The organism is Streptomyces sp. NBC_00354, assembly GCF_036106915.1.
In the GTDB taxonomy this organism is placed as follows: domain Bacteria; phylum Actinomycetota; class Actinomycetes; order Streptomycetales; family Streptomycetaceae; genus Streptomyces.
In genome coordinates, this window is sequence record NZ_CP107984.1 from 113,530 (window position 1) to 171,200 (window position 57,671).

Here is a 57,671-nt window from a genome sequence, read left to right on the forward strand (position 1 = left end):
GGTGGTCTCGGAGGGTGCGTTCAGCCAGTAACGCTGCCGCTGGAAGGCGTACGTGGGCAGCTCGACCCACGGGCCGTCCCAGCCCTGGAACGCCCTCTCCCAGGGCACCTCGGCGCCGGCCACGAAGGCCTCGGCCGCCGACCGGTGGAAGCGCGCGAGGCTGCCCTCGCCGCGGCGCAGCGTACCCACGACGGCTGCCTCGACGCCCGCGCTGTCCAGGGTCTGTTCCACGCCGATCGTCAGGACGGGGTGGGCGGACGCCTCGACGAAGAAGCGGAAGCCCTGTTCGGCCAGAGCCCGGGTCGCCTCCTCGAAGCGGACCGTCTGCCGCAGGTTGGTGTACCAGTACTCGGCGTCCATGCAGGTCGTGTCGAGCCAGTCGGCCGTCACGGTCGAGAAGAACGGCACCTCGGCCGTACGCGGCCGGAGCCCCGCCAGCACCCGGCGCAGTTCGCCGTCGATGGCCTCCACGTGCCGGGAGTGCGAGGCGTAGTCCACCGGAACCCGGCGGGCCCGCACCTCGTCCGCCTCGCAGGCGGCGAGCAGTGCATCGAGCTCGGCCACGTCGCCCGACACCACGACGGACGACGGCCCGTTGACGGCCGCGACCGACAGCCCGTCCGTCAGACGTGCGCGCACGTCCTGCACCGGAAGCGCGACCGACACCATGCCGCCGCGCCCCGACAGGGCCAGGATCGCCTTCGAGCGGAGCGCCACCACCTTCGCGGCGTCCTCGATCGACAGGGCGCCGGCGACGCACGCGGCGGCGATCTCGCCCTGGGAGTGGCCCACGACGGCCGCGGGCTGCACCCCGTACGAGCGCCACACCTCGGCCAGCGACACCATCACGGCCCACAGCACGGGCTGTACGACGTCCACGCGTTCCAGCGCGTCGGCATCGCCGAGCACGTCGTGGAGGGACCAGTCGACGTGCGGCGACAGCGCGTCCGCGCACTCCTGCATGCGGCGCGCGAACACCGGGGAGGACTCCCACAGTTCGCGCCCCATCTCGACCCACTGCGACCCCTGGCCCGGGAACACGAACACCGTCTTGCCCACCGGCTTCGCGACTCCGGACACCACACCGGCGGCGCCGCTCTCGTCGCCCGCGGCAGCGGCGGTCAGAGCGGCGAGCAGCTCGTCCCGGTCGGCGCCGATGACCACCTGGCGGTGCTCGAACAGGGATCGCGTCGTCACCAGCGAACGTCCCACGCCCGCGAGCGGGAGGTCCGCGTCCGCGGCGACGCTGTCGCGCAGCCGCAGAGCCTGCTCGCGCAGCGCCTCCGCCGACCGCGCCGACAGCACCCACGGCACCGCGGCGGGGGCCGGTCGGGCCGTGGTCTGCCCGGGGGCCTGCTCGAGGGTCTCGGGTGCCTGCTCGAGGATCAGGTGCGCGTTGGTGCCGCTGATGCCGAAGGCGGAGATGCCGGCCCGCCGGGGGCGTCCCGGTGCGCTGGTCCACTCCCGGGCCTCGGTCAGCAGCTCGACCGCGCCGGACGTCCAGTCCACGTGCGTCGACGGACGGTCCACGTGGAGCGTCTTGGGCAGCACGCCGTGGCGCAGCGCCATGGTCATCTTGATGATGGCGCCGACGCCTGCGGCCGCCTGCGTGTGGCCGATGTTGGACTTCAGGGAGCCGAGCCACAGCGGGCTGTCCTGGTCGCGGTCCTGCCCGTAGGTGGCGAGCAGCGCTTCCGCCTCCATGGGGTCGCCCAGCCTCGTGCCGGTCCCGTGCGCCTCCACCGCGTCGACGTCGCTCGCCTGCAGCCCGGCATCGGCCAGGGCTGCCCGGATGACCCGGCGCTGGGCCAGTTCGTTCGGCGCGGTGAGGCCGTTGGAGGCCCCGTCCTGGTTGGTCGCCGAGCCGCGGATCACGGCCAGGATGCGACGCCCGTTGCGCTGCGCGTCCGAGAGCCGCTCGAGGACGAGCATGCCCGCGCCCTCGGAGAAGCCGGTGCCGTCGGCCGCGTCCGCGAACGCCTTGCACCGCGCGTCGTCCGACAGGCCGCGCTGGCGGCCCATCTCCACGAGCAGTCCCGGGGTCGGCATGGCCGACACGCCGCCGGCCAGCGCCAGCGTGCACTCCCCGGACCGCAGGGACCGGACGGCCTGGTGGACGGCGACGAGCGAGGACGAGCAAGCGGTGTCGGTGGACAACGCCGGGCCCTCGAGGCCGAGTACGTACGCCACCCGGCCCGAGGCGACGCTGGGGAGCGTGCCGGTGAGCTGGAAGCCCTCGACCTCGCCGGCTGCCGCGCCGCCCATCCGCGGGCCGTAGTCGGTGGTGTAGATGCCGGTGAACACGCCGGTCGCCGAGCCTCGCAGCGCGGCCGGGTCGATGCCCGCCCGTTCCAGCGCTTCCCACGACGTCTCCAGCATCAGCCGCTGCTGCGGGTCCATCGCGAGCGCCTCGCGCGGGCTGATGCCGAAGAACGGCGCGTCGAACTCCGCGAGGCCGTGCAGGAACCCGCCCGAGCGCGTGTTCGTCGTCCCGGGCGCCTCGGGATCCGGGGAGTACAGCGCCTCCACGTCCCATCCGCGGTCCAGCGGGAACTCGGTGATCGCGTCCACACCGTCGGACACGACTCCCCACAGCCCTTCGGGGGACGTCACCCCACCCGGGAAGCGACACCCCACACCCACGACCGCGATGGGCTCGCGAGCGGACTCCTCCAGCTCGCGCACCCGCTCGCGCAGGTCCTGCGCATCGCCGACGGCGCGTCGCAAGTAGGACCGGAGCTTGTCGACATCCTCCACCAGGGCCTCCCCCAACCAGTGACTCAGAAGAACAGGTGTGGCTACACGTAGCCGCGTTCGATCATTTCGTACAAATCGTCATCACTGCGACTTTCCAGACTCTGGCTCTCCAGACTCGGGCTTTCCACGCCCGGGCTGTCCGGATGCGCAGCCTCCACCGTTTCCGGGGCCTCGGCCGCCTGCGGCTCGAGGAGGGAGAAGACGTGGTGGGCGAGCTTCTGCGGAGTGGGGTAGGTGAACGCGACGGTGGCCGGGAGCCGCACTCCGGCCACCGTGGTGAGCCGGTTGCGGAGCGCCACGGCCGTCGAGGAGTCGAAGCCCAGCACCTTGAAGGTCTCGGTCGACCTCGCCTCGAGATAGGCGAACGTCCGATCCGCGTCCTTCGCACTCAGCAGCGCCGCCGTTTCGGCGCACACGAGGGTCAGGACCGATGATTCCGACCCCAGGTACGCCGCCCTGGTGCTCGCGTCCGGTCCGCTCGCCTGCGCGGCGGGGCTGTTCGTGGCTTCGGTGCCGTCGGGCGCCGTCAGCCAGTACCGCTGCCGCTGGAACGCGTAGGTCGGCAGGCCGATCCTGCGCGGCCGGTCCGCGGTGAACACCGCCTTCCAGTTCACCGGCACACCGCGTACGTGCAGTGCGGCCAGCGACGCCAGGACCTGGCCCGCGCTCCCGTCGCGCTTGTGCAGGGTGCTCACCACGACAGGCGGGGTCGCCAGCGCGTAGGCGGCCTCCTCCATCGCCACCTGGAGCACGGGGTGCGGGCTGACCTCCACGAACACGCCGCCGTGGTCCTGCATCAGGCCTTCGACGACCTCGCCGAAGCACACCATCGAGCGCAGGTTGTCGTACCAGTACGAGGCGTCGAGCACGCGGGTGTCGAGCAGTCCGCCGGTGACCGTGGAGTGGAACTTCACCGCCGACTCCCGCGGCGAAAGACCCGCGGTGTCCTCGAGCAGACGGTCGCGGATGGCTTCGACGTGGTGGGAGTGCGAGGCGTAGTCCACCTTGACCCGGCGCACCCGGACGTCCTCGCCGGACGCCATCGCGGCGAACTCGTCCAGTGCCGCGCCGTCTCCGGCGATCACCACCGAGGCCGGCCCGTTGACGGCGGCCACGGAGAGCCTCCCCGACCACTGCTCCAGCCGGTCGTGGACCCATGCGGAGGGCGCGGCCACCGCGCTCATCCCGCCGCCCAGGCCGGCCAGTTCGATCAGTGCCCGGCTGCGCAGGGCCACGATCCGGGCCGCGTCCTCGAGCGACAGGGCGCCCGACACGCACGCCGCGGCGATCTCGCCCTGCGAGTGGCCCACGACGGCGTCGGGGACCACGCCGAGGGAGCGCCACACCTGCGCCAGCGACACCATCATCGCGAACAGCGCCGGCTGGACCACGTCCACCCGCTCCAGCGAGGCGGCCGTGTCCGCTCCGGTCAGCACGTCCACAAGCGACCAGTCCACGTACGGGGCCAGGGCCTGCGCGCACGCGTCGACCGAGCGCGCGAAGACCTCCGACTCCGCGTACAGCTGCCTGCCCATGCCCAGCCACTGCGACCCCTGGCCGGGGAACACGAAGACGACGGGGCCCGGCGACCCCGTGGCCACTCCGCGAACCGCCCGCGCCGAGTCCTCGCCCGCCGCGATCAGGTCGAGACCGGCCAGCGACTCCTCGCGGTCAGCGCTCAGTACCACCGCGCGGTGGTCGAACGTCGAGCGCGTCGACACCAGTGAGTGCCCCACATCGGCCGACGACAGCGATGCGTCCGCGGCCACGAGCTCCCGCAGCCGCGCCGCCTGCTCGCGCAGCGCCGCCTCCGACCGCGCCGACAGCACCCAGGGCAGCACCCCGGATGTGCCCGCGGAGGTCGGGGCCTCGTCCGTGGCGCGGGGTTCCGTCCGCGCCTCGGGGGCCTGTTCGAGGATCACGTGCGCGTTGGTACCGCCCATGCCGAACGCCGACACGCCTGCCCGGCGCGGCCGGCCGGGCTCGCCCGGCCAGGGCCGCGCGGCGCGCAGGACCTCGAAGTCCTCGTGGAAGTCCGCGATGGCGGGGTTCGGAGAGCGGAAGTTCAGGCTCGGCACCAGGTGGGCGCGGTCGATGCAGAGCGCTGCCTTCACGAAGCCGACGATCCCGGCGGCCGGCTCCAGGTGCCCGACGTTCGTCTTCACCGAGCCGATGGCCAGCGGGCGGCTGCGGCCGGATTCCCGGATCACCTCGCGCAGGCCGGATGTCTCGGCCGGGTCGCCCATGCGTGTGCCGGTGCCGTGGGCCTCGACGTAGTCGACGCCGTCGAAGGGGACACCGGCGCGTCCGAGGGCGGACAGCACGGCCGCGGCCTGCCCGCTGGGGCTGGGATCCGGCATCCGGGTGGACGCTCCACCGCTGCCGACGCCCCAGCCGCGCACCACCGCGTAGATGTGGTCACCGTCGGCGACGGCGAGGTCGAGCCGCTTCAGCAGGACGAACGCCCCGCCCTCTCCCCGGGCGAAACCGCTGGCCCGTTCGTCGAAGGTGAAGCAGCGGCCGTCGGGCGACAGGGCGCCCAGATTCGCCAGGCCGAGTCCCGCTTCCGGATCGACGATCAGGTGCACGCCGCCCGCGATCGCCATGTCGACCGCGCCGCTGCGAATCCGGTCGCACGTCAGCGCCAGCGACACGAGTGAGGAGGACTGGCCCGAGTCCGCGCAGAAACTCATGCCGCGGACGTCGAACAGGCTCGAGATCCGGTTCGCGATCAGCGCACCGCTCGAGCCGAGCGCGGCGTAGTGGTCGTCCTGGTCGCTGCCGGACCGCTTGCGCAGCAGCTCGTACCCGGAGGGCCCGCTGCCGACCACGACGTCGATCTCGCGGCCCGCGAGCGCGGCCGCCGGGATCCGGGCGTCTTCGACGGCCTCCCAGGCGAGCTCCAGCCCCAGCCGCTGCACGGGGTCCATGGCGGCCGCTTCCGCGCCGCCCGCTGCGAAGAACTCCGCGTCGAACCCGTCGATGGAGTCGAGGAACGAGCCCGAGTTCAGGGTGTCGGCGTCCGGGTGGGACATGTGGTTCGAGTCGGCCGCCCGGCGCTCGGGGAACTTTCCGACGGTCGACTCCCCGTCGAGCAGCAAGCGCCAGAACTCACCCGGGTCGTTCACACCGGGAAAGCGGCACGACATCCCGATGACGGCAATATCGGCGGCTGCGCCACTCATACGAATTCCTTCCGGTTCCCTCGGCATACGGCTCTTTCGGGCTGCACTGCTTTCACCGCCAACAGGTCAACAACTTCTGCAGCTCGTCCGGCGCGTCCATGAAGTCGTAGTGGCCGCCGCCGACAACCCGGAATTCGACCGAATCCGAGTACTGACGCCACCCCTGGAGCTCGTCGAGGCTCACGTCGGGGTCGTCCTGCCAGTGCAGGACGACGATGGGGCAGTCCACCTTGACCGGCTCCGGCCGCCGGTACGCGCCCGCGGCGGCGTGGTCGCGGAGCAGCACGAACATGCCCATGTCGATCATGTCCGGCCGCGGCTCGATCCCACGGCTGCGGACGAACGACTCCAGCTCGGCGCGCAGCTCGGGCTCGGACATGGTGAGCATCCGGTCGCGCGAGGCGTCGTGCGGGGCCGGCTGGCCCGACACGACGAGGCAGTCCGGGCCGCGCAGGCCGAGTTCGGCGAGCCGCAGGACGGTCTCGTACGCCGGCATCGCACCCGCGCAGTGCGCGAAGAACGCGTACGGGCGGTCGAGCAGCGGCTCCAGCGGTTCGACCAGGCTCGCGGCCAGGTTCTCGTAGGTGCCGTAGTGCGGGTGGCCCAGCCGGTTCTCGCGGCCGGGGAACTGCACCGGGCAGATCTCGACGTCGTCGATCGCGGCAGGCCAGGCACTGAACGCCGAAGCCCCGGACCCGGAGAAGGGGAAGCAGAAGATCCGGGCGGGGTGGTCGGCGGACGGCGGCCGGACGAACCACGGCGAGGCGGCGGTGGTGGAGCCGGTGGTCATGGCGTCTGCCGTTTCTTGCCGACGATGGGGAGGTGGGTCATCCCGGCGATGAAGTACGACCGCAGGTGCTGCGGTTCGCCGGCGAGCTCGATCGATTCGAAGCGCTGGAGCAGCTCCTCGAAGAAGATGCGCAGCGTCATCCGGGCCAGCGGCGCCCCGATGCAGAAGTGCGTCCCGAACCCGAACGCGGCCTGGCGCTTGGCACCTTCGCGCGTGATGTCGAACGTGTGCGGGTCGGGGAACAGGGACTCGTCCCGGTTGGCCGAGCCGATCCACGCCACGACCGCGCCGCCGGCCGGGATCACGCCCCCGCCGATCTCGACGTCGTCCACCGCGTACCGCATGAAGTTGCACGCGGCCGAGGTCCAGCGCAGCCCTTCCTCGACCAGGTTCGGGACCAGCGAGAGGTCGGACGCCGCCTTGTCGTACTGCACGGGCCGCTCGATGAGCGCCTGCACGGTGCCGGAGACGGTGTGCGGCGTCGTCACGTTGGCGCCCAGGAGGATGCTGTAGCCGTCGAGGGCGATCTCCTCGTCGGAGAGCGGCGTGCCTCCCGGAGCGACACTCATGAGGTGGTGGAGCAGGCTTTCGCCCTCCTCGCCGGTCGCCCGGCGGGTCTTGACCCACTCCTTGACGTAGGTGACGAGCTCGTGGTGGGAGATGGCCAGGGTCGCGGCCTCGCTGCCCATCTGGAAGTGCGGGTCCGAGGGAGCCGTCACCATCGCGGTCAGCTGGACGAGCTCGGCCCAGTCCTTCTCCGGGATGCCCAGGAGCGGGCCCGTGACCATCGCCGGGAGGAGCAGCGCCTTCTCGGCCAGGTCGAAGGTCTCGCCGTCGAGCGCCGGCTCGAGGAAACCCACGACCGTGCGTCGGATGGAGTCCTCCCAGGACTTCACCGCACGCGCCGTGAGCTTGGAGCCGAGCGGCCGGCGGACCTCGGTGTGCCGCGGCGGGTCGGTGGACGTCATCAGCACGCCGGCCGCGACGTCGTCCGTCCCGAGGTGGGTGGGCACGGTGCCGCGCTCGGAGGTGAACTCCCGGTGGTCGCTGAGCACGCGGCGGACGTCCTCGTAGCGGGTCACCGACCAGAACTCGCGGCCGTCCGGCAGGACCTGGTGGTGCAGGGGCGCCTCGGCCCGCATCACGTCCCAGATCGGGTGCGGATCGCCCGACGTGTAGAGGTCCAGGTCGAACAGGTCGACGCCGGCGAGGTCGATGTCGCGCCCGGGACCAGGCGTCAACCTCACGCCGCCGCCCTCCCCTGCTCGATCAGCTCGGCGACCCGGGCCGGGGTCTGTGCCAGGTAGAAGTCGCGCACGGACAGCTGGACGCCGTAGTTCTGCGACACCTGGTCGATGATCTTGATTCCGGTCAGCGAATTGCCGCCGAGCGTGAAGAAGTCGTCTTCCACCCCGACCTCGGGGCAGTCGAGGAGTTCCCTCCACAGCTCGGCGATTTCCTGCGCCAGCGTCGATTCCATTGCCACTCTTTCCTTCCTCCGCCGACCGGGAGTGCCCGCCCGCGTCATTTTCGGCCCGGTCTGCGGACCGACACCGCCATCACGACCACTGGGGCCTTTTTGCGCTGTCCCGCCGGCGAGACAAATTCTTTGAATGGCCGAATCGAGTGTCGCGTGAACACGCGACCGCTCACACCGTGTTGGTGGTCTCCGGTGCTCGCCGGCCGCTGGGGTTGAGCGTGGACCGGCGAGCCTGCACGCGACGTCCCTGTCCCGCCGGCGGGACAGGACAAGTTCGCCGGCGGCTCGTGTCGCCCCGGCACCGGCGTTCCTTGACCGGCTGATCCGCGTTCAGTGAACGTGGACGTGATTTAACGACGTTAGAGGCGCACTGGAACAGAGGGGGCAACGACGTGGGAAACACCGGCTTCGACACGGACGTGGTGATCGCGGGCGCCGGGCCGACGGGCCTGATGCTCGCCTGCGAGCTGCGGCTGGCGGGCGTCGACGTGGTGGTGGTCGAGCGGCTCGAGGAGCGCACGGGCGAATCGCGAGCCGGCGGGATCCACTCCCGCACCCTGGAGGTGCTGGACCAGCGGGGAATCCTGGACCGCTTCCTCGCGGTCGGCGAGCTCCAGCCGGTGGGCCACTTCTCCGGCCTTTATCTGGACTTCGACGAGTCGGAGTCGAGGCACCCCTACCCGCTGATGATCCTGCAGTCCGACATCGAGCGGCTGCTGGAGGAGTGGGCCGCCGAGCTCGGCGTGCAGGTCCGCCGCTCGTCCGAGGTGAGCGGGATCCACCAGGACCAGGACGGCGTGACGGTCGAACTGGGCACGGCGGACGCGGCACCGGCGACGCTGCGCGCCCGCTACCTCGTGGGCTGCGACGGCGGGCGCAGCACCGTGCGCAAGCTGGCGGGCATCGACTTCCCCGGCACCGAGGCGACGATGACCGCGCTGATCGGCGACGTCGAACTCCCCGATCTGCCCGAGGACTACGTCTGGGTGCGCCGCTGTGCAGGCGGCGACTACTCGGCGATCGCCTTCGAGCCGGGCTGGTACCGGGTGATCACCTCCGAGTACGACCGCGTCGCGGACCGCGACGCGGCCCCGACGTTCGAGCAGCTCCGGGAGTCCCTGATCAGGGTTGCGGGCACCGACTTCGGCATGCACAGCCCGCGGTGGGTCTCCCGGTTCAACGACGCCGCGCGGCAGGCCGCCGAGTACCGGCAGGGCCGGGTGCTGCTCGCGGGCGACGCGGCGCACATCCACTTCCCGGCCGGCGGGCAGGGGCTGAACATGGGCGTGCAGGACGCGGTCAACCTCGGCTGGAAGCTCGCCTCGGTGGTGCGCGGCCGGGCGCCCGAGAGCCTGCTGGACAGCTACCACGCCGAGCGCCACCCCGTCGGGGAGCGCGTCCTGCACAACACCCGGGCGCAGTCGGCCCTGGCCCGCCCCGGCGCACAGACGGACGCGCTGCGCGAGGTGTTCGGCTCGCTGATGGTGTTCGACGACGTCAACCGGCACCTGCGTCTCATGCTCACCGCACTGGACATCCGGTACCCGGTCGACGTCGACCACCCGCTGGCGGGCCGCCGGGTCCCCGACGCCGACCTCAAGACGCCCGAAGGCACCATCGGGGTCTACGACCTGCTGCACGCCGGCCGCCCCGTACTGCTCGACCTGAGCGGCAGCGCCGAGGTGGCGGCGGTCGCCAAGGGCTGGGCCGATCGCGTCGACCTCGTCGAGGCGCGCAGCGAGGACGACCAGTGGGCCGTCCCGGCCATCGACCAGGTACCGGCTCCCGCCGCACTCCTCATCCGCCCCGACGGCCATGTCGCCTGGGCGTCCGACGGCGGCGCGCCCGGCACCTCCGCGCTCCGGACCGCCCTCACCACCTGGTTCGGTCCGGCCCTGCAGGGCTGAGACACCACGACGGCGGCCGCCGGGACCCCTTCGGGTCCCGGCGGCCGCCGTCGGTCATTGCGCGCCGGTCACCCCGCCAGCTTGCGGTTGATGACCTCGAAGACCTCTGCCACGGATGCGGGCATGTTCATCTCGTGGTGCGTGGCGTGTACGTCGTGCACCTCGATGGAACCGGTGACGTACGGCCGCCACAGGTGCGCGTACTGCTCGTCCTGGAGCGTCGCGCTGAAGAACAGCACGTCACCCCGGTAGACCGGCGACTCGAAATCCATCATGAGGTTCGAGTTGTTGGCCAGGACCTTGGACATGGTGTCCAGGAACTCCTGCCGGTTGTCGGTGCCGATGTACTGGCCGAAGAAGTCCTCGAGCTCCGACCGGTATTCCGCCAGGGTCTTGTTGGCGTGGATCTCCGTCCACCCGTGCCCCCCGGGCTGGGAGTCCAGGATGGCCACGAGCGAGATCTCGTGCCCGAGCCGGTCCAGCGCATCCGCGACGGCCTGTACGACGGTGCCGCCGTAGGACCAGCCGACCAGGTGGAAGGGCCCCTCCGGCTGGATCTTCAGCATCTCGGCGACGTAGTCGTCGACCATCTCCGCCACGGATCCCACCAGCGAGTCCACACCGTCGGAGCCGCGGGACTGCAGGGCGTACGCCTTCCGGTCCTGCACGTGCGGCGCGAAGCTGAAGTACGCCCAGCCCAGCCCGCCTCCCCCGTGGAAGAACCACATGGGCTCCTTGCCCGTGCCGGGATCGCTGTTCAGCGGCAGCACGACCGCGAACGGGTCGTCGTTGTCCATGGGACTGCCGATGAGCACCAGCGAGGCCAGCTCGGCCACCGTGGGGAACTTGATGATCGTCCTGATGGGGATCTCGACGTCGAACTCCTTGCGGATGCGGACGCTGAGCCGGGTGGCCAGCAGCGAGTGCCCGCCGTGCGTGAAGAAGTTGTCGTGGATGCCGACCTTCTCCCGGCCCAGCAGCTCGCCGAAGAGGGCGCACAGCTTCGCTTCGTGGGCGTCGCGCGGCTCCTGGCCGGCCACGGTGGCCGTGTGCTCCGCGGGCAGCGCGCGCCGGTCGAGCTTCCCGTTCGGGGTCAGCGGAATCTCCGGCAGCGGGATCACCGCGGAAGGCACCATGTAGTCCGGCAGGCGCCCGCGCAGGTGCTCGGACAGCTCGGCGAGCAGCGGATCGGCCGACTCGTCGGCCTGGACACCGGAATCGGCCGCCGGCACCACGTAGCCGACGATGCGCTTGTCGCCCTCGCGGTCCTCGCGCACCACGACCACCGCCTGCGCCACACCGGGGTGGCGGGCCAGCGCGTTCTCGATCTCGCCCAGCTCGATCCGGAAACCCCGGACCTTCACCTGGTGGTCGGTTCGCGCGATGTACTCCAGCCGGCCGTCCCTGTCCCACCGCACCAGGTCCCCGGTGCGGTACATCCGCGCACCGGCGGGGCCGAACGGACAGGCCACGAACCGCTCCGCGGTCAGCTCCGGCCGGCCCTGGTACCCGCGGGCCACCCCGTCACCGGCGATGTACAGATCGCCCTGCACCCCGCGCGGAACCGGTCGCATCCGCGAGTCGAGCACGTACACCTGGGTGTTGCCGATCGGCGTCCCGATCGACGGCGCACCCGCCCCCGCCTTCACGGGCGCCATGGTCGACCACGTCGTCGTCTCGGTCGGGCCGTACCAGTTGCCCACTTCGGCGGCCTGCTCCGCCAGCGTATCGGCCAGCCGGGCCGGCACGGCCTCCGCGCCGGTGATGATCCGCAGGCCCTGCGCGGCGTTCGGCTCGTGCGTCAGCAGCATCTGCCAGAAAGCGGGCGTGGCCTGCACCACGGTGACCCCGTGGCGGCGTATCAGCGCCATCACGGCGGACGGATCGGTGACGGTGTCCTTCGTCGCCATGACCATGGTCGCGCCGGATACGAACGGGAGGTACAGCTCGGTGTTCGCCATGTCGAACGAGACCGTCGTGCTGAACAGCATCCGGTCCGCCGGCGACAGCGGGAACCGCCGCTGCGTCGAGGCGATGAAGTTCGCGAGCGCGCCGCGCGGGACCGCGACCCCCTTCGGGGTGCCCGTCGAGCCCGACGTGTAGATCACGTACTGGGTGTTGTCCGGACGGACGAACACCTCGGGTGCCGCATCCGGATACTGCGAGCAGTCCGCGCCGGCCAGCGTGTCGGCATCGAGCACGAGTACCGGGTCCACCTGCTCGAGGATGAAGTCGATCCGGGAGCGCGGGTGGTCCGGGTCAAGGGGAACGTAGGCTCCGCCGGCCTTCAGCACCGCCAGCAGCGCCACCATCAGATTCACGGTCCGGGGCAGGCAGACGGCGACGAGCGATTCGGCCCGCACGCCGCGGTCGGCCAGCCAGTGCGCCAGCCTGTTGGACCGCGTGTCCAGCTCCCGGTAGGTGAGCGATTCGTCCTCGCCGATGACGGCGAGTGCCTGGGGTCTCTCCTCGGCTTGTCTTCGCACGGCGTCCACCAGGCCCTGCTCCAGGGTCGGCTCGGCGGTGTCGTTGGCCTCTACCAGCAGCCGCTCCCGCTCACCCGCGATCAGCACGTCGATGTCCCCGACGCACACGCCCGGGTCGGCGACCAGCTGCTCCAGAATGCGCGCGAAGCGGGCGGCCACGGCCTCGACCGTGTCCCGGTCGAACAGCTGGGTCACGTACTGGATGTCGCCCCGCAGCGCCCCCGACTCGTCCAGGGCCATGCTGAAGAACAGGTCGACCATGGCCTTCGAGGTGAGGGCCTGTACGAACTCCACGTCGAGCCCGGGGAACTCGAGGACCGGCTTCTCGAAGTTCTGCCAGCCGCACATCACCTGGAACAGCGGCCGGTACGCCGTGGAGCGGTCGGGGTTGATCGCCTCGACCAGCACGTCGAACGGCACGTCCTGGTGCTCGTAGGCCGCCAGCGCCTTGTTCCGCACCTGCGCGAGCACGTCGGTGAACGACGGGTTCCCGGCGAGGTCCACGCGCAGGACCAGGTTGTTGACGAAGCACCCGATCAGATCGGCCAGCGCTTCGTCGGTCCGCCCGGCGATCGGGGTGCCGACCGGTATGTCGTCCCCGCCGCCGAGCTTGCTCAGCAGTACCGCCAGCGCAGCGTGCATGACCATCGACATGGTCGTTCCGCGCTCGGCGGCCAGCTTCTCCAGCCCGGCCGCCACCTCCGGGTCCACGCCGAAGGCGACCGTGTCGCCGTGCGTCGTCGCTTCGACGGACCGCGGGCGGTCCAGCGGCAGGTCCAGCGGCTGCGGCACCCCGTCCAGCTCGTCGCGCCAGTATTCGATCTGCGCCGCGCCGAGGCTGTCCGGGTCGTCCAGTTCGCCGAGCACCTCGCGCTGCCACATCGTGTAGTGCTGGTACTGGACGGGCAGCGGCTCCCACTGCGGCGCCCCGCCGTCCTTGCGGGCGGCGTAGGCGGCGGCCAGGTCCCGTGCCAGCGGTGCGCCCGAGCTGCCGTCCGTCGCGATGTGGTGGATGACCAGGACCAGGACGTGCTCCTCGGGCGAGCAGCGCAGCAGGTGCGCCCGGAACGGGATTTCGACCGCCAGGTCGAACCCGTGCGCGACGGCCTCGTCGATCGCGCCGGCCACGCCCTCGGACGCCACCTCGACCACCGACAGCCGCGTCTGCTCCGACGCCTGCGCCATCGGCAGGATCCGCTGGTGGGGCTCGCCCTCGTCGTCGGTCGCGTACGTGGTGCGCAGGATCTCGTGCCGGTCGACCACATCACTGATCGCCGCGGCGAGGGCGCCCTGGTCCAGGGGGCCGGTCAGCCGCAGCGCCGAGGGCATGTTCCAGGTCTCCCCGCCCTCCAGTTGGTGCATGTACCAGTAGCGGCGTTGTGCGAATGACAGCGGAACCATTGCTTCACTCCTTGAGGATCGACTGGCCCAGGCCTCAGGGGACGCGGAGCAGCCATTCCTCCGCCCACGCAGCCACCTGTGGCAGGTCGAAGAACGTGCGGGTTCATCGCTCCCCGGCCCGGCGAAGGCGCAGCCGATCAGCCGGGTGGGGAGCGGAAAGTGCCCGCATGGTGCGAAACATGAAGCCGCCTCGGCGACGCGCGGTCAGCCGAGGCGGCCCGGGAGGGGACGCTGACCAGCTTCTGAGCTGGTCGGGGTCACGCTCTCTTCTTGAACGTGGAGACCGCCCACACGTAGCCGAGGACGGCGATCCCGACGCACCAGGCGACGGCCGCGATCGCGTCGCCGCTCGAGGGGTTGCCCGCGAGCAGCCCGCGCAGCGTCTCGATGATCGGGGTGAAGGGCTGGTACTCGGCGAACTGCCGAACGCCGACCCCCATCGTTTCCGCCGGCACGAACGCGCTGCTGAGGAACGGCAGCATGATGAGCGGCACGGCGCCCAGGCCCGCAGACTCCGCGGTCTTCGCGGCCAGCCCCATGGCGACCGTGAGCCAGCCGGCCGCGATGCTGAGCAGCACAATGATGCCGACCACGCCGAGCCAGTCGACGGCGCTCGCCTTGGGGTCGAACCCCATCAGGAAGGCCACGCCGATGATCGCCGCGCAGCCCACCAGGGCGCGCACGGCGGTGATGACGACGTGTCCGGTCAGCATGGCGCCGCGGGAGACGTCCATGACCTTGAACCGGTTGATGATGCCCTTGGTCATGTCGGAGTTCACGGCCGTCGCGGTGGCCCCCAGGCCGTAGCTGATGGCCATGACGAGCAGACCCGGCGTCGCGTAGTCGATGTAGTCGTCGCCGACGCTGAACGCGCCGCCGAACACCTTGACGAACATCAGCATGATCACGATGGGGAACAGGACCGCGTTGAACATCGTGATGGGGTTGCGCACGTTGTGCTTGATGTTGCGGCGCAACATGATCGAGGAATCGGCCAACGGCGTCGAAGCAGTGCTCACTGTGCGATCGCCTCCTTGCTCAGGTGCTCGGTACGCGTGGGGTCGGTCAGGGCGAGGAAGACGTCGTCGAGGTCCGGTCGCTGCACCGAGAACTCCTGGGCGTCGAGCGAGTGCGCGTCGAGCTGGTCCAGCAGGACCCGCAGCGACCTCGTCTCACCGTCGCTGGCCACCCGCAGGGTCAGCTCCTCGTCGTCCCGCACGGACCCGGTCAGGAGGCGCGCCGCCGCGTCGAGTTCGTAGAGGTCGGCGAACCGGAACCTGATGTGGGTGCCGGGAATCTGGCGCTTGAGCTCCTCGGGGGTGCCCTGGGCGACCAGGCGGCCCCCGTTGAGCACCGCGATCTGGTCGGCGAGCTGGTCGGCTTCCTCGAGGTACTGGGTGGTGAGGAAGATGGTGGTGCCCTCGGCCACGAGCTCGCGGACGATCCCCCACATCGTGCGCCGGCTGCGCGGGTCGAGACCCGTCGTCGGCTCGTCGAGGAAGATGATCTCCGGGTTGCCGACCAGCGTCATCGCCAGGTCGAGCTTGCGGCGCATACCGCCGGAGTAGGTCGACGACAGCTTGTCCGCCGACTCCACCAGGTCGAAGCGCTCCAGCAGCTGCGTGACCACCTTGTCGCCGCCCCGCACCCGCTTCAGGTCCGTCATCAGCTGCAGGTTCTCGCGGCCCGACAGCAGATCGTCCACCGCGGCGAACTGACCGGTCACGCCGATGGCCGCGCGCGCCTGCTTAGTCGCGGTGGCCACGTCGTGCCCGGCGACGCGCACCGTACCCGCGTCGGCCTTCATCAGCGTCGTGAGGACGTTGACCGTCGTCGTCTTGCCGGCCCCGTTCGGGCCGAGCAGGGAGAAGATCGATCCTGCGGCGACATCGAAATCGATGCCGTCGAGGACGACCTTGTCGCCATATGCCTTGCGCAGCCCTGAAACTGCAATCGCTGAACTTCTCATTCCTCCACTTTCCTCTCCGGGCCTGTCACGCACCTGTCACCTCCCTGACACGGCGTTCGACAAGACCGCCCGGGCCAGAGGACCGCTCATTCCCTTCGCAAACCGATCCCGCCCTAACGACCGCGGGCGGACTCCGCCTCGATCACGTCCAGCACCTCACGGCCGAGATCGACCAGATACATGTGATCGCCCGGGAACTCCACATAGCTGAATTCGGCGGTGGTGGACGCCTGCCACTGCCGGGCCTCTTCCGCAGTGACCAGTCCGTCCGAGGCGCCCCGCAGCGAGCAGATCGGGACCGACACGAGTTCGTCGGTGCTCGGGACATAGTTCTCGTGCATCTCGCAGTCGGCCTGTAGCACCGGGAGAATCAGTTCGCGCATCTCCGGGTGGTCGAGGGCCTCGTGCCGGAACCCCGCGAACTCCTCGACCCTGGCGAGGAACTCCTCGTCCGGGAGCCCGGTGGCCCGCCGCTCGCGCTGGGTCCACGGTCCGGGCGAACCGCTGACGATCAGCCGCTCGACCTGCACGCCGCGCGCGCTCAGCAGGTGCACCAGCTCGTACGCGAGCACCGCGCCCAGGCTGTGCCCGAACAGCACGACCCGGGCCCCTTCACCGAGGTCCGCGACGATGTCGTCGATCGAGCCCTTGGCCGCCTCGACGACGTTCCGGTACGGCTCCTCCAGGATCTTCCGCTCACGGCCCGGCAGCTCGACCGAGGTGATGCGCCACCGGTCGGCGGCCGGCTCCCGCCACGGGTGGAAGAACGAAGCACCTGCTCCCGCGAACGGCACGCACAGCAGCGTTGCCTGGTCCCCGTGTTCCGCGGACATGCCGGGCTCTGTCACCCCGACCAACCCCAATCATCCATACGATCGTTTTTCGAACAGTTCCGGGACATGGATGTCCGGTCGCTACGCCAGCTTGCTGCTGACGACCTCGAAGAATTCGGCCACGGGCGCGGGCATGTGCATTTCGTGGTGCGTGGCGTGCATTTCGTGCACCTCGAGGGAACCGCCGACGTACGGGCGCCACAGGTGCGCGTACGACTTCTCCTCGAGCGTCGCGTTGAAATACAGCACGTCGCCGCGGTAGACCGGCGATTCGAAATCCATCATGCGGTTCGTGTTGTTGGCCATGACCTTCGACATGGTGTCGAGGAAGCCCTGCCGGTTGCCCATCCGGATGTACTGGCTGAAGTCGTCCTCGAGCTCCGCCCGGTAGTCCGAGGACTCCTTGCCGGCGTGTACCTCCGTGAACCCGTGTCCACCCGGCTGGGCGTCCAGGATGGCCACGAGGGAGACCTCGTGCCCGAGCCGGTCGAGCGCGTCCGCGACGGCCTGCACGATGGTGCCGCCGTAGGACCAGCCGATCAGGTAGAACGGCCCGTCCGACTGGATCTTCAGCATCTGCGTGACGTAGTCGTCGATCATCTCCTGCACGGAGCCCGCCGGCGTGTCCACGCCGTCGGAGCCGCGGGACTGCAGGGCGTAGGCCGGCCGGTCCTGCAGGTGCAGCACGAAGCTGTAGTAAGCCCAGCCCAGCCCGCCGCCGCCGTGGAAGAACCACACCGGCGCCTTGCCCGTACCGGGATCGGTGTTCAGGGGCAGCACGACCCCGAACGAGTCGGCGTCGTCCGCGGGAACACCGCCGGCGAGCATCAGCGCGGCCAGCTCGGCCACCGTCGGATACTTGATGACGGTCCTGATGGGAATGTCGATGTCGAACTCGTTGCGGATGCGGACGCTGAGCCGGGTGGCCAGCAGCGAGTGCCCGCCGAGCGCGAAGAAGCCGTCGTCGATGCCGACCTTCTCCAGGCCGAGCAGCTCGCTGTAGAGGGCGCACAGCTTCTGCTCGAAGGCGTTGCGCGGCTCCCGGCTGACCACGGTGTTCGTGTCCTCCGAGGGCAGTGCCCGCCGGTCGAGCTTGCCGTTCGAGGTCAGTGGGATCTCCGAAAGCGGAATCACCACGGAGGGCACCATGTAGTCCGGGAGGCGCTCGCGCATGTACTCGGACAGCTCGGCGAGCAGCGCACCGGTCGACGCGTCGTCGGACTCGGGCACCACATAGCCCACGATGCGCTTGTCGTCCTCGTGGTTCTCGCGCACCACGATCACCGCCTGCGCCACGTCCGGATGCCCGGCCAGCACGTTCTCGATCTCGCCCAGCTCGATCCGGAAGCCCCGGATCTTCACCTGGGTGTCGGCCCGGCCCACGTACTCCAGCTGACCGTTCCGGCTCCAGCGGACCAGGTCGCCGGAGCGGTACATCCGCTCGCCCGGCACGCCGAAGGGGCACGCGACGAACCGTCCCGCGGTCAGGTCCGGCCGGCCGTGGTACCCGCGGGCCAGGCCGTAGCCCGCCACGTACAGCTCCCCGGTCACGCCGGTGGGCGCCGGCAGGAGGTTCGCGTCCAGGACGTAGGCGCGCAGGCCCGGGATGGCCGGGCCGATCACGCTGGCGCGGAAGCGGGCGGCGGAGTTCTCGTCGAGGTCGATGCGGGTGACGTGCACCGTGGTCTCGGTGATGCCGTACATGTTCACCAGCACCGGCGCATCGTCGGCGTGGCGCCGGTACCAGTCCGCGAGGCGGTTCAGGTCGAGGGCCTCGCCGCCGAACACCACGTACCGCAGCGCCAGGTCCTGGCCGGGGGCATCCGCGTCGGCCTGGACGAGTTGGTAGAAGGCCGAGGGCGTCTGGTTGAGGACGGTGACCCGCTCGCGGGCGAGCAGCTGGAGGAAGTCGCCCGGGGAGCGGGAGACGTCGTAGGGGACCACGACCAGGCGTCCGCCGTGCAGCAGCGGCCCCCACAGCTCCCACACCGAGAAGTCGAAGGCGTAGGAGTGGAAGAGGGTCCACACGTCGTCCGCGCCGAAGGCGAAGTCCTCGGCGGCGCTGAAGAGCCCGACCACGTTGCTGTGCGGGATCAGCACGCCCTTGGGGCGGCCGGTCGACCCGGAGGTGTAGATCACGTAGGCCGGGTGCTCGGGGCGCAGGGCCGTGCGGCGCTCGGCGTCGGTGAGGTCGGCGGCCGTCTCCTCGGCGAAGGCCCCGGCCCGGTCGAGGTGGACCAGCGGGAGGTCCTGGTCCAGCCCCTGCGCGGCAGCGTTCGAACTGGTGGTGACCAGCAGGACCGGCTGGGCGTCCTGGACCATGTACGCGATGCGGTCGGCCGGGGAGTCGGGGTCGATCGGCAGATAGGCACCGCCCGCCTTGAGCACAGCGAGCAGCGCGACGACCAGCTCGGCCGAGCGCTCCAGGCAGACTCCGACCAGGGACTCGGGGCCGACGCCCTGGGCGACGAGGTGCCGCGCGAGCCGGTTGGCCCGGGCGTTGACCTCGCCGTAGGTGAGCGTGTCACCCTCGTGGGAGACCGCGACCTCGTCCGCCCGCTGCGCCGCCTGGCGTTCGAACAGCTCGACCAGGGTGGCCTCGGGGATGTCATTGCCGGCGGGGTTCACGTCCCGTACCAGCCGCACCCGCTCGGCCGCGCTCAGCACGTCGACGTCGCCGACGCGCACGCTCGGATCGGCGGCCAGCTGCTCCAGCACCCGGACGAGCCGGGCGGCGATCACCTCGGCCGACGCGCGGTCGAACAGCTGGGTCGCGTACTGGAGGTCGCCCCGCAGCGCGCCCGACTCGTCCGCGGTCAGGCTGAAGAACAGGTCGACCATGGCGGTCGACGGGATGGCCTGCTCGAACTTCACGTCGAGTCCGGGGATCCCGAGGTCCGGCTTCTGGTAGCTCTGCCAGGCGAACATCACCTGGAACAGCGGCTGGTAGGAGGCGGAGCGCTCGGGGTTGATGGCCTCGACGAGCAGGTCGAACGGGACGTCCTGGTACTCGTAGGCCGTCAGCGCCTTGTCCCGCACCTGGGCGAGCAGCTCGGTGAAGGTCGGGTTGCCGGAGAGGTCCGCCCGCAGCACCTGGGTGTTGACGAAGAACCCGATCAGATCGGCCAGCGCCTCGTCGGTCCGCCCGGCGATCGGGGAGCCGATCGTCAGATCGTCCCCGCCGCCGAGCTTGCGCAGCAGCACCGCCAGCGCGCCCTGCAGGACCATCGACATGGACGCACCGCGCTCGTCGGCCAGCTTCTGCAGCCCGGCCGCCACCTCCGCGTTCACGGAGAGGCCGATCGTCTCGCCGTGCGAGTTGGCCTCCGCGGGCCGCGGGCGGTCCGTCGGCAGGCTCAGCGGCTGCGGCACGCCGTCCAGCTGCTTGCGCCAGTACTCGACCTGCTGCGCGGCGAGGCTCCCCGGGTCGGACACCTCGCCGAGCACCTCGCGCTGCCACTGCGCGTACTCCTTGTACTGCACGGGCAGCGGCTCCCACTGCGGCGCCTGGCCGTCCTGGCGGGCGGCGTAGGCGGCGATCAGGTCCCGCATCATCGGCGCGCTCGAGCTGCCGTCCGAGGCGATGTGGTGGACGACCATGACGAGGACGCGCTCCTGGGGGGAGCAGCGCAGCAGGTGCGCCCGGAAGGGCAGTTCGCCCTCCAGGTCGAACCCGTGCGAGACGGCCTCGTCGATCGCGCGGGACATGTCCTCGGGCGCCACGTCGGCCACCTGCACCTGGGGCGAGGCCTCCGCCACCGTCAGGATCCGCGAGTAGGGCTCGCCGTCTTCGTCCGTCGCGTACGTGGTGCGCAGGATCTCGTGCCGCTCGACCACGTCGCGGATCGCCGCGACGAGGGCGTCCTGGTCCAGGGATCCGGTCAGCCGGAACGCCGCCGAGATGTTGTAGGTCGCCGCCCCCCGCTCCAGCTGGTGCAGGAGCCACATACGACGTTGTGCGAATGACAGCGGAATCATTACTTCACATCCTTAACGATCATCTGGCGCAAGCTGGGGCGACGGGGAGCGGCCGACTCCTCCGACCAGGTGGCGAGCGCGGCCACCGACGGCAGGTCGAAGATCTTCCGGATCGGTATCTCGATCCCCATCTCGGCGCGGGCGCGGCTGATCAGCCGAGTCGCGAGCAGCGAGTGCCCGCCGAGCTCGAAGAAGCCGTCGTCGATGCCGACCCGGTCCACACCGAGCACCTCGGCGAACAGCTTGGCCAGGGTCTCCTCGCGGGAGGTTCGAGGCGCTCTGTAGGCGGCGCCGTTGTACTCCGGTTCGGGCAGCGCTGCCCGGTCCAGCTTGCCGTTCGGGGCGAGCGGCAGCCGGTCGAGGAGCATGAAGGCGGCCGGCACCATGAAGTCCGGCAGCCGCTCCGAGACGAAGCCGTGCAGCTCCTTCGTCGACGGGCCGGAGCCGTCGCCGGTCTTCGTGCCGTCGCCGGTGACGGCGGGCACCACATACGCGACCAGCTGCTTGCTTGAGCTGCCGACGCGCCCCTCGCAGGCGATGACGACGGCCTGCGCGACCCCGGGGTGCGCGGTGACCGCGGCCTCGACCTCGCCGGGCTCGACGCGGAAGCCGCGCACCTTGACCTGCGCGTCTCCGCGGCCCGCGTACTCCAGCCGGCCGTCGGCGTTCCAGCGCGCCAGGTCACCGGTGCGGTACATGCGCGAGCCGGACGGGCCGAACGGGTCGGCGACGAAGCGCTCTGCGGTCAGTTCGGCGCGGCCGTGGTAGCCGCGGCCCACGCTTCCGCCGACGTACAGCTCGCCGACGGCGCCGGGCGGCAGCGGGGTCAGGCCGGGGCCGAGGACGTAGGCCCGCATGTTGCCGAGCGGGGTGCCGACGGGCGTGCTGCCCGCCCCGGCCTGCATGTCGCCGTCGACGGCGAAGGTGGTGGCGTAGAACGACTCGCTCTGCCCGTAGGCGTTGACGACCCGTACGCCCGGGAAGGCCTTGCGCGTCTTCTCGACGAGCGACGCGGGCAGGGCCTCGCCGGCGAAGACGACCGTCTCCACGCTGGTGCGGCCGGAGATCTCGTCGACGAGTTCGGCGAAGGCGGACGGCACGGTGGAGATGACGCTGCCGCTCCAGCCCCCCTCCCGCTCGCCCAGGACCAGGACGTCCCGGACCACTTCGACGACGCCGCCGCAGGCGAGGGTCGTGAAGATCTCGAACGCCGAGACGTCGAAGTTGACCGACGTGCCCGCGAGGAGCCGCTTGCCGGGCTCCATGCCCACGCGGGAGGCGAGCCGCAGCACGCCGTTGACCACGTTGGCGTGGGTGATGGCGACGCCCTTGGGCTTGCCCGTGGAGCCGGAGGTGTACATGACGTAGGCCAGCTGGTCCGCATGGCGGGGCAGTTCGAGGCCCGTGTCGTCCCCGGACAGGTCGAGCGTGTCGAGGAAGACGTCCGGGGCGTCGTGCTCCGGCAGCACCGCGACCGTCGTGGAGTCCGTCAGGACCAGGCGCGGCCGCGCCTCCTCGAGGATGGCCTCGAGGCGGTGGCTGGGGTACTTGGGGTCGACCGGCAGGTACGCGCCGCCCGCCTTCAGGACCGCGAGCAGTGCGACCACCAGGTCGGCCGACCGCGGCAGCGACACCGCGACCACCGACTCCGGGCCCACCCCGCGTCCGGCCAGTTCGCGCGCCAGGCGGTTGGCCCGGGCGTCCACCTCGCGGTACGTGAGCGACTCGCCCTCGGCGACCACGGCGACCTCGTCCGGGGTCCGCGCCGCCTGTGCCTCGACGAGCTCGTTCACCGTGACGTCCGGAGTGGGGACGGCCGTGTCGTTGAACTCGGTGAGCAGCCGGTCGCGTTCGGCCGGATCCAGGATGTCGACCTCGGCGACCTTCAGGTCGGGGCCGGCCGCCAGCTGCCGCAGGATCCGCACGAGGCGGGCCGCCAGCACCTCCACGGCGTCCTGCTCGAAGACGCCCTGCGTGTACTGGAGGATGAAGTGGAGGTGCGGGTCGAGCGCCGCCATCAGGGTCAGCGGATAGTTGGTGCCCGTGGCCGCGCGCAGGCCCGTGAAGGCGATCCCGTCCGCGGCGTCGGAGGCGGCGCCGATGGCTTCCTCGTCGACCGGGTACGACTCGAAGACGACCAGCGTGTCGAAGAGGGACTTCAGGCCGACGGACTGCTGGATCTCCGTGAGCCCGTGGTAGTGGTGGTCCAGGAGCCGGGCCTGCCGGCTCTGCAGCCGGGTGAGGACCTCGGCGAGGGTGTCGCCGGGCCCGTACTCGACGCGTACGGGAAGGGTGTTGATGAACATCCCGACGATCGAGTCGACGTCCGTCACCTCGGGCGGGCGCCCGGAGACGGTGGCGCCGAGCACCACGTCCCGGCGGCCGGTGAGCTGGCCGAGCAGCAGCCCCCAGGCACCCTGGACCAGGGTGTTGACGGTGACGCCCAGCTCGGTGGCGCGTCGGCCCAGGGCGCGGGCCTCGTCCTCGGGGAGCGTGATGTCGACCTGGCCGACGCCCTCGCCCCCGCCTTCGCCTTCGGAGCCGGGAGCGAGCAGGGTCGGCTCCTCGACGCCTTCCAGCTCGGCCGCCCACACCCGGGTGGTCTCCTCCTGGTCCTGGCGGGCGCGCCAGGACAGGAACTCGCCGAAGTCGCGGGTCGCGGGCAGACCGGCCGGGTCGCCGTGGGACGCGTAGAGCAGCAGCAGGTCCCGCATGAGCAGGGGCATGGACCAGCCGTCGATGAGCACGTGGTGGGCGGTCATCACGAGCTCGGCGCGGCCGGGCTCGAGGACGACGAGCGCCACGCGGATCAGCGGCGGGGTGGTCACGTCGAAGTGGGCGCCCCGGTCGCCGGCGAGGAACGCCTCGAACTGCTCGGTCCGTTCCGCCTCGTCGAGGGCGGTCAGGTCGAGGTGCTGCCACGGCAGCGGCACCGTCTCCGGCACCACCTGCACCACGTCGCCGTCCGCCCGGTTGACGAACGCCGCGCGGAGGCTGGGGTGGCGCGCCAGCAGGGCCTGCGCAGCCCGGTGCATCCGCTCCGGGTCGACGTCGCCGGACAGGTGGAACACCAGCTGCATGTGGTAGGCGTCGAACTCGGCGCCGGACAGCATCGTGTGGAACAGCATCCCGGACTGCACCGGGGTCGTCGGCCAGATCCGGCAGAGCTTGCCGAACTGCCCCTCCCAGGTGTCGATCTCCCGCTGGCCCACCTCGACCAGGGGCGCGTCGCTCGGGGTCAGGCCGCCGGCCTCGGGGGTGGCGGCGTGCCGCGCGAGGGCGGTCAGCGCCTGGACCCACAGGCCGGCCAGCTCGGTGACCTCGTCGCGGGTGAGCACACCGGTCGGGAAACCGAAGTAGGCGGTCAGCTCGTCACCGGCGGCCACGGCGTTGATCTCCAGCGCCGACAGCACCGGCATGTCCGCGTCGGGCGCGGCGATGAGGTCCTGGTGCGTGGTGTCCGGTGCCCAGCCGAGGCCCCGCAGCTCCTCGGGGATGTCCGCGCTGGACGCCCGGCCCAGGTAGTTGAAGCCGATCCGCGGCTCCCGCCGTCCGGCGAGCGCGGCGGCGGTCTCCGTGTTCAGGTGGCGCAGCAGGCCGTAGCCCATGCCGTTGTCCGGCACGGCGCGCAGCTGTTCCTTGACGGCCTTGACCGCCCGGCCGGCGGCGGGGCCGCCGGCGAACGCGTCCGTCAGGTCGATGCCCGCGAGGTCCAGCTTCACCGGATACATGGCGGTGAACCAGCCGATCGTGCCGGACAGGTCGGCACCGGGCACGAGGTGGTCCTCGCGGCCGTGGCCTTCGAGCCGGACCAGCGTCGAGTCCCCGGACACGCCGCGCGTCCGGCGCCACTGCGCCAGCGCCAGCGCCAGGCCGGTCAGCAGCCCGTCGTCGACGCCGCCGCGGAACACCGCGGGCAGCGTGTCGAGCAGGGTCGCGGTGACGTCGGCCGGCACCTGGATGCGTACGGTGTCCACGGTGGCCGTGACATCGCGCGCCGGGTCCACGTCCCGGGCGCCGAGCACGGGCTCCTCGCCGCTGAGCATCTCCTGCCACACGGGCAGTTCCGCCACCCGCTCCGGGGTGGCCGCCTCGTCGGCCAGGGCGTGCATCCACCGGCGCAGCGAGGTGCTCTCCGGGGCCGCTTCCGGGGCGAGGCCCTCGCGGATCCGCTTCCACGCGGCGGCCAGGTCCGGCACCAGGATGCGCCAGGACACGCCGTCGACGACCAGGTGGTGCAGCACGATCAGCAGGCGGTCCGCCTCCGTGTCGGAGGTGAGCCACACGAACCGGGCCATGACGCCCGCGTCCGGGTCGAGCCGGTCCGCGGCAGCGTCCAGCTCGGCCTGTACGTCGGCGTCGGCGTAGCGGACCTCGTGCACCAGCGCGCCGGCGTCCACGCTGCCGACGGGCTCCATGCGCAGGCCCGGCTCCGCCCGGTCGAGGCGGGAGCGCAGCACGTCGTGCCGGTCCAGCACGGCCTGGAGCGTGGCGAGCAGGCCCTTGCGGTCGATGTCCGCGGGCAGGGTGAGCAGCGCGGACATGCAGAACCGGCCGCTTCCGCCGCCCAGGCCGAGCACGTGCGCGCCCGTCGGGGGCAGCGGGGCCCAGCCCACGCCGCCGCCCGGCAGCTCGGCCAGGACGACCCGCTCCTCTTCCTCCCGGCCCTCGACCAGTTCCGCGAGCCGGGCGACCGTGCGCTGCTCGAAGATCTCCCGTGTGCTGACCACGACGCCTCGCGTCTTGGCCCGCGCGACGACCTGGATGGAACGGATGCTGTCGCCGCCGCTGGTGAAGAAGTCGTCGTCGACGCCCACCTGCTCGGTGCCGAGCACGTCCGCGTACACCTCGGCCAGGACCCGCTCGGCCTCGCTGCGCGGCGCCCGGTACTCGGTGCGGGCGAACTCCGGCTCGGGCAGCGCGGCCCGGTCCAGCTTTCCGTTCGCGTTCAGCGGCAGCCGGTCCAGCACCACGATCAGCGCGGGCACCATGTAGTCCGGCAGCCTCTTGGCCACGAACCGCTGCAGGTCCGCGCCGGAGACACCGGCGGCCGGGGCGGCTTCGCCGTCGGCGGCGCCCGCCGGCGCCACGTAGCCGACGAGCCGCGCGGTGCCGGTGTGGTCCTTGCAGACCGTGACCACGGCCTGGCCGATCGCGGGGTGCTGGGCGAGGGCCGTCTCGATCTCGGTCGGCTCGACACGGATGCCGTTGACCTTCACCTGGCTGTCGGCGCGGCCCGCGTACTTCAGCCGGCCGTTCTCGTCCCACTGGGCCAGGTCACCGGTGCGGTACATGCGCGCGCCGGCGGGGCCGAAGGGGCATGCGACGAACCGCTCCGCGGTGATGGCGCCGTTGCCGTGGTAGCCGCGGGCGATCGGACCGCCGACGTACAGTTCGCCGATCACGCCGGGCGCGACCGGGGTGAGCTCCGGCCCCAGCACGTAGGTGCGCATGTTGGCCAGGGGCGCTCCGACCGGTTCCGCACCGGTCTCGGCCGACTGCTGCGGGAGCGTGTACGTGGCGGCGTAGAAGCTTTCCGTCTGTCCGTAGGCGTTGACGACACGGACGTCGGGCAGAGCGCGGCGCACCTTGCGGACCAGGTCGGCCGACAGGGCTTCGCCCGCGAAGATGACGGTGTCCACCTCGAGTTCGAGGCTGTCCGGGGCATCGGTGATCTGGTCGAGCAGCGCGGAGAACACCGCGGGCACGGCGCTGATGGTGGTGCCGGACCAGCTGCCGCGCTCGGCAAGTTCGAGAACGTCGCGGACGACCTCGACGCTCGCACCGGCGGTCAGCGCGGTGAAGATCTCGAACACGGAGACGTCGAAGTTCACCGAGGTCGCGGCGAGCATCCGGGAGCCCGCTTCGACCTGCACGGTCCGGCGCAGGTCCTGCACACCGTTGACCACGCTGCCATGGGTGATGGCGACGCCCTTCGGCGTCCCGGTCGACCCCGACGTGAACATCACGTAGGCCAGGTTGTCCGGCCCGATACGGACGTCCGGGGCCTCGACGGCCCGGCCGTCGAGGCTCAGGTCGTTGAGGTGGAGCACGGGCTGCCGGCACTTGGACACGGTCGGCGCCGTCTGATAATCGGTCAGCACCAGTGCGGGGTCGGCCGTGTCGAGCAGGAGGTCGACTCGCGCGGCCGGGTAGTTGGGGTCGATCGGCAGGTAGGCACCGCCGGCCTTGAGCACGGCGAGGAGCGCGACCACCAGGTCCGCGGACCGCGGCAGTGCCACGGCGACCAGCACGTCCGGCCCGACACCGCGGTCCCGCAGGACCGCAGCGAGCCGGTTGGCGCGGGTGTCCAGGTCCCGGTACGACAACGTGGTCGGTCCGGACACCACTGCGGTCGCATCCGGCGTCCGCGCCGTCTGAGCGGCGACGAGCTCCGGCACCGTCGTGCCGCGCACCGGTTCCGTCGTCTCGTTCAGCTTGGTCAGCCAGTTGCGTTCGGCGTCGGTGAGCACGTCCACCCCGCCGAGCCGCGTCCCGGAGTCGGCGACCACCTGGCGCAGCACGCGCACGTAGCGGTCGACGAGGCTCTCGGCCGTGGCGTGGTCGAACAGCTCGGTCGCGTACTCCAGCCGCCCGTACGCGCCCCCGGCCGGGGCCGGGACGATGTTGAAGAACAGCTCGAACTTCGCGGTGCCGGTGCCGGCCGGGACGGGGGTGATGCGCAGACCCGGGGTCTCGATCTGCGACCACTCGAACTGCCAGGCCAGCATGACCTGGAACAGCGGCTGGTAGGCGGTGGTGCGGTCCGGGCTCAGCAGCTCCACCAGGCGCTCGAACGGAACGTCCTGGTTGTCGTACGCGGCGAGGGCCCGGTCGCGGACCTGGTCCAGCAGGTCGCCGAACGAGGGATTCTGCGACAGGTCGACGCGCAGCACCCAGGTGTTGGCGAAGAAGCCGATCAGGTCGTCGAGCTGCTCGTCGGCGCGCCCCTCGATCGGGCTGCCGATGGTCAGGTCGTTGCCGGCGCCGAGGTGGTGCAGGAGCACCGCGAGCACGGCCTGGGCGACCATGGGCGCGGTGGCGCCGTGCGCCCCGGCGAGCTTGCCGACTCCTGCGAGGAGTTCCGGTTCCAGCTCGAAGTCGACGTGGCCGCCGCGGTGGTCGGCCGCCGTCGGCCGCGGCCGGTCCAGCGGGAGCTGGACCGGCTGAGGGACCCCGGCCAGTTCGGTGCGCCAGTAGTCCAGCTGCGCCGCGGCGACGCTGTCCGGGTCCTCCTCGTCGCCGAGGACCTCGCGCTGCCACAGCGTGTAGTCCTTGTACTGGATCGGAAGAGGAGTCCACTGCGGCGCGCCGCCCTGCCGGCGGGCGGAGTACGCCGACAGCAGGTCCCGCATGAAGGGCGCCATCGACGCCCCGTCCGCGGCGATGTGGTGGATCACGAACACCACCACGTGCTCCTGCGGGGAGATCCGCAGCACGGTGGTCCGCAGGGGGAGTTCCGTGTCGAGGTCGAAGCCCTCGCACGCGGCCTCGGCGGCCGCGGCCTCCGAGGCGTCCGCGGCCACGTCGACCACCCGGAACTGGAGGGCGGCCTCCTGCGCGGGCACGATCCGCTGCTCCGGGGTGCCGTCCGCGTTCTCGGCGATCAGGGTGCGCAGGCTCTCGTGCCTGGTGACGACGTCCGTCACCGCCGCGGCCAGGGCCGCCGTGTCCAGCGGCCCGTCCAGGCGCAGCACGAACGGGATGTTGTAGGTCGCGGACGGGCCTTCCAGACGGTGGAGGAACCACAGCCGACGCTGTGCGAAGGACAACGGGATCATCGACGTACTCCTACACGTTCATCGGGCGAAGCTGGGGGCGGTTCGACGTGCCCGTCTTCTCGAGCCGGGCCGCCAGCTCGGCGACGGTCGGACTGCGGAACACGGTGGTGACCTTCACGTCGACCTTGAGCTCGTTGCGGATGCGGCCGGTCAGCCGGGTGGCGAGCAGCGAGTGCCCGCCGTGGTCGAAGAAGTCGGCGTCGATGCCGACCTCCTGCAGACCCAGCAGTTCGGCGAACAGCCGGCAGAGGACTTCCTCGTTGTGGTTGCGAGGCCCTCGTCCGGTCACGGCGGCTTCCGTGTGGTCCGGTGCGGGGAGCGCCTTGCGGTCGAGCTTCCCGCTCGGTGTGGTGGGGAAGGCCGCGAGCGGCACGATCGCCGAGGGGACCATGTACTCCGGCAGGTTCTCCCGGGCCAGGTCCGTCAGGGCCGTGAGGTCCAGCTGGGCCTCCGCCTTGCCGGTCACCACGTACGCGACCAGCCTCTGGTCACCGGGGCGGTCCTCGCGGACCAGGGCCACCGCGCCGTCGACGTCCGGGTGCTTGGCCAGCGCCGTCTCGATCTCGCCGAGCTCGATGCGGAAGCCGCGGAGCTTGACCTGGAAGTCGGACCGGCCGATGTACTCGACCTGGCCGTCCTGGTTCCACCGCACGACGTCGCCGGTGCGGTACATCCGGGTTCCCGGCTCGCCGAAGGGGCAGGCGACGAACCGGTTCGCGGTCAGCTCCGTCTGTCCCAGGTAGCCCCGGGCGAGCCCGGTGCCGGCCAGGTACAGCTCGCCGGTGACCCCCGGCGCGACCGGACGGAGCGCCTCGTCCAGCACGTACACCTGGGTGTTCCACACCGGTGCGCCGATCGGCACCCGGTCGGCACCCGGCACGTGCTGGTACGCCGTGACCTCGACGGACGCCTCGGTGGGCCCGTAGAGGTTGTGCACACCGCAGCCCGGCAGCACCTCGACGACCCGGTTGGCCAGCGCGGGCGGGAACGCCTCGCCGGCGACCTCGATCCAGCGCAGGCTGGTGCACTCCTTGGCCGAGGGCTCGTTGACGAACGCCTCCAGCAGGGAGGGCACGAAGTCCGCTCCGGTGACCCGCTCCCGCTGGATCAGGTCCGCGAGGTAGGCCGGGTCCCGGCGCCCGTCGGGACGCGCGATCACGACCGCGGCGCCGACCTGGAGCGGCGCGAAGATCTCCGGCACCGAGACGTCGAAGCTGGCCGTCGTGCTCAGCAGCACCCGGTCCTCGACGCCGACGCCGAAGTGCGCCAGACCCCACTTGAGCCGGTTCAGGATCGCCCGGTGGGCCACCTGCACGCCCTTGGGACGGCCGGTGGAGCCGGAGGTGTAGATGACGTACGCGGCGTTGTCCGGCGACAGTGCGCGCTCCGGGTTCGTCTCCGGGTAACCGGAGACGTCCGGAAGGTCTGCGCCGAGCACCAGCAGCGGCTTCGCGCTGTCCAGCACGCGCCCCACCCGGTCCTCGGGCAGCTCGGTGTCGATCGGCAGGTAGGCCGCACCGGCCTTCACCACCGCGTAGATCGCCACCATCAGGTCCACCGAGCGGGGGATCTTCACGGCGACGAGCTGCTCGGCGCCGGCACCCTGCTCGACCAGCCAGTGCGCCAGCCGGTTCGCGCGCCGGTTGAACTCGCCGTAGGTCAGGGTCTCCTGCTCGCCGATCAGCGCCACACCGTCAGGGGTGCGCTCCACCTGAGCCTCGAACGCGCCCGGCAGAGTGTCCGCCGCCACCGGATGTGCCGTGTCATTGATCCCCTTGACGAGCCAGTCCCGCTCCTGTGCCGACAGCACCTCCATGGCGCCGACCGGCTTCTTCGGGTCCTCGAGCACCTGCTCCAGCACCCGGACGAGCCGGGCGGCGATCTCCTCGGCCGCGTCGCGCTCGAAGAGGTTGGTCTGGTAGTCGAGGGAGAGCCGCAGGTACGGGTCGGAGGAGTTGAGGGTGAGCGGGTAGTGCGAGCCGGCGAACGGCCGGATCGCGTCGATCGTGAAACCTGCCGAGTCGTTCGCCTCGACGATGCCCTCGCGGTCGATCGGGTAGTTCTCGAACACGACGATCGTGTCGAACAGGGCGGGCAGTCCGACGCCGCGCTGGATGTCGGCCAGGCCGTAGTAGTGGTGGTCGAGCAGTGAGATCTGCCGGTCCTGCAGGTCGGCGATGACCTCGCCGACGGTCTGGTCCGGCCGGCAGCGCACCCTGGTCGGCAGGGTGTTGATGAACAGGCCGACCATCTCGTCCGAACCGACCAGGTCCGCCGGGCGGCCGTTGACGGCCGCGCCGAACACGACGTCGCTCCCGCCGGTCAGCTTCGAGAGCAGGACGGCCCACGCGCCCTGGAGCAGCGTGTTCAGCGTGACGCCGAGTTCCGCGGCGCGCCGGGCGAGTTCCCGGCCCTTGTCGATGGACAGCGGGACCTCGACGCGGCCGAGGCGGGAGGCCTCGCCCTTCTCGGGAAGGTCCGCGGCCAGGAGGGTCGGCTGGTCGAATTCGGCGAGCTCGTCCTTCCACCGGGCGGCCGATGCGTCCCGGTCCTGCTTGGACAGCCAGCCCAGGTAGTCGCCGTAGCTCCGGACCGGGGCGAGCTCCTCGGTGCCGCCGTACAGCCGGACCAGGTCCTTGATCACCAGCGGCGACGACCACCCGTCGAACAGGGTGTGGTGCGCCGTGATGATGAGCTTCGCCTTCTGCGGCCCGCAGGTGAGCAGGCCCAGGCGGATCAGCGGCGGCCGGGTGGGGTCGAGCTGGTCGGCCCGGTCGTCGGCGAGGGCCTTGTCGACCGCCGCTTCCTGCCCGGCCTCGTCGAGACCGGTCAGGTCGATGTGCCGCCAGGGGATGGCGACGTGCTCCGCCACGACCTGGACCGGATCGCCGTCGGCTCCGGCCACGAACGCGGAGCGCAGGTTCGGGTACCGCTGGAGGAGCGCCTGCCCGGCCGCCCGCATGCGCTCCGGGTCCACGTGCCCGGTCAGGTGCAGCAGGAACTGCATGTGGTAGACGTCGAAGGTGCCGTCGGCGAGCGCGGCCTGGAACTGGATGCCGGACTGGCCCGGGGCCTGCGGCCACACCTGGACCAGCTTGCCGTAGCGCTCCTCCCACTCGTCGATCTCGTCCTGCTTCACCGAGACCAGCGGGGCGTCCGAGGGCGTGAGCCCGCCGGTCTGCGGGCGTGCGGCGTGCGCGGCCATGCCGTGCAGCACCTCGACCCACAGCTCGGCCAGTTCGGCGGTCCGCTCGCGGGACAGCACCCCGGTGGGGAACATGAAGACGGCCTGGAGCCGGGCGCCGTCGGCGGTGTCCGTGACGACCGAGTTGACCTCCAGCGCGGACAGCGCGGGCAGGTCCGGGTCGGGCATCGGGATCAGCTGGGCGGACCAGTCCGCCGGCACCCAGCCTTCGGCTCGCAGGTGCTCGGGCACGTCGGCGTCGGAGATCCGGCCGAGGTAGTTGAAGCCGATCTGCGGCGCCGCGTAGTCCTCGAGCTGCGGGGCGGTCTCCGGGTTCAGCCAGCGCAGGAGACCGTAGCCCAGTCCCTTGTCCGGAACACCGCGCAGCTGCTCCTTGACCAGCTTGATCGCCTTGCCGGCGGCGGAGCCGCCCGCGAGCACGTCGGCCAGGTCCACGCCCTGCACGTCGACCCGGGCCGGGTACATGCTGGTGAACCATCCGACGGTCCGGGAGAGGTCCGCGCCGGGGACGACGTCCTCCTCGCGGCCGTGTCCTTCCAGGCGGACCAGGGTCGAACGGTCGTCACCGCGCCAGCGGTTCACCGCGAGGGCGAGCGCGGCGAGCAGCACGTCGGTGCCGGTGCCCTTGAACGCGGCGGGAAGCTTGGTCAGCACCGCCTCGGTGACCTCGGCGGGCAGCTGCACGCGCACGGTGTCGAGGGTGGACATGATGTCCACGGCCGGGTCGAACGCCCGCTCGCCCAGTGGGAGGTTGGACGACTCGAGCATGTCGCGCCAGTAGTCCAGTTCCTCTTCCCGCTCCGGGGAGAGGGCCTCGGACTCCAGCGCCGCCGCCCAGCGGCGGGCCGACGTGCCGACCTCGGGCAGCTCGGCCGCCTTGCCGGTCTTGACCTGCTGCCACGCCTCGGCGAAGTCCGACATGAGGATGCGCCAGGAGACGCCGTCCACCACCAGGTGGTGCAGCACCACGAGCAGCCTGCCCGCACCCGAGTCCGCGGCGAACCAGACGAAGTCGGCCATGGTCCCGGCTTCCGGGTCGAGCCGGCCGGCCGCGGCGTCCACCTCCGCCTTCGCCGCCTCCAGCGCGGCGGGGTCGTCCCACCCGCCGGCCACGGGCACGCGGCGGATCAGCTCCGCCGCCCGTACGGTTCCCTGCGGACGTACGACGAGGGAGGGCTCGCCGCCGCGCACCAGCTGCGCGCGCAGGAGGTCGTGCCGGTCGAGCACGGCGTCCAGCGTCGCGGCCAGGCCGCTCTCGTCGATGCCCGTGGGCAGCTCGAGCACGATCGACATGGCGAAACGGTTGATCCCGCCGCCGTGCTCGAACACGTGCTGCGCCACCGGCTGCAGCGCCAGTTCGCCGACGCCGCCGCCTTCGAGCTCCGCGAGCACCGGCACCTGGTCCTTGCGGTCGGAGGCCACCTCGGCCAGCCGCTCCGCGGTGCGGCACTCGAAGATCTCCCGCGTGGTCAGGTTCAGGCCCCGGGCCCGTGCGCGGGCCACGACCTGGATCGAGCGCAGGCTGTCGCCGCCCACGGCGAAGAAGTCGTCGTCGATGCCGACCCGGTCCACGCCGAGCACGTCCGCGTACGCGGCGGTGATGATCTTCTCGGCCTCGGTGCGCGGCTCGCGGTAGGCCTCGCCCAGGAACTCCGGCTCGGGCAGCGCCGAGCGGTCCAGCTTGCCGGTCGGGCCGAGCGGCAGCTGGCTGACGGCCACGAAGGCCGACGGCACCATGTAGTCGGGCAGCCGCGCCGCGACGAACTTGCGCAGCTCGGCGGACGAGGCTCCGGCCTGCACGTCCACGTCGCCGATACCGCCGGCGCCGTCGTCACCGACGGCCCCCTCGCCGGTGTGCACCACGTAGGCGACGAGCCGCCGGCCGTCCGAGCCCACCTCGCGGCTGATCACCACGGCCTCGCTGATACCGGGGTGCTGCGTGATCGCCGCTTCCACCTCGGCGGTCTCGATGCGGAAGCCGCGCACCTTCACCTGGCCGTCACCGCGGCCGACGCACTCCAGCTCACCGCGTGCGTTCCAGCGGGCCAGGTCGCCCGTGCGGTACATCCGCTCGCCGGCGGCGAACGGGTTCGCCACGAAGCGCTCGGCGGTCAGGCCCGGGCGGTCGTGGTAGCCGCGGCCGAGGCAGGTGCCGACCACGTACAGCTCACCGATCACGCCCTGCGGCACCGGGGCGAGGCCCGGGCCCAGCACGTAGGCACGCATGTTCCCGAGCGGGGTGCCGATGGGCGCGACGTCGCTCTGCGCCCACTCCTCGGCCGCCGCGAGGGAGAAGGTGGTGGCGTAGAAGCTCTCGCTCTGCCCGTAGGAGTTCACGATCTGTACGTCGGGCAGGGCCTCGCGGACCTGGTGCACCAGTCGGGCCGGGAGCACGTCGCCCGCGAACACGATCGTGCGCACGTCGGTCGCCTTGCCCAGGTGCCCGACGAGTTCGCCGAGCACCGAGGGGACACCGCTGATGACGTGGCCGTCCCAGCTGTCCCGCTCGGCGAGCGCCAGCGCGTTCGGCACGACCTCGGCGGTGCCGCCGGTGGACAGGGTGGTCAGCAGCTCGAAGACCGAGACGTCGAAGTTCACCGAGGTGCCGGCGAGCATCTTCCAGCCGGTCGGCGCGTCGATGACGCGCACCAGCTCCTGGACGCCGTTGACGACGCTGCGGTGAGTGATCGCCGCGCCCTTGGGCTTGCCCGTGGAGCCGGAGGTGTACATCACGTACGCCAGGTTGTCCGGGCCGAGCGGCGAGATGCGGCCGGTGTTGTCCAGCGGCCCCCGGGGCGCGTCCCATTCGGCGCGGAGGTCGAGGTTGATGCTCGACATGTCGTTCTGCGGCAGGTCCTGCGCCGTCGCGGTGTCGGTGACCGCGAAACGCGGGCGCGCCTCGGACAGCACGGTCTCCGCGCGTCCGGCGAGGTACTGCGGGTCCATCGGCACGTAGCCGGCACCGGACTTGAGGATGCCGAGCAGGCCGACGACGAGGTCTTCGGTGCGCGGCAGCGCCAGGACCACCAGGTCCTCCGGACCGGCACCGCGCCGGACCAGCTCCCACGCGACGGCGTTCGCCCGGTCGTCGAGCTCCCGGTAGGTCAGCGTCCGGCCGTCGCACAGGATCGCCGGGGCGTCCGGCGTCCTGGCCGCCTGGCTCTCGAACAGCTCGGGGACGGTCAGCTCGGACGCCGCCGTGGCGTTGTCGTTGAACTGGACGAGCAGAAGGTCCCGCTCGGCCGCCTCGAGCACGTCGATGCCGCCGATGGCGCGCTCCGAGTCGGCCACGAGCTCGCCCAGCACGCGCACGAACCGGTCCGCGAGGCGCTCGACCGTCGCCCGGTCGAACAGGTCGGTGACGTACTCCAGACGGACTCCGGCCCCGCCGGCGCCGTCCGGGATCATGTTGAAGAACAGGTCGAACTTGGCCGTTCCGGTCTCGAGCGTCTCGGACTCGACACCGAGGCCGGCGAACTCCAGGTCCCCCAGGGGCTCCTGCCAGGCGAGCATCACCTGGAAGAACGGGTGGTAGGCGGTGGACCGGTCGGGGTTGAGCAGCTCCACCAGGCGCTCGAACGGCATGTCCTGGTTGTCGTACGCGGCAAGGGCCCGGTCCCGCACCCGCTGGAGCAGCTGGAGGAAGGTCGGGTTCCCGGAGAGGTCGACGCGCAGCACCCAGGTGTTGACGAAGAACCCGACGAGGTCCCGCAGCTCCTCGTCGGTGCGGCCGGCGATCGGCGCGCCGAGGGGTACGTCGTCACCGCAGCCGAGGTGGTGCAGGAGCACCGCCAGCGCCGACTGCATGACCATGGACACCGTGGTGTCCTGTTCCGCGGCCACCTTCTCCACGGCGCGCAGCAGGTCGGCCTCGATCGGGAACTTGACCAGGTCGCCGCGGGGGCTCGTGATCTTGGGGCGCGGGCGGTCCGTCGGCAGGGCCAGGGGCTGCGCCATGTCGGCCAGGGCCTCGCGCCAGTACTCCAGCTGCCGGGCCGCCAGGCTGTCCGGGTCGGACTCGTCGCCGAGCATGTCCTGCTGCCACAGCGTGTAGTCCGCGTACTGCACCGGGAGCGGCTCCCACACGGGGGCGTCGCCCTCCTTGCGGGCCGAGTACGCCGTGGTGAGATCGCGGAGCAGCGGCCCGAGGGACTCCCCGTCCAGGGCGATGTGGTGCACCACGAGGACCAGGGTGTGGTCGAGCGGGCCGGTCCGCACCAGCGTGGCGCGGATCGGCACGTCGGTGGCCAGGTCGAAGGTCTCGACGGCAGCCGCGTCGACCGCCGCCGCCCGCTTCTCCTCCGCGGCCTCGACGACCGGCAGTTCGAAGGGCTTGTGGCCGGACGCCAGCACCTCCTGGTGCGGGATGCCGTCGTCGCCCTCGACGATCACCGTGCGGAGGACTTCGTGCCGGTCGATGACATCGCGGAGCGCCGTCTCCAGCGCACCCACGTTCAGCTCACCGGTCAGCCGCAGGGCGAAAGCGCCGTTGTAGGTCGGCGAAGGGCCTTCGAACCGGTCCACGAACCACAGCCGACGCTGCGCGAACGACAACGGGATCATTGTTTCTCCAAATCGGCGGAACCAGGGAGCAAGTCGTCACTCAGCTCTGGTCGAGCAGGGTCAAAAGTTCGTCGTTGTAGAAGTCGTCGATGGAGCACGCCCCCGACAGCGTCGAGAAGTACCGGTCGATGTGCTCCTGGTGGCCGACCAGCTTCCGCAGCATGTCGACCCGGCCCTCGGGCTTGAGCTCGGCCACGTTGAGCGCGCCCTGGTAGTGGTTGAGGGCTTCGTTGCTCAGCTCGTTCTCGTAGCGCCTCAGCGCCGACTTGAGCTTGGCGTCGTCGTGCAGGCCGTCCCCGATGAAATCGGTGAGGTTCTGGGCCTGGACGAAGGCTTCGGTGATGCCGCGGGCGGTGATGGAGTCCTTGTGGTTCACCGCGTCGCCGACCAGCGCCCACCCGGGCCCGTAGGCCTTGCGGAAGTAGTTGTCCTGGTGGCCCGTGCCGTACAGCTGCTCCACGCGCTCGCCCGACTGCATGCGCTCCCACAGCTCGGGCGCCGTCGTACGGAAGGCATCGAGGTAGGCGGGTTCGACCGCCTTGCGGACCGCGCCGAAGTCAGCCTGGGGGAAGTAGGCCATGAGCAGCGTGAGGTCGTTGTTGGTCGGCAGCACGCCGATCCAGTGGCCCGGCTGCTCGTACAGCTCGAAGTCCGAGGGGACCCCGGCCCAGTAGCTGTAGTAGGTGCAGGTCAGCCGCGGGTGCTCGATGACGTTCTCCGCGCCGACCTTGCGCGCGACCAGCGAGCGCATGCCATCCGCGCCGACGACCAGGCGGGCCCGTTCCGTCGCCTCGGCGCCGCCGGGCGTGGTGTACCGCACGCCGACGACCCGGCCGTCCTCGAACAGCAGGTCGTTGACGGCGCAGCCCTCCTGGAACTCGACGCCGGCCTCGACGGCGCCCTCCGCCAGGATCGGGTCGAGCACGAAGCGCCGCGGCGCGTACGTGGCCGTCAGGCCGTCCATCGGCAGGGAGAAGCCCTCGATGCGGACACCGGGGCCCTCGTAGACCTGCTTGGTGATCGGCCGGCAGCCCGCGTCGCGGAGCTTGTCGAGCAGTCCCCACCGGTTGAGCAGCGCGACGCCCTGCATGTGCAGGTAGTGCGAGGACAGCGTGTCCTGAGGGAATCGTGCTTTCTCCAGGAGCAGCACTCGATAACCCTGCTGCGCAAATAGCATGGCCGTCGGCGAGCCCGCGCAACGGGCACCGATGACAATCACGTCGTACATGGCGCCTCCGCCTCTCTTACCAGGTAGTTTTTGACCCAACGCGGCAGCAACCGGAAATCCGTTGCGATTGAGCGCGCTATCGAAGCAGCGGACCGAATAACCGCCGCCGAGCATGAATTCGATGCTAGCCGATTCGAACTGGCGGGATAAATAGAACCAGCGCGAGGAATACACGCCGACGCCGTGTCGTGTCTCGCCGGCGAGACACGACAGGCCATCGACCACGCCTGAAGCTACCGGGTCGGTACACCCAGGGATTCGATGTACGCAGAGATCGACGCCACCGTCGAGTTGAGGAACATCTGGTCCATCGGGACCTCGACGCCCAACTCGTCCATGAAAGCACCCTGAATCTTGACCATGATCAAGGACTGGCCGCCCAGGGCGAAGAAATCATCGTCGACCGATATCTCGTCCTGCTGGAGTTCCCGGCACCAAATGGCGCGCACGCTGTCGGCAATCATCACAGCCCTCTCGGTTGTCATCAAATTCCGTCGACTACGCGGCAATGCCGCTGTCGGCGAACTGCTTCCGGTGTGCATCGACCAGCGCGACGCGGTCGACTTTCCCGTGCGGGCTGAGCGGAAGCAGCGGGACGTTCACGAATGTGGCCGGCACCATGTTCCGCGGCAGCGTCTCCAGGAGGCCGGTGCGCAGGGCGTCCTCGGTGGGGTCGTCCCCCGCCGGGACGATGAACGCGATCAGCTCGGCCTCGCCGGCGTCGGTGTACGTGATGGCCACGGCGGCCTCGCGCACCCCGGCCAGCCGGGCGAGCGCGCGCTCGATGTCGGTGGGGTCGATGCGCATGCCGCGCACCTTCACCTGGGCGTCGATCCGGCCGAGGACGATGAGCTCGCCGGCCTCGTTCACGTGGCCGCGGTCGCCCGTGCGGTAGACCCGGAGCGGCTCCCCGTCGACCTCGATCGTCGTGAACTTGGCGTTCTCGGGACCGTTGTTGAGGTAGCCCGCGCCGACGCTGGCACCGGAAATGCAGATCTCGCCCTGCTCCCCCGGCGCGACACCGCGCAGGTCCTCGTCGACGAGGTGGATGTCGGTGTTGTAGGCCGGCTTGCCGACCGGCGGGACGTCGTGCTCGCCGGGCCGGTAGTCGGCCAGGTCGTACGAGGTCGCGACGTCCGTGCACTCGGCGACGCCGTACTGGTGCAGGAGGGTGCACGTGTTGCCCTCGCGCCGCGCCCAGTCCGTGAGCCGCTGGACCTTCAGGGCCTCGCCGCCGAAGAGTACGTAGTCGAGCTTGGCGAGGACGTCGCCGCCGCGCGCGGTCTCCCAGTCCACCAGCAGGTACAGCGTGCTGGAGGCGCAGTGCACCACACGGATGTCGCGCTCGCGGAGCAGGCGGTAGGCCATCATGGCGTCGAAGTTCCGGGTCGCCATCAGGTTCTGGGTGGCGCCGACGAACAGCGGTGTCATCAGGCTGCGCTGGGAGAGGTCGAACCCGAACGCGCTGACGACCAGGTGGTTCGACCCGCTGTGCAGGCCGTACTCGAGCTTCAGCCAGTTCATCAGGTTGAACCAGCCCTCGTGCCGCACCGCGGTCAGCTTGGGCGTACCGGTCGAACCGGACGTGAAGACCGCGTAGCAGATGTCGTCGCCGGTGACGGTGACGTCGGGAGCGGTCGACGGGAGAGCCGCCAGGCCGTCGGCGAGCTGCTCGAGGTCGATGACGTCGACGTCCGCCGACCCGACCATGTCGGCCGTGGCCGGGGAGGCGACGATCAGGGCGAGGTCGGGCACCTGGCCCAGCAGCAGCTGGAGCCGGGCCGCAGGGTAGGCCGGGTCGAACGGCACGTAGGCCGCGCCCGCCTTCAGGGTGCCGAGGATGGCAACGAGCATGTCGATCGAGTAGTCGAGACAGACGCCGACCTTCGCGCCCCGGCCGTGTCCGCGCTCGGCGAGGAAGTGGGCGAAACGATTCGCCTTCACGTCCAGCTCCGCGTACGTCAGCTCCTGGCCGGCCCAGAAGACGGCGACGGCGCCGGGCGCCGCCGCCACGTTCGCCTCGAACTGCTTGTGGACGACGGGCGCCGGGGGCAGGGCGACCCGCTTTCCCTGAAGGATCATCAACTGACTCCGATGTGAGAGGTGTCCGGTCGGACGAGCCGCCGGCGCACCCCCGGGAACGGGGGGCGGCCGGCACGGGGGGCGATGCGCCTCTAGGCGGTCCGGCGATCGGCGGTTTCGAGCACCTGGGCCACCCATTTGTCAACGGGCAGACCGTGCGCGGCAGCCGTCTTCGAGTAGTACTCCAGCTGGCTTGCGGACAGCTCTATGGTGAGCGTGGTGACCTTCTGCCGGCGCTTTTCGGCAGCTGCCGAGTCGGCCAGCCGGGGTACCTCTTGCTTCTCGTCGCCGCTGCCCGCGGGGACCTCGGTCGTGCTGCTCTGCACGGCCAGGCTGGCACGGACCGACCTGCGGAGTTCGTTGCGCGACCACTTCTGCTGCTCGGCCTTGCGCAGCCAGTAGTCCTGCTCCGGCGGCGACAGGCGGGCCACCTCGGCGTGGTGGGCGAAGCTGAGGCTGTCCCGCCTGCGGTGGTGCTCGAACCGGCGGCCCACCCAGGCGTAGTTGCGCAAGGTCTGGTAGTCGAGCCCCGTGCGCTCGATCGCCTCCTTGTACCGCCGCCACCCGTAGGTGGCCTCCCCGTAGCTCATCCAGTCGGCAAGCCACCACGCGGAGGAGTTCACGAGCTCGCGCAGGTTGGTCCCGATCTGCTCCCAGGACCGCTCCGACAGGTTCTGCGGGAAGACCATCCCCGACTTCTGCACCGTGGCCTGCGACCCCGCGAACGACACGACCGCATCGCGTTGCGCGGGCTCACCGCTGTTGCCCACCGGCCCCGCCTTGTATCTGCTGGCGGTCCTCACAGCGCCGCTCACAACCTTCATCTCCCCACTCAGAGTGTTTGCCTGGGCGTACACCGGTCGCTCGAGCGAGCACCCGGGTGGCGGTCACTGTCGTTCCACTGCGGTCGGCCTACGAGCATCCGAGCGGCGCTCAGCCCGCCGCCATGGCCTCGCGCAGGCTCTCGGGGCGCAGGTCGGTCCAGTTCTGCTCGACGTACTGCAGGCACTCGGACCTGGCCGCCTCACCGAAGACCACCCGCCAGCCCGCGGGCACCTCGGCGAATGCGGGCCAAAGGGAGTGCTGCTCCTCGTCGTTGACGACAACCCGGAAGCGGCCGTTCTCGTCGTCGAAGGGGTTCGTGCTCAACTGGCACCGTCCTTAACTGTCATGGGGTGACTCGGAGTTGGAGATGGCCCGGGCGCGGGCTCACCGATCGGCCCTGTCCGGTCGGCAGGACACCCGGCATCGGTGGCGACCCCGGCGTTCTGCCGCGTCACCGTAAGGACTCGGCCGTCAGCGGTACCAGGGCGGCAGGCCGGCCGACCTCCCGGTCGTCCTCTGCACCCCACTGGATTCATGGGAGACCGGCTGCCTCACGTTCCTGGGATGAGGACGTACGGCAGCCGATCGGCCCGTCCGCTGTCCGCTCCGGTTCGAGCGGTGGCGCGGGACCTCGGCCGTCTGGGTCGGGCCGCGGTCGTCGTACGGGCTTGGCTGCCCGCGTTGCCGGTAGCCGACTTGCCGCCACTGTATCCACGGCCCTTTTGAGACCCGGTCAAGGTCCGCTCGAGCGGCCGGGCGACGGAGGTCTCCGAGTACGTTCGGGGCGGTCTTCGCCGCTCACGGTGGCGAACCACTCGAGATCCGCACGGACCTCGCCGCAGTCACGCGCGGGATTTCAGGCCACTCCCCGACAGGCGCACGCTCTCTCCCCGGTGTCTGCCGCCCCGCGTCCGCGCCGCGCCACCTGAGGATCGCTCGAGAGCCGCCGCACCGGCGCCAGAGTCCGGCTGGTGCCCGCGCCCTGTCGGTCTTCCGGCGCTCTATGGTCCGAGGACGCGCGGCCGATCGGAGGGAGAGAGATGGACGGCACACGACCTGACTTGCGCCTGTTCGTCCTGCACCACGCGGGGGGCTCGCACCTGCTGTACCGCCACTGGCCCGCCGGACTGCCGGACACGTGGGACGTGACGCTGCTCGACGCCCCGGGCCACGGCCTCCTCCTCGACCAGCCGCAGATCGCGGACGCCGGCCGCCTCGCCGACCACCTGCTGCGCATCATCGAGCCCGAGCTGACGGGCGGCCCCTACGCCCTGTTCGGGCACAGCATGGGCGCCCTCCTCACGTACGAGATCACCCGGCGGGCCGTCGACCGGGGCCTGCCGCTGCCGGTGTGGATCGGGGTCTCCGCACGGACCGCACCACAGCCGGCGGGACCGGAGAACCGGTACCACCAGCTGCCCGACGCCGAGCTGCGGACCCGTCTGAAGCTGCTCGGCGGCACACCCGACGCGGTCTTCGACGACCCCGACCTGTGGGCCCTGTTCGAACCGGTCATCCGGGCCGACCTGCGCCTGGTGGAGACCTGGCGCCCCGTTCCCGGCACCGGTCCGCTGCCCGTGGCGCTGTCCGCCTACGCGGGCGGCGAGGACCACTCCGCCTCACCGGCTCGGATGACCGGCTGGGAAGAGCACACCGAGCACTTTCTGGGCCTGCGCGTCTTCGACGGCGGTCACTTCTACTTCCAGGACGATCCCGGGCCGCTGCTGCGGCAGATCGAACGGGACGCGACCACTGCGCTCGCCGCGGCGGGCGCGATGCGCTCCTCCTGAACCCTTCGGTGAACCGCCGACGCGTGGCCGCCCGACTCCTGCAACTGACTGAGATGCCAGCGTGTGTGAGGGGATGAGATGGAGTTCCGCCTGCTCGGTCTCGTGGAAGTCCAGGACGAACGGACCGGTCTGCGGATCGTTCCCACAGGTGCCAAGCAGCGTGCACTGCTGGGCGCACTGGTGGTGAAGGCCGGGCACAACGTCTCCGTGCAGCGGCTCATCGACGAGCTGTGGGGCGAGCACCCGCCCGCCAACGCGGCGAACGCGCTCCAGCTCCATGTGGCCCGGCTGCGCCGGCTGCTGTCCGGACCGGAGAGCCAGAGCGCCGAACAGCACGAACAGCACGCACGGCACCCGTGGATCGTGACCACCTCGCGCGGCTACACCCTGCAGCTCGCCCCCGTCGAGACGGACGCCGCGCGCTTCCAGCACCTGGCCGACGAGGCCCGGCGGATCCTGCCCGGCGACCCGGGGCAGGCCGGTGAGCTGCTGCGCCGGGCGCTGTCGCTGTGGCGCGGCCCGGCGCTGGAGGGCAGCGTGCTCGGCGACATCTGCGCGGGCAAGGCGGCCCAGCTCGAGGAACACCGGCTGACCGCTCTGGAGATGATGTACGACGCGTATCTGCGCACCGGGCGCCACGGCGAGATCACCGGCGAGCTGGTGGAGCTCACCACCGATCACCCCATGCGGGAGAGGTTCTACGACCTGCTGATGGTCGCCTTGTACCGCTGCGGCCGGCAGGCGGAAGCGCTCCGCGTGTACGAACGGGCGCGCAACCGCCTGGTGCACGAACTCGGTGTCGAGCCGGGCCCCGCTCTGCGCGGTCTGATGGAGGCGATCCTCCACCACGACCCCGCCCTCGCCGCGGCGGCGGGCACCCGCCCGGCCGGCCCGCCTCGGGCCGAGGCGCCCCGGGCCGAGTCGGCGCCCGCGGTGACGGACGCGACGGCCGACGACGCGGTGCTCCCCCTCTGCGAGGAGATAGCCCGCCTGCACCGCCGCATCGAGCGGCTGCAACAGGAGCAGAACCAACTGCTGTGCCGCTTCAACGAGCTGACGGCGAGCACCGCGCAGCGGGTGACCGCCGGCGCGGGGCTCGCCTAGTCGGGTCCGCCGGGACCCGCGGGGCGGGGTCAGGCCGCCGTCAGCACCGAGCCGAGGGTTTCGGACAGGGCCGCCCGGAAGCTGTCGAGGAACGTGTCCACCTCACGGTCCGACACGTTCAGCGGCGGGGCGAGCCGGATGACGTCCGGCATCACCGCGTTCACCAGGAGGCCCTTGTCCTGGGCCGCCTGCTGCACCTGCGCCGCGAACTTTCCGTTGAGCACGACGCCCAGCAGCAGGCCGGCGCCGCGGACCTCGCGCACCAGCGGGTGGTCCAGGGTCTCCAGGCCGCGCCGCAGCCGTTCCCCCGTCCAGGTCACGTGGTCGAGGATGCCCGTCCGCTCGATGGTGTCCAGTACGGCGAGGGCGCCCGCGCACACCACGGGGTTCCCGCTGAAGGTGGAGCCGTGCGCGCCGGGAGTGAGCAGCTCCGCAGCCGCGCCGAAGGCGAGCGTCGCGCCGATGGGCAGACCGCCGCCCAGGCCCTTGGCGAGGGTGACGACGTCCGCCTCGACGCCTTCGGCCTCGGCCGCGAACCAGCGGCCCGTGCGCCCGATGCCGGTCTGGATCTCGTCCAGGACGAGGAGGGTTCCGGTCGCTGCGGTGATCTCGCGGGCGGCCCGCAGGTAGCCGGGCGGAGGCACGACCACGCCGTTCTCCCCCTGCAGGGGTTCCAGCATCAGCAGCGCGGTGTGCGGGGTGACGGCGGCGCGCAAGGCCTCCACGTCCCCGAACGGCACGTGGCTGACGTCGCCCGGCAGCGGCTGGAAGGGGCGCTGCTTGGCCGGCTGGCCGGTGAGGGCCAGGGCCCCCATGGTGCGGCCGTGGAAGCCGCCGACGGCCGACACCATGTGCGTGCGGCCGGTGAGCCGGCCGATCTTGAAGGCCGCCTCGTTGGCCTCGGCGCCGGAGTTGGAGAAGTAGACCCGGCCCTGGCGCCCGGCGAGCTGTAGCAGGCGCTCGGCGAGGCGCACGGTCGGTTCGGCCATGAAGAGGTTCGAGACGTGTCCGAGTGAGGCGACCTGCTCGGAGACGGCCCGTACGACCGCGGGGTGCGCGTGGCCGAGCGAGTTGACCGCGATGCCGCCGACGAAGTCGAGGTACTCGTTGCCCTCCGCGTCCCAGACCTGGGTGCCCTCGCCCCGGACCAGGGGCAGCAGGGGGGTGCCGAAGTTGTCCATCATGACGCCCTGCCAGCGGCGGGTCAGCGCCGCGTTGCCCGCCCCGGTCAGGTCCGCCGTGTCCGCGCCGTTGCTCATGCCGTCGCTCCCTCGAAGCTCACGTCGTTGTTCACTGCGTACAGGGGGCCCTCATGAGACGCGGAAGCGCTCATGAGGCGTACTCGCTGTTCTCGTGGACGTACTCGGCGGTGAGGTCGTTGGCCCAGATCACGGCGGAGTCCGCGCCCGCGGCGAGGTCCACGGTGATCCCGACCTCGCGGCCGGTCATGTCCACCAGCGTGCGGTCCTCGCCCACCGATCCGTTCTTGCAGACCCACACGCCGTTGATGGCGACGTTGAGGCGGTCGGGCTCGAAGACGGCGGAGGTGGTGCCGATGGCGGACAGGACGCGGCCCCAGTTGGGGTCCTCGCCGTGGATGGCGCACTTGAGGAGGTTGTTGCGGGCGACGGAGCGGCCCACCTCGACGGCGTCGTCCTCGCTCGCGGCGCCCACGACCTCGATGCGGATCTCCTTGCTGGCGCCCTCGGCGTCCCCGATGAGCTGCCGCGCCAGGTCGGCGCAGACCGTGTGGACGGCCTCGGCGAACTCGGCGTATTCCGGGGTGACTTCGGAGGCCCCGGAGGAGAGCAGCAGCACGGTGTCGTTGGTGGACATGCAGCCGTCGGAGTCGACCCGGTCGAAGGTGGACCGGGTGGCGTCCCGCAGCGCCCGGTCCAAGGCCGCGCTGTCCAGGGCGGCGTCCGTGGTGAGCACGACGAGCATGGTGGCGAGGCCGGGGGCGAGCATCCCGGCGCCCTTGGCCATGCCGCCGACGGTCCACTCGCCGCGGGTGACGGCGGCCGTCTTGTGCACCGTGTCGGTGGTCATGACGGCGACTGCCGCGTCCTCGCCGCCGGACTCGGACAGCAGGGTGGCGGCGCTCTCGACGCCGGCCAGGATCCGGTCCATGGGCAGCGGCACGCCGATGAGCCCGGTGGAGCAGACCGCCACGTCCGCCGCGTCCAGGCCGAGCCGCTCGGCGGCCTTCTCGGCGGTGGCGTACGTGTCCTGGAAGCCCTGCGGCCCGGTGCAGGCGTTGGCGCCGCCGGAGTTGAGCACGACCGCGCGGATCTCGCCGTCGGCGAGTATCTGCCGGGACCACTGGACGGGGGCGGCCTGCACCCGGTTGGAGGTGAAGACGCCGGCCGCGGCGCTGCGCGGCCCGTTGTTGACGACGAGAGCCAGGTCTCGGTTGCCGTTCTGCTTGATTCCTGCGGCGATGCCCGCCGCCGTGAAGCCTCGTGCTGCGGTGACGCTCACTGCATCTCCTTGTTCGCCCAGCTCACGGTGCGACTCCGATCGTGGAAAGCCCCAGTCCCTCGGGCAGGCCGAAGGCGGCGTTCATGCTCTGGAGGGCACCGCCCGCGGTGCCCTTGGTGAGGTTGTCGATGGCGCTGATCGCGATGATCCGGCCGACCGCCGGGTCGAGGGCCACCTGGATCTGCGCGGCGTTCGATCCGTACACGGCCGCGGTGCTGGGCCACTGCCCCTCGGGCAGCAGCCGTACGAACGGCTCGTCGGCCAGGGCCTTCTCGTACGCGGCCCGTACGTCGTCCGCACCGACCCCGGGCCGCGCCGCGGCGGAGCAGGTGGCGAGGATGCCGCGCGGCATGGGGGCCAGGGTCGGGGTGAAGGAGACGGCGACCCGGCGACCCGCCGCGGCGCTGAGGTACTGCACCATCTCGGGCGTGTGCCGGTGGCCGCCGCCCACGCCGTACGGCCGCATGGAGCCCATGACCTCGCTGCCGAGCAGGTCCGCCTTGGGCGCCTTGCCGGCGCCGGACGTGCCGGACGCCGCGACGACCACCGCCTCGGGTTCGGCCAGTCCCGCCGCGTACGCGGGGAACAGGGCCAGCAGGACGGCGGTCGGGTAGCAGCCCGGCACCGCGATGCGCTTGGTCCCTGCCAGCGCGGCGCGGGATCCGGGCAGCTCGGGCAGGCCGTAGGGCCAGGTGCCCGCGTGCGGCGTGCCGTAGAACGTTTCCCAGTCGGCCGCGTCCGCGAGGCGGAAGTCCGCGCCGCAGTCGATGACGAGCGTTTCGTCGCCCAACTGCTCCGCGACGGCGGCGGACTGGCCGTGCGGGAGGGCGAGGAAGACGACGTCGTGCCCCTTGAGGGCGTCGGCGGTGGTGGGTTGTACCTCACGCCCGGCCAGCGGAGCCAGGTGCGGCTGCAGCGCGCCGAGGCGCTGTCCCGCGCTGGAATGCCCGGTCAGAGCACCGATCTCCACTTCGGGGTGGGCCAGGAGCAGGCGTAGGAGCTCGCCCCCCGCATATCCACTCGCCCCCGCCACGGCTGCTCGCACTGTCATGAACCCTCCCGATGTGACACACATGTCCTTCTCACGCGATCCGGGCCCTGTCACCCGTCGCGTTCGCCGTCCATACGACAGCCTCGGAATTGATTGCGGCTCGAAGGCACGGCTCACAGGTGCCGGCCCGCACCACGCCAACGGCTCGTCGTGCGGGCCGGCGTCCTGGTGTCGCCGGGTGTCACCGGGTGTCTCGGTCGGGGAGGGCGGCCTCGTGACCTGCCTCGGCGTGCGCTAGGGCGCGGCGCAGTACTCGGCGTTGAGGATGGTGAGGAGGTCGTCCGGTCGCCAGTCGCTGTTGTAGTTGAACGTGAGCTGGTGGCCGGCGTCCTCGGTGGTGGCGACCAGGGAGAGCCAGCCCACCGTGCCTCCGTCGCGGTACCAGATGGTGGTGCCGCAGCCCAGCGTCAGCCGCTCGAGGCCGAGGCCGTAGGACGAGAGCGGGAAGTCGGGGTTGACGACGGTCGTCTTCATCTCCGCCAGCTGCTTCGGCGGCAGCAGCTTCCCGCGCATCAGGGCGCTGTAGAACCGGTTCAGATCGGCTGCGCTGGAGATGATGTCGAGGTTGCCCCAGCTCTGCGACCCGTTGACCTCGGTGACGTCGTCGATCTTGTCCGGCTGCGTCTGGAAGAAGAGCTTGGAGTAGGCGCGGCTGCTCGGCTGGGGCAGGTTGACGCCGTTGCCGGGGGTGGACGTCGCCGTGAGCCCCAGGGGCTCGATGATGCGCTTGCGCACCTCGTCCTCGTACCGCTTGCCGCCGACCTTCTCGACGATCATCGCGGTCAGGATGTCGTTGGTGTTGGAGAACCCGTGCCGGGCGCCGGGCTGGAACACCGGCGCGTGGGAGAGGGCCACCTCCACGCGCTTGTTGTGCGGCATGGTCTCGTACCGGTGCTGGAGGTAGCCGTCGCCCAGGACGTACGTCGAGACGTAGTCGGCGTCGGCGAAGTAGTCGGACAGGCCGCTGGTGTGGTTGAGGAGCTGTCGTACGGTGATCGCGCGGCCGTCGTTGCCGTTGCCCGTCACCACGCCCGGCAGATGGCGCTCCACGGTGTCGTCGAGGCTGAGCTTCTTCTCCGCCTCCATCTGGAGGAGGACCGTCGCCACGAAGGTGGCGGTGACGTGCCCGACGCGGAACCGGTCGTTCTTGCCGCGCGGTGCACCCGTCTTCATGTTGCCCACGCCGGATGCCGACTTCCAGATGCCGTTGGCATCCCGCGCTTCGACCGTGATGCCGGGGATGCCGGCAGCCACGGCAGCGTCGATCGCGCGCTGCGTCGCCTGGTGGTCGGCCGCCTTCGCGGCCGTGTCCTCCGCTGCCTGGGCGGGAGCGGTGAAGGCGGTGGCCATGATCGCGAGTGCCGCCAGACCGACCACGCCGACCCCTGGTCGCTTTCGTATCGTCATCTTCATTCCCCGTCCTGAAGGTCGTCCGAATTTGGCTGATGCGGTACTTGTGCGGTCCTTCGGCGAAATCGAACCACGGCATGAAAATACCTGCCCACTGGTTCTTTTTCGACATTCAGGCGGCCGAATTACGTGCACAAGCAGGCTCATTGACGTCCCGCGGCCGCAAACTCGGGCGGGAAACAGAGCGGTGGCCGGCAATGAATTCCGGTCGGGATTGGACATGCGGTCGCGCTTCGTCCTGTCGACAGGACACCGTGCGGCCGTTCGAACGCCGCTCCGGTACCGCTCCAGCCCGCCCCGCGAAACTTCTCGCCGGTTATATACACCCTTCTGATGGAGGCATGATGGCACGTCAGGCCGGTCTAACCGCAGGGCCGCATGGCGGCCCGGCAGCCGCTCCCCCGCAGCCCCCGGCACGGCAGCCGCGCATGGCGGGGGCCGCGCCGCGCCGGGGCCAGGTGCTGACGACCAAGGTGGGCCTGCAGATGCCGACCGGGATGGCCTACGACGAGTGGGAGCGGGCCGGGCGCCAGCTCGCCGGCGTCCTCGACTCGTCCTCCTGGTGGCTGGGCGACTGGCTGAGATACGGCAAGGACCACTACACCGACCGGTACCAGCGCGGGATACAGGCCGTCGGCCTCTCGTACCAGACCCTGCGCAACTACGCATGGGTCTCACGGCGCTTCGACTTCACCCGGCGCCGGCCCACCCTGAGCTTCCAGCACCATGCCGAGCTGGCCTCCATGCCGGTCGAGGACCAGGACCGCTGGCTCGACCGCGCCGAGCAGGGGCAGTGGACCACCAAGCAGCTGCGCGGCGCCATCCGCGCCGCGCGCCAGGGCGAGCAGCTGCCCCGCACTCCCACCGAGCCGAGCCGCCGTCTGGAGGTCCCCGGCAGCCGTGTCCAGTGGTGGCACAAGGCCGCGGAGCAGCTGGGCGTCGACTTCGAGCAGTGGGTGATGACCACGCTGGACAGCGCGGCCGCGAGCGCCCTGGACGACCTCGCCGAGCAGACCCGGCCCGTGGCCGTCAGCGCCTGAGTCCCCGGCGCCGAGGCCTTCGGTGCGTCAGGACAGCCGGCTCATCAGCCCGGCGGTCTCGCGCTTGTACGTGCACGCGCTCTGCCCGAACGACTCACGCACCCGGTCGCGCACCTCGTCCGGCTGCTCCTGGCTGAGCTTGAACATGCCCTCGGCCCCGGTCACCGTGAACCGGAAGGCCCCCACGGCGGGCGCGATCTTGCGGAAGTAGCCGAGCGACTCGGTCATGTCCCAGCCGTTGCCGAACCGCCCCTCGAAGGCGCGCACGGTGGACTCCACCACGCTCAGCGTCTCGTCCATCGAGTCGATCTTCTCCACCACGCCCCGGACGTGCACCGCGGTGAAGTTCCAGGTCGGGGCGGCCGGCGTCTTCTCGTACACCGTGGGCGACACGTAGGAATGCGGACCGGTGAACGTCAGCAGCAGGACGCCGCCCGTCTCCAGCGCCGACCAGTGCGGGTTCGCCCGGTTCATGTGTCCGAGCAGCGTGGCACCCGGCAGCTCGCCGGACCAGTCGCCGGACGTCTCGGGGTCGAAGATGACCGGGAGGTGCGTGGCGAACGGACCGTTCTCGGGGCTGCCATTGGCCACCGCGAGCGCCAGTGGATTACCACGGATCAGGTCCACCATCCACGAACTGTCCGGTTCGCGGTAAGAGCTGGGCACGAACATTCGGATACACCCTTTCGACAATTGGCTCAGGGCATGACCCTGGCTCAGGGCATGACTGATCGCATTACTCCGGACACGGGATACAAGGGCCATCGGCCACCGGCCGCGTCACGCGAAGATCTTGATAATCCGCGCCGACCATATCGCCGTCCCGTCGACAGGACAAAGCCCTCGGATAATCGAGCGACTCAAGAAGCACTCAAAACAGTCTTCAGGCCGTCTTCAAGTTGCCTTGAGATACTCTCGGGAGCAACACTGCAGAACGGTCTCTCGGGCCACCGGCCGAGTTTTCCAGACGCAAGCGGGAGAAATTTCTATGGGCATAACTGGCAGGCGCAACCAAGAGATCTACGACGTGGTCGGCATCGGCTTCGGCCCGTCCAACATGTCGCTCGCGATCGCCTTGGAGGAGCACGGGGCGAGCGCTCCGCAGCATCCGGTCAAGTCCCATTTCTTCGAGCGACAGCCCTCGTTCGGCTGGCACCGGAACATGCTGCTGCCGTCGACGACCATGCAGATTTCATTCCTCAAGGACCTCGCGACCTTCAGGAATCCGATGTCCCGGTTCAGCTTCATCTCGTACCTGCACGCCTCCAACCGGCTGGTGCAGTTCGTGAACAACCAGGACTTCTTCCCGACCCGGCACGAATTCCACCAGTACCTGGACTGGGCGGCCGCCGGCCTCCGCGACAAGGTCACCTACGGCGCCGAGGTCACCTCGATCCGGCCCGTCACCGAGGCCGGGTCACGGACGCCCAACCTCCTCGAGATCGAGGTGCGCAGCGGCGACGGCACCACCAGCGTGGTCACCGCACGCAACGTGACCATCTCGACGGGCCTGGTGCCGCGCCTGCCGGATGGTGTGACGTCCGACGAGCGGGTGTGGCACAGCTCGGAGTTCCTGGGCAAGTTCAACGCCCAGGCCTCGGGCGACCTCAAGAGCGTGGCGGTGGTCGGCGCCGGCCAGAGCGCGGCCGAGATCACCCGGTTCCTCTACGACTCGCTGCCGCACGCACAGGTCTCCGCGGTCATCCCGTCGTACGGCTACTCCGTCGCCGACGACACCCCCTTCGCCAACCAGGTGTTCGACCCCGACGCGGTCGACGAGTACTACTTCGGCACCGAGCGGGCACGGGACGCGTTCTGGCGCTATCACCGCAACACCAACTACTCGGTGGTCGACGCCGACGTCATCCGGGCCCTGTACCAGCGTTCGTACGAGGAGCAGGTGCGCGGCGGCAGCCAGCGGCTGCACTTCCGCAACCTCACCCGGGTCGCCGAGGTCGAACGCGTCGGAAGCGGGGCGCGGGTGGTCCTGCACTCGCTGCTCGACGACCGGACGGAGGAGCTGGCCGTCGACGCGCTGGTGTTCGCCACCGGCTACGACGGCCTGGACCCGGCCCGCCTGCTCGGCGACTTCGACCAGCACTTCCAGCGCGACGCGGCGGGCAGGCACCGGGTGGAGCGCGACTACCGCCTCGTCACCGCATCGGGACTGACCTGCGGCGTCTATCTCCAGGGCGGCACCGAGCACACCCACGGCATGTCGTCGTCCCTGCTGTCGAACATCGCGGTACGCAGCGGCGAGATCGCCGATTCGATCGTGCTGCGGCGCACCGAGCGGGAGCTGGACCTCAACCACCCCGTGGCGGAAGCGTCCTCGGCCGCCTGACGCGGCACACCCCACGGCGGTTCCGGGCCGTGCCCGGTCAGCTCACGCGGCGTCGGCGACCATCGCGTCCCGCAGGCTCTGCGGCCGCAGGTCGGTCCACTTGTCCTCCACGTACGTGAGGCACTTGTCGCGGCTCTCCTCGCCGAACACGATGCGCCAGCCGGTCGGAACCTCGGTGAACGAGGGCCACAACGAGTGCTGCTGCTCGTCGTTCACCAGAACGTAGAACCGGCCGTCGGCGTCGTCGAACGGGTTGCTGCTCATCAATCCACTCCAATTCAAGCCGTCCACGATTCACTTTCGAGAAGAAAATGAATCATCATCCATCGGTGGGATGGAGTTGGCGAGACCGCCAAGCCAGATCATGCACGTTTCGGGAACCCGTGGAGTCCTGCGGGACCCAATACCTCGATATCTGCCGTCCACTGTCCTGTCGACAGGACGTGTCCCGAAAGCGGGACACACTCATGTGGCAGAATCGGTCGCCTTTTCGAGCGAGTCGACCGGAATCGGCTTCCGTCGGCCCGCGTCCGCGCGCGATGATTACGGCACGAGCACAGCTCGGGCCGAAATGTATTCACCATCCCAAAAGCCCGCAGCACAGCCAAGTGTTTTCGTGCCGTTCTCGAGCGCACGTCCACCGGCCATCGGGCCCGGCCCGTCGCCGGGGTCTTCCACAGAAGGAGTCGTGCCAATGACCGCCACCGCCAGCATGCACCCGGCCATGGCCAAGGCCCAGTCCATCGGCGACGCCCTGCCGTGGCTGGCCCGCCACCAGGGCCGGACGGTCGTCATCAAGCTGGGCGGACACGCCATGGTCAACGAGGAGCTCACGGCGGCCTTCGCCCGCGACATCGTCTTCCTGCGCTATGCCGGGCTGCGGCCCGTGGTGGTGCACGGAGGAGGCCCACAGATCGATGCCGAGCTCGCGCGGCGGGGCCTGGAGCGCGAGTTCAGAGCCGGACTCCGCGTCACCTCGCCGGCCGCGATGGACGTGGTACGGATGGTCCTCGCCGGCCAGGTGCAGCGCGAACTGGTCGGGCTGATCAACCGCTTCGGCCCCCTCGCCGTCGGTATGACCGGCGAGGACGCGGACACCCTCACCGCGGTGCGGCACGTGCCGTGGATCGACGGGGAGCCGGTGGACGTCGGCCGGGTCGGCGACATCACCCGCGTGGACACCGGCGCCCTGGACAGCCTGCTGGCGGACGGCCGGATCCCGGTGGTCTCGCCGCTCGCCCGCAGCGCCGAGGACGGCCTGGTCTACAACGTCAACGCCGACACGGCGGCGGCAGCGCTCGCGACCGCGCTGCGTGCCGAGGCGCTCGTCATGATGACGGACGTCGCGGGTCTGTACGCGGGCTGGCCGCACAGTGACGAGGTCATCCAGCGGCTCACGGCCTGCGAGCTGGAGAAGCTCCTGCCGGAGCTGAGCGACGGCATGGTGCCCAAGATGACCGGTTGCCTGCAGGCCGTGCGGGGTGGCGTGGGCGCGGCCCGGGTGATCGACGGACGGGTCCCGCACTCGGTTCTCCTCCAGATGTTCACGGACGACGGGGTCGGCACGGTGATCGTGCCGGACCCGGACGAGGCGGAGATCCTGCGGTGAGCGATCAGCAGCGACAGCGAACGACGACACTCGAGCGAAGGGGAGGGCACCGCCGGTGACACGCACACCTCGGGAGCTCACGGTGGTCCCGCCCCCCTCCGGCCCGCCCCGGAACGGCCCGCCCCGCAACGGTCCGCCCGACGGACTCGTCCGCCTGCGGTTCGCCGATGGGATCGCGCTCGAACGTGCCGCCGCCGCGTTCGGCGCCGGATCGAGCCCGGGCCTCGGGGAGGCGTGGAGCGACCCGGCGACGCTCACCCTCCGGATCCCCGCCGACGCCGGCATCGAGACCCTGCGGACCGTGCTCGCGATCCTCGACGCGGCAGCGATCACCTCGGAGTCGCTCACCGTGCACACGCACGAACTCGACGACGTCTTCGCCGCGTTCACCAGCCTGCCCTGATATCCGGGCGGGGACCGTCGCCGGCCGCGCAGCAGCACGGCGAGGCCACCGCCTGTCCGGCGGTGGCCTCGACTCCGTGTCACGACAGTGGCTCAGGCCAGGTCGTCGCGGATCACCCGGCGGTGCGCGATGCGCCACTCGCCGCGGCTGCGGACCAGGACGTCCTCCATGACGCACACGTACAGGACCTTGGAGCTGCCTCCGGCCGGCGTGGCGTACACCAGGGCCGAGCAGCGGGTGTGCAGCGATCCGTCCGCCCGGGGCTGTACGTCGAGCATGCCGACCCAGTGGCCGAGGGGGCTGCCGGAGCGCCGTTGCGCGGCCGCGCCGGCGCGCTCGTAGCGGGCGAGCCCGGTGCGGGCAGGCACCGGGTCGGCCAGGGAAGGCAGTTCGAGGACGGCGTCCTCGGTGAAGGTGCCCGCCCAGCGCTCGGTGTCGTGCGCGTCGAGGATCTGCATCTGGAGGGCGTAGAACTGCTGCGCCTGCGCGTACAGGGCGGCGAACTCCTGGCCCTGGAGCGTACGTTCGGCAGTGGACACCATCTCGACGGTCATGATCCAGGCCTCCAGGGAATCCGTACTCGGTACGGACAGTCTTTGAGGCGCGGATCGAGCATCCTTCAAATACTCCTCAAGCACTCCCGCCGGCGGCGGATGTGCCTCAAGGGGCCGGTCCGGCAGCGGGCTGTCACCGGGCCCAGGGCAGTTCGCGGGTGCCTTCGGTGCCGGGCACGGAGACCACGCCGTCCGCGCGCATGGCGACGTGGGCCTCGGCCGCCTGCGGGGCGTGGACCTGACGGAGCGCTTCCGGCGGCAGGACGAGGGTCTGGCCGGCGGCGATCTTCTCGGTGCGGCCTCCGCACGTGACCTCGAGGACGCCTGCGGTCACCGTCCAGACCTGTTCACGGCTGACGGAGTGCTCGGGGCCGCTGCGGCCGGCCTCCATCGCGACGGTCCAGGTGCTGAGTTCCGTACTCCCTCGGCTGGGAGCGGCCAGGCCGGTCATACGGGCGTTCGGGGACTCGGTGACGTTCTCGGCGGTGGGGGTGATCACGAGCATGGCGGGGTCCTCCTCGGTCTGTGCGGACTCGTCGGGGGTGGCCCATTCGACGAGCTGGACGACGATTCCGTTCGGGTCGGTCAGCTGGAACAGCCGCTCGCCCCAGGGTTCTTCGCGCAGCGGCATGGTGACCGGGGCTCCGGCCTCGCGCAGGCGCCGCTCCTCGGCTTCGATGCCGGCGACGGTGAGCGCGAAGATCAGGCCCGTGGCCTGCCGGTCACGCTGCTCGGGCGGCAGCACTTCGCTGCCGCGGCGCAGCAGCACGATGTCGGCGGCATCGTCGCCGCGGGTCAGGGACGCGAAGCCGTCGGCGGCCATGGCGACCGCATAGCCGAGGTGCGTGCAGAAGAAGTCGCGGGAGGCGGCCACGTCGGCGACGGTGAGGGACAGGGTGGAGGCGGTCACGTTCAAGGTGTCTCCTGTCGGGTTGGCCGCGCCGGGTCCGGGCGCTGCATCGCGTGTACGGGTGCTCAGCCGGCGCTGCTCTCGTCGGCGGCCTTCGTGTACGTGAGGATGAGGTTGCCGCCCTCGAACACATGGCTGTCCGTGAGGCGGAAGGTGTGCGGCGAGAAGTCGGAGCGGAAGAGCGGGATGCCGCTGCCGGCCACGACCGGGTACTGCTTGACGATCAGCTCGTCGATCTCGGGGAGCAGCTGGCCGGCCAGGTCGGCGCCGCCGCAGAGCCAGATCCCGAGCCCGTCCTCCTGCTTGAGCTTGCGGACCAGGGCGACCGGGTCCTCGGCGGTCACCTCGACGGCCGGGTCCGGGCTGGTGGTGAGCGAGCGGGAGAGCACGATCTGCCGCAGGTGGGCGTACGGGCTGGTGAGACCGGCGGGCACGCCCGGGGCGTAGGTGGCGCGGCCCATGAGCACGGTGTCGAAGCGGGTGTTCGGCACGTCCTGCGCGACACCGAGGGCGGCGCGGCCCGCGGTCGGGAGGGTGTCCGCGTACTCGGCGGCCAGGTGCGGGACGTAGTCCTCGGTGACGTGCGCCATGAGGAAGTCGAAGCCGCCGTCGGGGGCGGCGATGAAGCCGTCGATGCTGGCGCCGACGAAGTAGGTGAGCTTGCGCATCCAGTTCCGTTCAATCGGGGTAATTTTGCGACGGACGTAACTTTATGCTGGACCACTTCGATCGGTCAAGCGTAATTTTGCTATGGATGTAAGATTTCCCCATGGCTACCGAGATCGGGCTCCGTGAGTCCAAGAAGCAGGAGACCAGGCAGCTGATCTCCGACTGCGCGACCAGGCTCTTCATCGAGCAGGGCTTCGAGCAGACCACCATCGCCGAGATCGCCACCGCGGCACGCGTGGCCAAGAAGACGGTGACCAACTACTTCCCCCGCAAGGAAGACCTCGCCCTCGACCACCACGAGGCGTTCACCGAGGGCCTGGCCCGGACCGTCGCCGAACGCGGGCCCGGAGAAGAGCCGCTCACCGCCCTGGGCCGGACGTTCCGCACCGCCCTGCTGGAGCACAGCCCCGTGGTCGGATTCACCGGCCCCGCCTTCGCCCGCATGGTCGCCGACAGCCCCACCCTCACCGCCCGGGTGCGCGAATTGCACGACCAGCGGGAGGAGGCACTCGCCGCAGCCCTGACGGCCGCGGCCCCGGACCACGCCCCGGCCATCGCACCCCGGGCCGCCGCCGCCCTGATCGCCGCAGCAGACCGCCTGCTGTTCCGGCGCATCCAGGAGCTCACCCTGGCCGGCTGCACCGACGACCGGATCGAGGCCACGCTGCTCCCGGAGACCGATCTCCTGCGCGCGATGCTCGGCGCCGCACTGCAGGCGGGCCCTGTCACACGCCTGTGACAGTCGGCGGACACCGTCGTGAAGGTGCGGGCGCAGGATTTTAAGCAGGACAAACCGGACATTCGATTACATGTCCACCTGCTTCCGAGGGCGCGAGCAGAGATGACCGATCCGATCCGTCGGAGGGAAATCCCATGAGCCTCACCCTCACCACCCCGCAGACCGAGACCACCGCCCTTGCCCTCGCCCCCCGCGAGCAGGAGGCACTGGGACACATCGCCGCCGGCCACACCTACCTGCAGACGGCCCGCCACATGGGACTCTCCAAGCACACCGTCGACGCCTACCTCCGCCGCATCCGCGCCAAGCTGGGCATCAACAGCACCGCCGAACTGACCCGACTGGCCATCTCCCTCGGACTGTGACCCCCTGAAGAGAGACAGGAACGGCTGAACAGAGGCAGGAGCGGCATGACGGGTGGCGAGCGGACCGTCTCCTTGGTCACCGGCGGCAACAGGGGCATCGGACGGGAAGTGTGCCGGCAGCTCGGCGCGCTCGGGCACACCGTCCTGCTGACCGCTCGTTCCCTGCCCGCTGCCGAGGAGGCCGCGGCGGAGCTCCGCGCCGGGGGAGGTGACGTCCACCCGGTGGCCCTCGACGTACGGGACCGGGCGAGTGCCGAGCAGGCCGCGCGCGAGACGCGCGAACGCTTCGGGCGGCTCGACGTCCTGGTCAACAACGCGGCCATCGCGTACGACACCTGGCAGCGCGCCGCGACGGCCGACCTCGGCATGGTCGCCGAGGCCGCCGACACCAACCTGTACGGTCCCTGGCGCACCACGCAGGCCTTCCTCCCGCTGCTGCGGGCCGGCCGGCACGGGCGGATCGTCAATGTCAGCAGCGAAGCCGCGTCCTTGACGAGCATGGGCGGCGGGACCCCTGCCTACACCACCTCCAAGGCCGCCCTGAACGCCCTCACCCGCATGCTCTCGGCCGAGCTGCGCGGCGAGGGGATCCTGGTGAACTCCGTCTGCCCCGGCTGGGTCGCGACCGACATGGGCGGCCCGGGCGGCCGTCCCGTACGGGAGGGGGCGGCGGGGATCGTCTGGGCCGCCACCCTCCCGGACTCCGGGCCCACCGGCGGATTCTTCCGCGAC

35 protein-coding genes and 1 pseudogene (2 of these 36 only partly in view) are annotated in these 57,671 nt (G+C 70.9%); 10 read left to right on the forward strand and 26 right to left on the reverse strand.

The features are described from left to right. The 5 genes and pseudogenes from OHT74_RS41400 to OHT74_RS41420 form a co-directional block, all read right to left on the reverse strand. Window positions 1-2,715 (reverse strand): annotated as a pseudogene (locus tag OHT74_RS41400) (SDR family NAD(P)-dependent oxidoreductase) (its annotated part extends 2,781 nt beyond the left edge of the window); the annotation flags it as partial. Between the two features lie 83 nt (window positions 2,716-2,798). After that, window positions 2,799-5,942, reverse strand: coding sequence for a type I polyketide synthase (locus OHT74_RS41405; RefSeq protein ID WP_328623571.1), 3,144 nt, complete (start codon window positions 5,940-5,942; stop codon window positions 2,799-2,801). 52 nt (window positions 5,943-5,994) lie between these two features. Continuing rightward, window positions 5,995-6,732 (reverse strand): thioesterase II family protein, encoded by a 738-nt coding sequence (locus tag OHT74_RS41410; RefSeq protein WP_328623572.1) that lies wholly within the window; start codon window positions 6,730-6,732, stop codon window positions 5,995-5,997. After that, window positions 6,729-7,979 (reverse strand): cytochrome P450, encoded by a 1,251-nt coding sequence (locus tag OHT74_RS41415; RefSeq protein ID WP_266674338.1) that lies wholly within the window; start codon window positions 7,977-7,979, stop codon window positions 6,729-6,731. The genes OHT74_RS41410 and OHT74_RS41415 overlap by 4 nt, the downstream gene beginning before the upstream one ends. Continuing rightward, window positions 7,976-8,212, reverse strand: coding sequence for a phosphopantetheine-binding protein (locus OHT74_RS41420; RefSeq protein WP_266674336.1), 237 nt, complete (start codon window positions 8,210-8,212; stop codon window positions 7,976-7,978). The genes OHT74_RS41415 and OHT74_RS41420 overlap by 4 nt, the downstream gene beginning before the upstream one ends. A 452-nt stretch (window positions 8,213-8,664) precedes the next feature. Here OHT74_RS41420 and OHT74_RS41425 point away from each other — a divergent pair, with 452 nt between their 5' ends. Next, entirely contained in the window at window positions 8,665-10,119 is a 1,455-nt protein-coding gene (locus OHT74_RS41425) for an FAD-dependent monooxygenase (protein WP_328623650.1), read from the forward strand. Window positions 10,120-10,187: 68 nt separating this feature from the next. Here OHT74_RS41425 and OHT74_RS41430 read toward each other — a convergent pair whose 3' ends face one another. From OHT74_RS41430 to OHT74_RS41485, 12 genes are all read right to left on the reverse strand, one after another. Continuing rightward, on the reverse strand, window positions 10,188-14,006 hold the full coding sequence (locus tag OHT74_RS41430; RefSeq protein ID WP_328623573.1) for a non-ribosomal peptide synthetase: 3,819 nt from the start codon (window positions 14,004-14,006) through the stop codon (window positions 10,188-10,190). Between the two features lie 257 nt (window positions 14,007-14,263). Further along, a complete protein-coding gene (locus tag OHT74_RS41435) occupies window positions 14,264-14,986 on the reverse strand; it encodes an ABC transporter permease (RefSeq protein ID WP_422070982.1) in 723 nt (240 codons plus the stop codon). 35 nt (window positions 14,987-15,021) lie between these two features. Further along, window positions 15,022-15,975, reverse strand: coding sequence for an ATP-binding cassette domain-containing protein (locus OHT74_RS41440; RefSeq protein ID WP_328623574.1), 954 nt, complete (start codon window positions 15,973-15,975; stop codon window positions 15,022-15,024). Between the two features lie 113 nt (window positions 15,976-16,088). After that, window positions 16,089-16,808, reverse strand: coding sequence for a thioesterase II family protein (locus OHT74_RS41445; RefSeq protein ID WP_328623575.1), 720 nt, complete (start codon window positions 16,806-16,808; stop codon window positions 16,089-16,091). An 81-nt stretch (window positions 16,809-16,889) separates the two neighbouring features. Next, entirely contained in the window at window positions 16,890-20,786 is a 3,897-nt protein-coding gene (locus tag OHT74_RS41450; protein ID WP_328623576.1) for a non-ribosomal peptide synthetase, read from the reverse strand. Continuing rightward, window positions 20,786-28,567 carry a non-ribosomal peptide synthetase gene (locus OHT74_RS41455; RefSeq protein ID WP_328623577.1) on the reverse strand — a complete coding sequence of 2,594 codons (7,782 nt, stop codon included), beginning with the start codon at window positions 28,565-28,567 and terminating at the stop codon, window positions 20,786-20,788. Before OHT74_RS41455 ends, OHT74_RS41450 begins: the two co-directional genes overlap by 1 nt. Window positions 28,568-28,577: 10 nt before the next feature. After that, window positions 28,578-36,335, reverse strand: coding sequence for a non-ribosomal peptide synthetase (locus tag OHT74_RS41460; protein WP_328623578.1), 7,758 nt, complete (start codon window positions 36,333-36,335; stop codon window positions 28,578-28,580). A 40-nt stretch (window positions 36,336-36,375) separates the two neighbouring features. Continuing rightward, complete coding sequence (locus OHT74_RS41465) at window positions 36,376-37,563, reverse strand: NAD(P)/FAD-dependent oxidoreductase (protein ID WP_266674319.1); 1,188 nt, start codon at window positions 37,561-37,563, stop codon at window positions 36,376-36,378. A 233-nt stretch (window positions 37,564-37,796) separates the two neighbouring features. Then, on the reverse strand, window positions 37,797-38,027 hold the full coding sequence (locus OHT74_RS41470) for an acyl carrier protein (protein WP_266674558.1): 231 nt from the start codon (window positions 38,025-38,027) through the stop codon (window positions 37,797-37,799). A gap of 34 nt (window positions 38,028-38,061) precedes the next feature. Beyond that, window positions 38,062-39,645 (reverse strand): amino acid adenylation domain-containing protein, encoded by a 1,584-nt coding sequence (locus OHT74_RS41475; RefSeq protein ID WP_266674317.1) that lies wholly within the window; start codon window positions 39,643-39,645, stop codon window positions 38,062-38,064. A 92-nt stretch (window positions 39,646-39,737) separates the two neighbouring features. Further along, a complete protein-coding gene (locus OHT74_RS41480; protein WP_266674315.1) occupies window positions 39,738-40,415 on the reverse strand; it encodes an LmbU family transcriptional regulator in 678 nt (225 codons plus the stop codon). Between the two features lie 163 nt (window positions 40,416-40,578). Next, complete coding sequence (locus OHT74_RS41485) at window positions 40,579-40,794, reverse strand: MbtH family protein (protein WP_328623579.1); 216 nt, start codon at window positions 40,792-40,794, stop codon at window positions 40,579-40,581. A gap of 716 nt (window positions 40,795-41,510) precedes the next feature. Between OHT74_RS41485 and OHT74_RS41490 the strand changes: the two genes are divergently transcribed. Both OHT74_RS41490 and OHT74_RS41495 read left to right on the forward strand, forming a co-directional pair. Continuing rightward, on the forward strand, window positions 41,511-42,260 hold the full coding sequence (locus OHT74_RS41490) for a thioesterase II family protein (RefSeq protein ID WP_266674311.1): 750 nt from the start codon (window positions 41,511-41,513) through the stop codon (window positions 42,258-42,260). 78 nt (window positions 42,261-42,338) lie between these two features. Further along, the gene (locus tag OHT74_RS41495) at window positions 42,339-43,364 is read left to right on the forward strand and encodes an AfsR/SARP family transcriptional regulator (RefSeq protein ID WP_328623580.1); all 1,026 of its coding nucleotides are present in this window, start codon (window positions 42,339-42,341) and stop codon (window positions 43,362-43,364) included. A 29-nt stretch (window positions 43,365-43,393) separates the two neighbouring features. Here OHT74_RS41495 and OHT74_RS41500 read toward each other — a convergent pair whose 3' ends face one another. The 4 genes from OHT74_RS41500 to OHT74_RS41515 all read right to left on the reverse strand — a co-directional run bounded on the left by OHT74_RS41500 (window position 43,394) and on the right by OHT74_RS41515 (window position 48,303). After that, on the reverse strand, window positions 43,394-44,623 hold the full coding sequence (locus tag OHT74_RS41500; protein WP_266674307.1) for an acetylornithine transaminase: 1,230 nt from the start codon (window positions 44,621-44,623) through the stop codon (window positions 43,394-43,396). A 70-nt stretch (window positions 44,624-44,693) separates the two neighbouring features. Continuing rightward, window positions 44,694-45,845, reverse strand: a complete 1,152-nt coding sequence (gene argJ / locus OHT74_RS41505; protein ID WP_328623581.1) for a bifunctional glutamate N-acetyltransferase/amino-acid acetyltransferase ArgJ — start codon at window positions 45,843-45,845, stop codon at window positions 44,694-44,696. Window positions 45,846-45,867: 22 nt separating this feature from the next. Beyond that, window positions 45,868-46,896 carry an N-acetyl-gamma-glutamyl-phosphate reductase gene (gene argC / locus OHT74_RS41510; RefSeq protein ID WP_328623582.1) on the reverse strand — a complete coding sequence of 343 codons (1,029 nt, stop codon included), beginning with the start codon at window positions 46,894-46,896 and terminating at the stop codon, window positions 45,868-45,870. Window positions 46,897-47,130: 234 nt separating this feature from the next. Beyond that, complete coding sequence (locus tag OHT74_RS41515; protein ID WP_266674301.1) at window positions 47,131-48,303, reverse strand: serine hydrolase domain-containing protein; 1,173 nt, start codon at window positions 48,301-48,303, stop codon at window positions 47,131-47,133. Window positions 48,304-48,734: 431 nt separating this feature from the next. Here OHT74_RS41515 and OHT74_RS41520 point away from each other — a divergent pair, with 431 nt between their 5' ends. After that, window positions 48,735-49,346: an LmbU family transcriptional regulator gene (locus OHT74_RS41520; protein ID WP_266636612.1), complete on the forward strand. Its 612-nt coding sequence runs from the start codon at window positions 48,735-48,737 to the stop codon at window positions 49,344-49,346. Window positions 49,347-49,373: 27 nt separating this feature from the next. On the opposite strand, the gene OHT74_RS41525 is transcribed toward OHT74_RS41520, so the two are convergent. Continuing rightward, window positions 49,374-50,018: an FMN-binding negative transcriptional regulator gene (locus OHT74_RS41525; protein WP_266674299.1), complete on the reverse strand. Its 645-nt coding sequence runs from the start codon at window positions 50,016-50,018 to the stop codon at window positions 49,374-49,376. A gap of 316 nt (window positions 50,019-50,334) precedes the next feature. Here OHT74_RS41525 and OHT74_RS41530 point away from each other — a divergent pair, with 316 nt between their 5' ends. Continuing rightward, complete coding sequence (locus OHT74_RS41530; protein ID WP_328623583.1) at window positions 50,335-51,690, forward strand: lysine N(6)-hydroxylase/L-ornithine N(5)-oxygenase family protein; 1,356 nt, start codon at window positions 50,335-50,337, stop codon at window positions 51,688-51,690. A 42-nt stretch (window positions 51,691-51,732) separates the two neighbouring features. Here the strand turns inward: OHT74_RS41530 and OHT74_RS41535 are convergent, their stop codons facing one another. Next, window positions 51,733-51,954, reverse strand: a complete 222-nt coding sequence (locus OHT74_RS41535; protein ID WP_266674296.1) for an MbtH family protein — start codon at window positions 51,952-51,954, stop codon at window positions 51,733-51,735. 430 nt (window positions 51,955-52,384) lie between these two features. Between OHT74_RS41535 and argB the strand changes: the two genes are divergently transcribed. Then, a complete protein-coding gene (argB, locus tag OHT74_RS41540) occupies window positions 52,385-53,299 on the forward strand; it encodes an acetylglutamate kinase (protein WP_328623584.1) in 915 nt (304 codons plus the stop codon). Between the two features lie 55 nt (window positions 53,300-53,354). Next, window positions 53,355-53,702 carry a hypothetical protein gene (locus OHT74_RS41545; protein WP_328623585.1) on the forward strand — a complete coding sequence of 116 codons (348 nt, stop codon included), beginning with the start codon at window positions 53,355-53,357 and terminating at the stop codon, window positions 53,700-53,702. Window positions 53,703-53,794: 92 nt separating this feature from the next. On the opposite strand, the gene OHT74_RS41550 is transcribed toward OHT74_RS41545, so the two are convergent. From OHT74_RS41550 to OHT74_RS41560, 3 genes are all read right to left on the reverse strand, one after another. Next, window positions 53,795-54,256: a nuclear transport factor 2 family protein gene (locus tag OHT74_RS41550; RefSeq protein ID WP_266674292.1), complete on the reverse strand. Its 462-nt coding sequence runs from the start codon at window positions 54,254-54,256 to the stop codon at window positions 53,795-53,797. 133 nt (window positions 54,257-54,389) lie between these two features. Beyond that, window positions 54,390-55,166, reverse strand: a complete 777-nt coding sequence (locus OHT74_RS41555) for a VOC family protein (RefSeq protein WP_267003556.1) — start codon at window positions 55,164-55,166, stop codon at window positions 54,390-54,392. 65 nt (window positions 55,167-55,231) lie between these two features. Beyond that, on the reverse strand, window positions 55,232-55,834 hold the full coding sequence (locus tag OHT74_RS41560) for a dihydrofolate reductase family protein (RefSeq protein WP_266674290.1): 603 nt from the start codon (window positions 55,832-55,834) through the stop codon (window positions 55,232-55,234). 101 nt (window positions 55,835-55,935) lie between these two features. On the opposite strand from OHT74_RS41560, the gene OHT74_RS41565 reads away from it, so the two are divergent. The 3 genes from OHT74_RS41565 to OHT74_RS41575 form a co-directional block, all read left to right on the forward strand. Then, entirely contained in the window at window positions 55,936-56,574 is a 639-nt protein-coding gene (locus OHT74_RS41565) for a TetR/AcrR family transcriptional regulator (protein WP_266674288.1), read from the forward strand. Window positions 56,575-56,708: 134 nt separating this feature from the next. Further along, entirely contained in the window at window positions 56,709-56,939 is a 231-nt protein-coding gene (locus OHT74_RS41570; RefSeq protein WP_328623586.1) for a response regulator transcription factor, read from the forward strand. A gap of 45 nt (window positions 56,940-56,984) precedes the next feature. Next, window positions 56,985-57,671 carry the 5' portion of an SDR family oxidoreductase gene (locus OHT74_RS41575; protein ID WP_328623587.1) on the forward strand. The gene runs 21 nt beyond the window's last position, so 687 of the gene's 708 nt are visible here — the first part of the coding sequence; it begins with the start codon at window positions 56,985-56,987; its stop codon lies beyond the right edge, outside the window.

Excerpts from the sequence above, each read along its gene's own strand:
- OHT74_RS41500 (WP_266674307.1), bottom strand. The coding sequence starts at position 44,623 with ATGAGCAACGGCGCGGACACGGCGGACCTGACCGGGGCGGGCAACGCG.
- OHT74_RS41475 (WP_266674317.1), bottom strand. The coding sequence starts at position 39,645 with ATGATCCTTCAGGGAAAGCGGGTCGCCCTGCCCCCGGCGCCCGTCGTC.
- OHT74_RS41470 (WP_266674558.1), bottom strand. The coding sequence starts at position 38,027 with ATGATTGCCGACAGCGTGCGCGCCATTTGGTGCCGGGAACTCCAGCAG.
- OHT74_RS41445 (WP_328623575.1), bottom strand. The coding sequence starts at position 16,808 with ATGTCCGCGGAACACGGGGACCAGGCAACGCTGCTGTGCGTGCCGTTC.
- OHT74_RS41515 (WP_266674301.1), bottom strand. The coding sequence starts at position 48,303 with ATGACGATACGAAAGCGACCAGGGGTCGGCGTGGTCGGTCTGGCGGCA.
- OHT74_RS41430 (WP_328623573.1), bottom strand. The coding sequence starts at position 14,006 with ATGGTTCCGCTGTCATTCGCACAACGCCGCTACTGGTACATGCACCAA.
- OHT74_RS41495 (WP_328623580.1), top strand. The coding sequence starts at position 42,339 with ATGGAGTTCCGCCTGCTCGGTCTCGTGGAAGTCCAGGACGAACGGACC.
- OHT74_RS41530 (WP_328623583.1), top strand. The coding sequence starts at position 50,335 with ATGGGCATAACTGGCAGGCGCAACCAAGAGATCTACGACGTGGTCGGC.
- OHT74_RS41440 (WP_328623574.1), bottom strand. The coding sequence starts at position 15,975 with ATGAGAAGTTCAGCGATTGCAGTTTCAGGGCTGCGCAAGGCATATGGC.
- OHT74_RS41460 (WP_328623578.1), bottom strand. The coding sequence starts at position 36,335 with ATGATCCCGTTGTCGTTCGCGCAGCGTCGGCTGTGGTTCGTGGACCGG.
- OHT74_RS41405 (WP_328623571.1), bottom strand. The coding sequence starts at position 5,942 with ATGAGTGGCGCAGCCGCCGATATTGCCGTCATCGGGATGTCGTGCCGC.
- OHT74_RS41570 (WP_328623586.1), top strand. The coding sequence starts at position 56,709 with ATGAGCCTCACCCTCACCACCCCGCAGACCGAGACCACCGCCCTTGCC.
- OHT74_RS41455 (WP_328623577.1), bottom strand. The coding sequence starts at position 28,567 with ATGATCCCGTTGTCCTTCGCACAGCGTCGGCTGTGGTTCCTCCACCGT.
- OHT74_RS41535 (WP_266674296.1), bottom strand. The coding sequence starts at position 51,954 with ATGAGCAGCAACCCGTTCGACGACGCCGACGGCCGGTTCTACGTTCTG.
- OHT74_RS41520 (WP_266636612.1), top strand. The coding sequence starts at position 48,735 with ATGGCGGGGGCCGCGCCGCGCCGGGGCCAGGTGCTGACGACCAAGGTG.
- OHT74_RS41450 (WP_328623576.1), bottom strand. The coding sequence starts at position 20,786 with ATGATTCCGCTGTCATTCGCACAACGTCGTATGTGGCTCCTGCACCAG.
- OHT74_RS41410 (WP_328623572.1), bottom strand. The coding sequence starts at position 6,732 with ATGACCACCGGCTCCACCACCGCCGCCTCGCCGTGGTTCGTCCGGCCG.
- OHT74_RS41465 (WP_266674319.1), bottom strand. The coding sequence starts at position 37,563 with ATGTACGACGTGATTGTCATCGGTGCCCGTTGCGCGGGCTCGCCGACG.
- OHT74_RS41490 (WP_266674311.1), top strand. The coding sequence starts at position 41,511 with ATGGACGGCACACGACCTGACTTGCGCCTGTTCGTCCTGCACCACGCG.
- OHT74_RS41425 (WP_328623650.1), top strand. The coding sequence starts at position 8,665 with ATGCTCGCCTGCGAGCTGCGGCTGGCGGGCGTCGACGTGGTGGTGGTC.
- OHT74_RS41560 (WP_266674290.1), bottom strand. The coding sequence starts at position 55,834 with ATGCGCAAGCTCACCTACTTCGTCGGCGCCAGCATCGACGGCTTCATC.
- OHT74_RS41420 (WP_266674336.1), bottom strand. The coding sequence starts at position 8,212 with ATGGAATCGACGCTGGCGCAGGAAATCGCCGAGCTGTGGAGGGAACTC.
- argB (WP_328623584.1), top strand. The coding sequence starts at position 52,385 with ATGACCGCCACCGCCAGCATGCACCCGGCCATGGCCAAGGCCCAGTCC.
- OHT74_RS41435 (WP_422070982.1), bottom strand. The coding sequence starts at position 14,986 with ATGTTGCGCCGCAACATCAAGCACAACGTGCGCAACCCCATCACGATG.
- OHT74_RS41525 (WP_266674299.1), bottom strand. The coding sequence starts at position 50,018 with ATGTTCGTGCCCAGCTCTTACCGCGAACCGGACAGTTCGTGGATGGTG.
- OHT74_RS41565 (WP_266674288.1), top strand. The coding sequence starts at position 55,936 with ATGGCTACCGAGATCGGGCTCCGTGAGTCCAAGAAGCAGGAGACCAGG.
- argC (WP_328623582.1), bottom strand. The coding sequence starts at position 46,896 with ATGACAGTGCGAGCAGCCGTGGCGGGGGCGAGTGGATATGCGGGGGGC.
- OHT74_RS41550 (WP_266674292.1), bottom strand. The coding sequence starts at position 54,256 with ATGACCGTCGAGATGGTGTCCACTGCCGAACGTACGCTCCAGGGCCAG.